At 56.0% G+C, this 56,609-nt stretch carries 52 protein-coding genes; 22 read left to right on the forward strand and 30 right to left on the reverse strand.

Features of this window, described 5'->3' with window-relative positions:
* Positions 1 to 175: 175 nt before the first annotated feature.
* From PGS25_RS06980 to PGS25_RS07000, 5 genes are all read right to left on the reverse strand, one after another.
* Complete coding sequence (locus tag PGS25_RS06980) at positions 176 to 1,189, reverse strand: NAD(P)H-dependent glycerol-3-phosphate dehydrogenase (protein ID WP_117489884.1); 1,014 nt, start codon at positions 1,187 to 1,189, stop codon at positions 176 to 178.
* 1 nt (position 1,190) lies between these two features.
* On the reverse strand, positions 1,191 to 1,826 hold the full coding sequence (gene plsY / locus PGS25_RS06985; RefSeq protein ID WP_270418098.1) for a glycerol-3-phosphate 1-O-acyltransferase PlsY: 636 nt from the start codon (positions 1,824 to 1,826) through the stop codon (positions 1,191 to 1,193).
* Positions 1,827 to 1,838: 12 nt separating this feature from the next.
* Positions 1,839 to 3,167 (reverse strand): ribosome biogenesis GTPase Der, encoded by a 1,329-nt coding sequence (der, locus tag PGS25_RS06990; protein WP_118284961.1) that lies wholly within the window; start codon positions 3,165 to 3,167, stop codon positions 1,839 to 1,841.
* Between the two features lie 318 nt (positions 3,168 to 3,485).
* Positions 3,486 to 3,671: a 50S ribosomal protein L32 gene (rpmF, locus tag PGS25_RS06995; protein ID WP_118564465.1), complete on the reverse strand. Its 186-nt coding sequence runs from the start codon at positions 3,669 to 3,671 to the stop codon at positions 3,486 to 3,488.
* A gap of 45 nt (positions 3,672 to 3,716) precedes the next feature.
* The gene (locus PGS25_RS07000; RefSeq protein ID WP_117751772.1) at positions 3,717 to 4,226 is read right to left on the reverse strand and encodes a YceD family protein; all 510 of its coding nucleotides are present in this window, start codon (positions 4,224 to 4,226) and stop codon (positions 3,717 to 3,719) included.
* A gap of 175 nt (positions 4,227 to 4,401) precedes the next feature.
* Here PGS25_RS07000 and PGS25_RS07005 point away from each other — a divergent pair, with 175 nt between their 5' ends.
* Positions 4,402 to 5,370 carry an RluA family pseudouridine synthase gene (locus PGS25_RS07005; protein WP_110436147.1) on the forward strand — a complete coding sequence of 323 codons (969 nt, stop codon included), beginning with the start codon at positions 4,402 to 4,404 and terminating at the stop codon, positions 5,368 to 5,370.
* 87 nt (positions 5,371 to 5,457) lie between these two features.
* On the opposite strand, the gene PGS25_RS07010 is transcribed toward PGS25_RS07005, so the two are convergent.
* On the reverse strand, positions 5,458 to 7,179 hold the full coding sequence (locus PGS25_RS07010) for an ammonium transporter (protein WP_270418119.1): 1,722 nt from the start codon (positions 7,177 to 7,179) through the stop codon (positions 5,458 to 5,460).
* 122 nt (positions 7,180 to 7,301) lie between these two features.
* Positions 7,302 to 9,380 carry a glutamine synthetase III family protein gene (locus tag PGS25_RS07015; protein ID WP_270418120.1) on the reverse strand — a complete coding sequence of 693 codons (2,079 nt, stop codon included), beginning with the start codon at positions 9,378 to 9,380 and terminating at the stop codon, positions 7,302 to 7,304.
* Between the two features lie 475 nt (positions 9,381 to 9,855).
* Here PGS25_RS07015 and PGS25_RS07020 point away from each other — a divergent pair, with 475 nt between their 5' ends.
* The 9 genes from PGS25_RS07020 to PGS25_RS07060 all read left to right on the forward strand — a co-directional run bounded on the left by PGS25_RS07020 (position 9,856) and on the right by PGS25_RS07060 (position 20,096).
* Positions 9,856 to 10,953 (forward strand): class II glutamine amidotransferase, encoded by a 1,098-nt coding sequence (locus PGS25_RS07020; protein WP_270383428.1) that lies wholly within the window; start codon positions 9,856 to 9,858, stop codon positions 10,951 to 10,953.
* The gene (locus PGS25_RS07025) at positions 10,953 to 12,458 is read left to right on the forward strand and encodes a glutamate synthase-related protein (RefSeq protein WP_110436144.1); all 1,506 of its coding nucleotides are present in this window, start codon (positions 10,953 to 10,955) and stop codon (positions 12,456 to 12,458) included. The genes PGS25_RS07020 and PGS25_RS07025 overlap by 1 nt, the downstream gene beginning before the upstream one ends.
* Before the next feature lie 19 nt (positions 12,459 to 12,477).
* Positions 12,478 to 13,206: a glutamate synthase gene (locus PGS25_RS07030; protein WP_270418099.1), complete on the forward strand. Its 729-nt coding sequence runs from the start codon at positions 12,478 to 12,480 to the stop codon at positions 13,204 to 13,206.
* A gap of 434 nt (positions 13,207 to 13,640) precedes the next feature.
* Positions 13,641 to 14,960 (forward strand): glutamine synthetase family protein, encoded by a 1,320-nt coding sequence (locus PGS25_RS07035; protein WP_270418100.1) that lies wholly within the window; start codon positions 13,641 to 13,643, stop codon positions 14,958 to 14,960.
* A 37-nt stretch (positions 14,961 to 14,997) separates the two neighbouring features.
* Positions 14,998 to 15,570 (forward strand): ANTAR domain-containing response regulator, encoded by a 573-nt coding sequence (locus PGS25_RS07040; protein WP_270418101.1) that lies wholly within the window; start codon positions 14,998 to 15,000, stop codon positions 15,568 to 15,570.
* 176 nt (positions 15,571 to 15,746) lie between these two features.
* Positions 15,747 to 16,592 carry a diaminopimelate epimerase gene (gene dapF / locus PGS25_RS07045; RefSeq protein ID WP_318261265.1) on the forward strand — a complete coding sequence of 282 codons (846 nt, stop codon included), beginning with the start codon at positions 15,747 to 15,749 and terminating at the stop codon, positions 16,590 to 16,592.
* Entirely contained in the window at positions 16,589 to 18,205 is a 1,617-nt protein-coding gene (locus PGS25_RS07050; RefSeq protein ID WP_117489902.1) for a CTP synthase, read from the forward strand. The genes dapF and PGS25_RS07050 overlap by 4 nt, the downstream gene beginning before the upstream one ends.
* A complete protein-coding gene (locus tag PGS25_RS07055; RefSeq protein WP_270418102.1) occupies positions 18,195 to 19,373 on the forward strand; it encodes an LL-diaminopimelate aminotransferase in 1,179 nt (392 codons plus the stop codon). Before PGS25_RS07050 ends, PGS25_RS07055 begins: the two co-directional genes overlap by 11 nt.
* Before the next feature lie 72 nt (positions 19,374 to 19,445).
* On the forward strand, positions 19,446 to 20,096 hold the full coding sequence (locus PGS25_RS07060) for a ComF family protein (RefSeq protein WP_270418103.1): 651 nt from the start codon (positions 19,446 to 19,448) through the stop codon (positions 20,094 to 20,096).
* 30 nt (positions 20,097 to 20,126) lie between these two features.
* On the opposite strand, the gene PGS25_RS07065 is transcribed toward PGS25_RS07060, so the two are convergent.
* The 5 genes from PGS25_RS07065 to PGS25_RS07085 all read right to left on the reverse strand — a co-directional run bounded on the left by PGS25_RS07065 (position 20,127) and on the right by PGS25_RS07085 (position 25,395).
* Positions 20,127 to 21,185: a helix-turn-helix domain-containing protein gene (locus PGS25_RS07065; RefSeq protein WP_118646436.1), complete on the reverse strand. Its 1,059-nt coding sequence runs from the start codon at positions 21,183 to 21,185 to the stop codon at positions 20,127 to 20,129.
* 337 nt (positions 21,186 to 21,522) lie between these two features.
* Positions 21,523 to 22,731 (reverse strand): aspartate kinase, encoded by a 1,209-nt coding sequence (locus PGS25_RS07070; protein WP_118478884.1) that lies wholly within the window; start codon positions 22,729 to 22,731, stop codon positions 21,523 to 21,525.
* A gap of 54 nt (positions 22,732 to 22,785) precedes the next feature.
* Positions 22,786 to 23,676: a homoserine kinase gene (gene thrB, locus PGS25_RS07075; RefSeq protein WP_270418104.1), complete on the reverse strand. Its 891-nt coding sequence runs from the start codon at positions 23,674 to 23,676 to the stop codon at positions 22,786 to 22,788.
* 14 nt (positions 23,677 to 23,690) lie between these two features.
* Entirely contained in the window at positions 23,691 to 24,902 is a 1,212-nt protein-coding gene (locus PGS25_RS07080) for a homoserine dehydrogenase (RefSeq protein WP_110436133.1), read from the reverse strand.
* A 52-nt stretch (positions 24,903 to 24,954) separates the two neighbouring features.
* On the reverse strand, positions 24,955 to 25,395 hold the full coding sequence (locus PGS25_RS07085; RefSeq protein WP_117489913.1) for an ACT domain-containing protein: 441 nt from the start codon (positions 25,393 to 25,395) through the stop codon (positions 24,955 to 24,957).
* Positions 25,396 to 25,624: 229 nt separating this feature from the next.
* Between PGS25_RS07085 and PGS25_RS07090 the strand changes: the two genes are divergently transcribed.
* Positions 25,625 to 26,950 carry a sodium-dependent transporter gene (locus tag PGS25_RS07090; RefSeq protein WP_270418105.1) on the forward strand — a complete coding sequence of 442 codons (1,326 nt, stop codon included), beginning with the start codon at positions 25,625 to 25,627 and terminating at the stop codon, positions 26,948 to 26,950.
* A gap of 401 nt (positions 26,951 to 27,351) precedes the next feature.
* Here the strand turns inward: PGS25_RS07090 and PGS25_RS07095 are convergent, their stop codons facing one another.
* The 10 genes from PGS25_RS07095 to PGS25_RS07140 all read right to left on the reverse strand — a co-directional run bounded on the left by PGS25_RS07095 (position 27,352) and on the right by PGS25_RS07140 (position 37,248).
* Positions 27,352 to 27,552 (reverse strand): helix-turn-helix transcriptional regulator, encoded by a 201-nt coding sequence (locus PGS25_RS07095; RefSeq protein ID WP_117490013.1) that lies wholly within the window; start codon positions 27,550 to 27,552, stop codon positions 27,352 to 27,354.
* Between the two features lie 2 nt (positions 27,553 to 27,554).
* On the reverse strand, positions 27,555 to 28,007 hold the full coding sequence (locus tag PGS25_RS07100; RefSeq protein ID WP_270418106.1) for a hypothetical protein: 453 nt from the start codon (positions 28,005 to 28,007) through the stop codon (positions 27,555 to 27,557).
* Between the two features lie 12 nt (positions 28,008 to 28,019).
* The gene (locus tag PGS25_RS07105; protein WP_118478876.1) at positions 28,020 to 28,475 is read right to left on the reverse strand and encodes a hypothetical protein; all 456 of its coding nucleotides are present in this window, start codon (positions 28,473 to 28,475) and stop codon (positions 28,020 to 28,022) included.
* Between the two features lie 11 nt (positions 28,476 to 28,486).
* Entirely contained in the window at positions 28,487 to 28,954 is a 468-nt protein-coding gene (locus PGS25_RS07110) for a hypothetical protein (protein ID WP_270418107.1), read from the reverse strand.
* 151 nt (positions 28,955 to 29,105) lie between these two features.
* The gene (ftsH, locus tag PGS25_RS07115; protein ID WP_270418121.1) at positions 29,106 to 31,064 is read right to left on the reverse strand and encodes an ATP-dependent zinc metalloprotease FtsH; all 1,959 of its coding nucleotides are present in this window, start codon (positions 31,062 to 31,064) and stop codon (positions 29,106 to 29,108) included.
* Between the two features lie 37 nt (positions 31,065 to 31,101).
* Positions 31,102 to 31,656, reverse strand: a complete 555-nt coding sequence (gene hpt / locus PGS25_RS07120) for a hypoxanthine phosphoribosyltransferase (RefSeq protein WP_243022094.1) — start codon at positions 31,654 to 31,656, stop codon at positions 31,102 to 31,104.
* On the reverse strand, positions 31,646 to 32,998 hold the full coding sequence (tilS, locus tag PGS25_RS07125; RefSeq protein ID WP_270418108.1) for a tRNA lysidine(34) synthetase TilS: 1,353 nt from the start codon (positions 32,996 to 32,998) through the stop codon (positions 31,646 to 31,648). Before tilS ends, hpt begins: the two co-directional genes overlap by 11 nt.
* Positions 32,999 to 33,001: 3 nt before the next feature.
* Positions 33,002 to 34,369 (reverse strand): replicative DNA helicase, encoded by a 1,368-nt coding sequence (dnaB, locus tag PGS25_RS07130; RefSeq protein WP_188886039.1) that lies wholly within the window; start codon positions 34,367 to 34,369, stop codon positions 33,002 to 33,004.
* A gap of 367 nt (positions 34,370 to 34,736) precedes the next feature.
* A complete protein-coding gene (gene rplI, locus PGS25_RS07135; RefSeq protein ID WP_110436125.1) occupies positions 34,737 to 35,183 on the reverse strand; it encodes a 50S ribosomal protein L9 in 447 nt (148 codons plus the stop codon).
* 64 nt (positions 35,184 to 35,247) lie between these two features.
* Positions 35,248 to 37,248, reverse strand: a complete 2,001-nt coding sequence (locus PGS25_RS07140) for a DHH family phosphoesterase (RefSeq protein WP_118360686.1) — start codon at positions 37,246 to 37,248, stop codon at positions 35,248 to 35,250.
* Between the two features lie 168 nt (positions 37,249 to 37,416).
* Between PGS25_RS07140 and PGS25_RS07145 the strand changes: the two genes are divergently transcribed.
* The 3 genes from PGS25_RS07145 to PGS25_RS07155 all read left to right on the forward strand — a co-directional run bounded on the left by PGS25_RS07145 (position 37,417) and on the right by PGS25_RS07155 (position 39,016).
* Entirely contained in the window at positions 37,417 to 37,785 is a 369-nt protein-coding gene (locus PGS25_RS07145; protein ID WP_116705159.1) for a VOC family protein, read from the forward strand.
* 125 nt (positions 37,786 to 37,910) lie between these two features.
* Positions 37,911 to 38,453 (forward strand): chromate transporter, encoded by a 543-nt coding sequence (locus PGS25_RS07150; protein ID WP_270418109.1) that lies wholly within the window; start codon positions 37,911 to 37,913, stop codon positions 38,451 to 38,453.
* Positions 38,450 to 39,016: a chromate transporter gene (locus PGS25_RS07155; RefSeq protein WP_270418110.1), complete on the forward strand. Its 567-nt coding sequence runs from the start codon at positions 38,450 to 38,452 to the stop codon at positions 39,014 to 39,016. Before PGS25_RS07150 ends, PGS25_RS07155 begins: the two co-directional genes overlap by 4 nt.
* Positions 39,017 to 39,214: 198 nt before the next feature.
* Here PGS25_RS07155 and PGS25_RS07160 read toward each other — a convergent pair whose 3' ends face one another.
* From PGS25_RS07160 to PGS25_RS07175, 4 genes are all read right to left on the reverse strand, one after another.
* Positions 39,215 to 39,619 carry a C-GCAxxG-C-C family protein gene (locus PGS25_RS07160; protein ID WP_270418111.1) on the reverse strand — a complete coding sequence of 135 codons (405 nt, stop codon included), beginning with the start codon at positions 39,617 to 39,619 and terminating at the stop codon, positions 39,215 to 39,217.
* A gap of 99 nt (positions 39,620 to 39,718) precedes the next feature.
* Entirely contained in the window at positions 39,719 to 41,527 is a 1,809-nt protein-coding gene (locus PGS25_RS07165; protein WP_270418112.1) for an N-acetylmuramoyl-L-alanine amidase, read from the reverse strand.
* Positions 41,528 to 41,699: 172 nt separating this feature from the next.
* Entirely contained in the window at positions 41,700 to 42,266 is a 567-nt protein-coding gene (locus PGS25_RS07170; RefSeq protein ID WP_270418113.1) for a hydrolase, read from the reverse strand.
* A 54-nt stretch (positions 42,267 to 42,320) separates the two neighbouring features.
* Positions 42,321 to 43,466 (reverse strand): FtsW/RodA/SpoVE family cell cycle protein, encoded by a 1,146-nt coding sequence (locus PGS25_RS07175; RefSeq protein ID WP_270418114.1) that lies wholly within the window; start codon positions 43,464 to 43,466, stop codon positions 42,321 to 42,323.
* Between the two features lie 267 nt (positions 43,467 to 43,733).
* On the opposite strand from PGS25_RS07175, the gene PGS25_RS07180 reads away from it, so the two are divergent.
* The gene (locus PGS25_RS07180) at positions 43,734 to 45,404 is read left to right on the forward strand and encodes a formate--tetrahydrofolate ligase (protein ID WP_270383452.1); all 1,671 of its coding nucleotides are present in this window, start codon (positions 43,734 to 43,736) and stop codon (positions 45,402 to 45,404) included.
* Positions 45,405 to 45,490: 86 nt separating this feature from the next.
* Complete coding sequence (locus PGS25_RS07185; RefSeq protein ID WP_270418115.1) at positions 45,491 to 46,423, forward strand: AEC family transporter; 933 nt, start codon at positions 45,491 to 45,493, stop codon at positions 46,421 to 46,423.
* A gap of 44 nt (positions 46,424 to 46,467) precedes the next feature.
* Here PGS25_RS07185 and PGS25_RS07190 read toward each other — a convergent pair whose 3' ends face one another.
* Positions 46,468 to 47,706, reverse strand: a complete 1,239-nt coding sequence (locus tag PGS25_RS07190) for an HAD-IA family hydrolase (protein ID WP_270418116.1) — start codon at positions 47,704 to 47,706, stop codon at positions 46,468 to 46,470.
* An 83-nt stretch (positions 47,707 to 47,789) separates the two neighbouring features.
* Entirely contained in the window at positions 47,790 to 49,283 is a 1,494-nt protein-coding gene (gene malQ, locus PGS25_RS07195; protein ID WP_270418117.1) for a 4-alpha-glucanotransferase, read from the reverse strand.
* Positions 49,284 to 49,570: 287 nt separating this feature from the next.
* Here malQ and trmB point away from each other — a divergent pair, with 287 nt between their 5' ends.
* On the forward strand, positions 49,571 to 50,230 hold the full coding sequence (gene trmB / locus PGS25_RS07200) for a tRNA (guanosine(46)-N7)-methyltransferase TrmB (RefSeq protein WP_110436112.1): 660 nt from the start codon (positions 49,571 to 49,573) through the stop codon (positions 50,228 to 50,230).
* 471 nt (positions 50,231 to 50,701) lie between these two features.
* Here the strand turns inward: trmB and PGS25_RS07205 are convergent, their stop codons facing one another.
* Together PGS25_RS07205 and PGS25_RS07210 are read right to left on the reverse strand one after the other, a co-directional pair.
* Positions 50,702 to 51,340, reverse strand: a complete 639-nt coding sequence (locus tag PGS25_RS07205) for a phosphoribosyltransferase (RefSeq protein ID WP_118360675.1) — start codon at positions 51,338 to 51,340, stop codon at positions 50,702 to 50,704.
* A 60-nt stretch (positions 51,341 to 51,400) separates the two neighbouring features.
* Complete coding sequence (locus PGS25_RS07210; protein ID WP_118478848.1) at positions 51,401 to 52,246, reverse strand: PfkB family carbohydrate kinase; 846 nt, start codon at positions 52,244 to 52,246, stop codon at positions 51,401 to 51,403.
* 302 nt (positions 52,247 to 52,548) lie between these two features.
* Between PGS25_RS07210 and PGS25_RS07215 the strand changes: the two genes are divergently transcribed.
* From PGS25_RS07215 to PGS25_RS07235, 5 genes are all read left to right on the forward strand, one after another.
* Complete coding sequence (locus tag PGS25_RS07215) at positions 52,549 to 53,847, forward strand: glycoside hydrolase family 10 protein (RefSeq protein WP_270418118.1); 1,299 nt, start codon at positions 52,549 to 52,551, stop codon at positions 53,845 to 53,847.
* Between the two features lie 27 nt (positions 53,848 to 53,874).
* Positions 53,875 to 54,615 (forward strand): acyl-[acyl-carrier-protein] thioesterase, encoded by a 741-nt coding sequence (locus PGS25_RS07220; RefSeq protein WP_118729123.1) that lies wholly within the window; start codon positions 53,875 to 53,877, stop codon positions 54,613 to 54,615.
* Complete coding sequence (locus tag PGS25_RS07225; protein ID WP_117489954.1) at positions 54,612 to 54,923, forward strand: hypothetical protein; 312 nt, start codon at positions 54,612 to 54,614, stop codon at positions 54,921 to 54,923. Before PGS25_RS07220 ends, PGS25_RS07225 begins: the two co-directional genes overlap by 4 nt.
* Positions 54,907 to 55,353: a HEPN domain-containing protein gene (locus tag PGS25_RS07230; RefSeq protein WP_117489955.1), complete on the forward strand. Its 447-nt coding sequence runs from the start codon at positions 54,907 to 54,909 to the stop codon at positions 55,351 to 55,353. The genes PGS25_RS07225 and PGS25_RS07230 overlap by 17 nt, the downstream gene beginning before the upstream one ends.
* Before the next feature lie 474 nt (positions 55,354 to 55,827).
* The gene (locus PGS25_RS07235; RefSeq protein ID WP_110436105.1) at positions 55,828 to 56,352 is read left to right on the forward strand and encodes a transcription repressor NadR; all 525 of its coding nucleotides are present in this window, start codon (positions 55,828 to 55,830) and stop codon (positions 56,350 to 56,352) included.
* Positions 56,353 to 56,609 lie beyond the last annotated feature (257 nt).

Below are 56,609 nucleotides of genomic sequence, written 5' to 3' on the forward strand. Positions count from 1 at the left end.
GCCGCATATTCCTTTCATCTCGCTTTCGGCTTACCGCCTCAAAGCAAGATTTATTATATCAGGTGATGTGTCCCCTGTCAACACTTTTCTTTCTTTTTTCGCAAATTTTTCCGAAATACAGAAAACCGACGGCACACACCGTCGGTTTTCTCTTTCTCTTTTCCTTTTCAGCTTCTCAGTGCACCCAGACCTCTTCGTGCTCGCCGCGGCGCGGACGATTGAGCAGATGCTTAATCGCCTCCTGTGCAGGCATGCCGCCGTACAGCACGGCATACATCGCTTCGGTGATCGGCATGGACACGCCCTGCTGCTGTGCAAGGTGATAGCCCGCCTCGGTCGCGTAATAGCCCTCGACCGTTGCACCGACCTCCTTCATCGCCTCCTGCGCCGTCGCGCCCTTGCCGATCAGGATACCGGCACGGCGGTTGCGCGAGTGCATAGAGCAACAGGTTACGATCAGATCGCCCACACCGGACAGACCTGCAAATGTCTCCTGCTTGGCGCCCAGCTTGACGCCCAGACGCGCGATCTCGGTCAGACCGCGGGTCATAAATGCCGCCTTGGAGTTGTCGCCCAGACCCAGACCATCCGAAATACCGGCGCCGAGCGCAATAATGTTCTTGAACGCACCGCCCAGCTCACAACCGATAATATCAGACGAGGTGTACACGCGGAAATTGGTATCGTTCATGAACGCCGCCTGCGTCAGCTCAGCCGCCGCACGACTCTCCGAAGCGGCTACGATAGCCGTCGGAATGCCGCGTGCAACCTCCTCGGCGTGCGTCGGACCGGTCAGTGCAACGACCGGATTGCTGCCGTTCATCGCGTTCGAGATGGTCTCGGAGAACCGACAGTAGCCGTGCTTGGAGTCCAGACCCTTGCCGACGTTGACGATAACCGTATGCGGCGGCACGATCTTCGCCAGCTGCTCCGCCGTGCTCGCTACCGCGAAGGACGGCACCGCCAGCACGACCAGATCCGCCTTGGCAGCGCCGGACATGTCAGTCGTAATCTCAATGCCCTCCGGAATGACAACACCCGGCAGCAGCTTCTCGTTGCAGCGCTCGCGGTGCAGCAGGTCACACTCCTCCTGCAGATAGGTCCACGAGGTTACTTCATGTCCGTTCTGGTGCAGCAGCATCGCCAGTGCGATGCCCCAGCCACCGGTACCCAGTACAAAAACCTTCATGTTACTTCTCCTCTCCGTCAGGCGATGCTTCGATCGTCTTTTTACTCTTAAAAGAGAATTTATTTTCCGCGCCGTGCAGGATGCGTCCGATATTCGAGCGGTGCATGAAAACGACTGCCGCCGCCATGCCGAACGCCATCGCCGTCAGCACCGGATCACGATAGAACAGCCATGTCGTGATCGGAAAGCTGACCGCGCCGAGGATCGAACCGAGCGAGATCCACTTTGTCAGCACGACCGACAGGATGAACAGCGCGAATGCAATGACGAACACGCGCCAGTCAAAAAACGCGAGCATAACCGCGCCGACCAGTACGCCTTTACCGCCCTTAAAGCCGAAATACAGCGGGAACATGTGGCCGAGGATAACGAAAATACCCGCTGTCAGCTTGCCGACCGGACCGCCGAGCGCCCAGCCGACCGAAACCGCTGCGGCACCCTTGGCAATGTCGCCGAGCAGAACGAACAGTGTCTTTTTCGCACCCATCGTGCGGTACGCGTTCGTCAGACCGGCGTTGCCGCTGCCGTAGTTGCGGATATCCTTGCCAAGCGTCACCTTGCTGACAATGATCGCAAAGCTGAGCGAGCCGAGCAGATACGCGCACACGGCAATGATCGCAAAATGCGTAAGTGTCATGTTGCCCTCTCCTTACTGCGACTTGTCGCTGCGCTCGCGGATGACCATGCGTACCGGCGTACCGGTCAGACCGAACACCTCACGGATCTGGTTTTCCAGATAACGCTGATAGGAGAAATGGAACAGACGCGCGTCATTGCAGAAGCAGACGAATGTCGGCGGGCAGGTAGAGGCCTGCGTCATGTAGAAGATACGCAGACGGCGGCCCTTGTCCGTAGGCGGCTGCACGCGTGCGGTTGCCTCCGCGAGAATGGCGTTGAGTCGGCCGGTCGGAATGCGCATATGGTTCTGCTCATATACCTCATGGATGAGCGAGAACAGCTTGTCCACGCGCTGACCGGTCTGCGCGGAAATGAACAGCACCGGTGCATACGGCATGTATGCCAGACCCTCACGGACACGCAGCGTGTACTCCTTCATGGTGGAGCCGTCCTTCTCGACCAGATCCCACTTGTTTACCACGATGATGCACGCCTTACCGGCGTTGTGCGCCTCTCCGGCCACCTTAGTGTCCTGCTCGGTAACGCCTTCGGTCGCGTCAATCATGATAACGCACACATCGGCGCGCTCTACCGCTAGCAGCGAACGCATAACCGAGAATTTCTCGATCTTCTCGTCCACCTTGCTCTTCTTACGGATACCGGCGGTGTCGATGAACGTAAACTTGCCGTGGGCGTTGTCCACATCGGCGTCTACGCTGTCGCGGGTCGTACCGGCGATATTTGAAACGATAACACGTTCCTCGCCGAGCACGCGGTTGAGCAGACTGGACTTGCCGACGTTCGGCTTGCCGATGAGAGCCACACGAATGCGGTCCGCGTCCTCCTCTTCCTCGTCTGCCGGCGGGAAGTATTCGTAAGCCGCATCCAGCAGCTCACCGACACCGTAGCCGTGCAGCGCAGAAATACCGTACGGCTCGCCCAAACCGAGGTTGTAAAACTCATAAAACTCCGCCGGAGGATCACCCGGCTTGTCGCACTTGTTGACAGCCAGCACGAGCGGCTTGCCCGAGCGCAGCAGCATGGACGCAACGTCCTGATCGGCGGCAGTAATGCCGGTGCGCAGATCGGTGATCAGGATAATGACATCCGCATGCGAGATCGCGGTCTCTGCCTGAAAGCGCATGAACTGCAGAATCTCGTTATCGTTCGACGGCTCAATGCCGCCGGTGTCGATGACAGTGAAATCACGACCGCGCCAGTCGCTGTCAGCGTACAGACGGTCGCGGGTAACGCCCGGCGTATCCTCAACGATGGAAAGCCGCTTGCCCGCCAAGCGGTTGAACAGCTGCGACTTGCCGACATTCGGACGACCGACGATCGCAACAATAGGCTTTGCCATAAATTCCCCTCCTTTAAGGTCAGTTTAAGACATTTGCAAACAAATTACAAGCAAGAAATTCGTTAAAAGTCGCGCGTCAGCGCGCATTCAATCGAATTTGCTCCGCAAATCCATAAAAAGCCGCAGCATGTATGTGACTTTTGATGCAAGAAAGCAAATCAGTGTGCCGCAAGGACGCGCCGATTTGCGCCCGGGACATATCCGAGCCGTGCTCGGTACGTCCCTTCTCGATGCAAAGGCGAGCCTTTTCATCGAAACCTGAAAAAAAATGGAGAAAGCTATCCGGCCTTCTCCATTTTTCCTGTTCTGTTTTAAGGCTTACGCTTCCTTAACGGACTTAACCTCACGACCGTTGTAATAGCCGCAGGCCTTGCACATTCTGTGCGCCAGCTTCATCTCGCCGCACTTCGGGCACTTAGTCATGCCGGGCAGAGAGAGCTTCCAGTGGGAGTTACGACGCTTGTCGCGGCGTGCCTTAGAAATTTTACCCTTAGGTACTGCCATGTTGGATACACCTCCTACTCTATCGTCTTATTTTTCAATACGAACTCATTCGCCCTTGTCGGAATCGAGCAGGGCGCGCAGCGCGGCAAATCGCGGATCGATCTGCTTTTTATCGCAATCGCAGTCGGTCACATTGCGGTCGGCGCCGCAGTGCGGACAGAGGCCTTTGCAGTCCTCTTTGCACAGATAGGTCATCTGTACCTGCAGGATCAATGCCGGCACCAATACGTCCGCAGGATCCACGCTGTCGCTGGTCAGCACAAAAAGATCGTCCTCTTCCTCCGCCTCGGGGTCATCCGAGAGCATCATGTCAGCCTCGGCTGAGAGCGGAATCTCGAGCGGTTTCAGGCAGCGTGCACATTCGGTGGAGTAGATCGTTTCGATCGAACCCGCCAGTCTCACAACACCGCTTTCATTGGAAACCACGCCTTTGATGTGGACAGGGCTTTGAAACGGCTTCGCGCCATAGAGCTTTTCGTCCGTCAGGTCGATCGTTTCATCGAACGGAATCGACGCATGTGCAGACGCGTTCAGCTTTTTTAAGTCAATCTTCATGTCAACCTCACATGGTACTAAGATAGTATACTACAAACAATCGGTCTTTGTCAACCAAAAAATCTACAAAACACGGTATTTTTCCGAACTGTCCGCCCGCACTTTTCTTTTTTCGGAAAATGCGGTATACTGGTTTCACCCAAACGGGCAAATCAACGGAAAAGGATACCCTGCCTTGAGAGAATATTATATCACAAAAAACGACAGTGGACAACGTCTGAATAAATTTTTAGAAAAAGCCGTGCCGCTTTTATCCGGCGGCATGATGCATAAATACCTGCGGTTAAAGCGCATTAAGGTCAATAACAAGCGCACTGAAGCTGCCTACAAGCTCGCTGAGGGCGATTCCGTACAGCTTTACCTCAATGATGAATATTTTGACGCGCCCAAGGAGGAAGAAGCCTTCCGCCGCATCAAAACACCGCGCGTGCGCGTCGTGTACGAGGACGAGCACATCCTGCTGGCGGATAAGGCGCCGGGCATGGTCGTTCACGCAGATGAGCACGGCGACACGGATACGCTCATCGCACACATTCAGGCGTACCTGTTTCAGTCCGGTGCGTGGAATCCGGATGATGCTGCGTCATTTGCACCAGCCCTGTGCAACCGTATCGACCGCAACACCGGCGGCATCGTCATCGCGGCAAAGACCGCTGAAGCGCTGCGCATATTAAATGATAAGATCAAGGACCGCGAGATGGAAAAGCGGTATCTGTGCATCGTGCACGGCAGACCCAAGCCGCCCGAGGGGCTGATTGAGAACTATCTCCGTCGTGATGAAAAGCGCAAGCAGGTCACGCTGCACAGGACCCGCGTGCCGGGTGCCAAAACCGCACGCACGCGCTACCGCACGCTCACGTCGCACGGCAGACTGTCGCTCGTGGAGTGTGAACTGCTGACCGGCCGTACGCACCAGATCCGTGCACATATGGCGTCCATCGGCTGCCCGCTGCTCGGCGACGGCAAATACGGCACGAACGAACTCAACCGTCCCTACGGCGAGACCGGTCAGGCGCTCTATGCCTATTCCCTCACCTTCCGATTCGCGCAGGACGCGGGAGCCTTGCAGTACCTCAACGGAAAAACCTTTAAGGTTAAAGATATTCCGTTCGTGAAGAAGTATTTTCCGAATTTCAAGCCGTGAGTAATGGAAAACGGAGAATGAACACAACGGTTTCATTCCGCAAAAAGAAAACGCTGAGCCACCGCTCAGCGTTTTCCTTTATGCGATTTAGTTATCGTCCTGCAGGGCATCAAAGCCTTCTGCGCCGGTACGAACCTTTACGACGTTCTCCACATCGTAAACGAAGATCTTGCCGTCACCGATATGACCGGTGTACAGAACCTTCTTGACCGTTTCAACAACGGTTTCAACCGGAACCTTGGATACAACAACCTCCATCTTCATCTTGGGCAGCAGGGTTACGTCAACCTCAGCGCCGCGGTAATACTCAGGAGCGCCCTTCTGTACGCCGCAGCCGACTACGTTGGTCACGGTCATACCGGATACGCCGATGGATGCCAGCGCTTCCTTCAGAACCTCAAACTTGGACTGCTTTGCAATGATAACGATCTTGCTCAGCTTATGCTCGTGCGAAGCGCCCTCGGTCGTCACCTTGGTGACCGGAACAGCCTTCTCGACTGCAACCGGAATGGTGTCCTTGATCTTTGCAGCGGTTTCGCCAGCCTTGGTGCCCAGAACAGCAGGAACGACCGGCATAAAGTCTGCGTATGCGGAGGACAGGCCGTGCTCCGGCTTATCCAGACCCATGATCTCCTCAGCCTCGCTTACGCGCAGGCCGATGGTGTGCTTGATAACATTGAATACGATAGTCATGGTGATTGCAACCCATGCAATGACTGCAACGACACCGAGAACCTGAATGCCGAAGAAGTGGAAGCCACCGCCGTAGAATACGCCGAGGGGCTCAACCTCAGTGCCATTATAGTAAGCGAACAGGCCGGTAAGGATGGTGCCCAGTGCGCCGTTGATGCAGTGCACGCCGACAGCGCCGACCGGATCATCGACCTTGAGTTTCTGATCGACAAATTCGATACCGAATACAACGGCAAAGCCTGCGCAGATACCGATGATAACCGAACCGAACGGAGTAACCACATCGCAGCCTGCGGTGATAGCTACCAGACCTGCCAGAGAGCCGTTCAGCGTCATGGAAACATCAGGCTTCTTGTAGCGGATCCAGGTGATGCACATAACGGTTACGGTTGCAACAGCAGCTGCCATGTTGGTGGTTACAAATACACGGGATGCGACCTCAGCGCCGCCGCCCGACAGTGCAACGGTAGAGCCGCCGTTGAAGCCGAACCAGCAGAACCACAGGATAAAGCAGCCGAGAGCGCCGAGCGTCAGGGAGTGACCCGGGATTGCACGAGCCTTGCCATCCTTAGTGTACTTGCCGATACGGGGACCGAGGATTGCAGCACCGACAAGGGCTGCAACGCCGCCGACCATGTGTACCGCCGTGGAGCCTGCGAAGTCGTGGAAGCCAAGCTCTGCGAGCCAGCCGCCGCCCCAGATCCAGTGACCGGAAACCGGATAGATGACCGCAGAAATAATCATTGAGTAAATGCAGTATGCAGAGAATTTAGTGCGCTCTGCCATCGAACCGGAAACGATGGTCGCGGCAGTTGCACAGAATACGGTCTGGAAGATCAGAGTCGTCCAGTCGTAGCCCTCACCGACAACGCCGTCCGCGAAGAAATCAAAGCCGCCGAAGAACGGGCTTGCCGCGCCGAACATGATGCCGAAGCCGAGGATCCAGAAAATCGGCGTGCCGAGCGAGAAGTCCATCAGGTTCTTCATAATGATGTTGCCGGCATTCTTTGCTCTGGTGAAGCCGGTCTCAACCATTGCGAAGCCGGCCTGCATGAAGAATACCAGCGCCGCCGCAACGAGCGTCCAGCCTACGTCCATCGACGTAGCAAGTTCCATGATATCCATTTTTAATAACCCCCTTGAAATAGAAATGGCGTGTACCTTCCCTTTCTTCTAAAAGAAAGGGAAAATACACGCCATTGTGTAAATATTAACGAATGTAAGTTTCGTTCTGTTCCTTAAACGTAGAACAGGATGTCGGAGTAGGTCGGGAACGGCCAGAACTTCTTGCCTACCAGACCCTCCAGCTTGTCGGCCGGTGCACGGACTTCATCCATCGCGGAGATGACAACATCGTGGTAGTAATGTGCTGCCTTTTCGTTGTCGTCAGTCGGAACGGCTGCAACAGCCTCGTCGAGCGCTGCGCTCTTGGTGTACAGCTCCTCGGTCAGCTCGGAAACCTTGCCCAGCAGACCTGCCTCCATGCCGCCGGTAACGCCTGCTGCCTTCTTGGCATTGACGGTGCCTGCCAGCTCGTTTTCAAATGCGATGCACGCCGGAGTGATCTCCTCGCGTACCATATCGCTCATGGTCATAGCCTCAATGTGCAGGATCTTGTTGTACTCCTCAAGCTGGGTCTCCATACGGGAATGGATCTCCGCAGAGGTGTAAACATTGTGCTTTGCGAACAGGTCGAGGTTCTTCTGGTCAACGTAGTGCGGGAATGCATCTGCCGCGCTCTTGAAGTTGAGCAGGCCGCGCTTCTCCGCCTCGGCAACCCAGGACTCGTCGTAGCCGTTGCCGTTGAAGATGATGCGCTTGTGCGCCTTGATCTCGCGCTTAACGAGTGCGTATACAGCAGCCTCGAAGTCCTCAGCGCCCTCCAGCTCGTCAGCGAACTGGCGGAGTTCCTCGGCAACTGCGGTATTCAGCATAACGTTTGCACACGCGATGTTGACGGCCGAACCCAGCGAACGGAACTCGAACTTGTTGCCGGTAAAAGCAAACGGAGAGGTACGGTTGCGGTCGGTGGTGTCCTTCGGGATCGGCGGAAGAACAGCAGCGCCCAGATCCATCTTGGTCTTGTAAACGTCGGTGTACTCCGCACCGGACTCGATGGAATCAAGGATCGACTGCAGCTCATCGCCGATGAACATGGAGATGATAGCCGGAGGCGCCTCGTTCGCGCCCAGACGGTGATCGTTGCCTGCGGATGCAACAGAGATGCGGAGCAGGTCCTGATACTCGTCAACAGCCTTGATAACAGCGGTCAGGAACAGGATGAACTGGGTATTCTCGCTCGGGTTCTTGCCCGGCTCGAGCAGGTTCTCGCCCCGATCGGTGGAAATGGACCAGTTGTTGTGCTTGCCGGAGCCGTTTACGCCCTCGAACGGCTTCTCATGCAGCAGGCAGGTGAAGCCATGCTTCTGCGCGACGGTACGCATGACCTCCATGGTCAGCTGGTTGTGGTCGGTCGCGATGTTGGTGGTGGAGAACACCGGCGCCATCTCGTGCTGACACGGTGCAACCTCGTTGTGCTTGGTCTTGGAGAGGATGCCCAGCTTCCACAGCTCCTCGTCGAGCTCCTGCATGAAAGCAGCTACACGCGGACGGAGTGCGCCGAAGTAGTGATCATCCATTTCCTGACCCTTCGGCGGCATTGCACCGAACAGGGTGCGGCCGGTAAAGATCAGGTCCTTGCGCTTTGCGTAGTCCTCGCGGTCGATCAGGAAATATTCCTGCTCCGGGCCTACGGTGGTGGTTACACGCTTAACATCCTTGCCGAACAGCTTGAGGATGCGGCACGCCTGTGTGCTGATGGCGTCCATCGAGCGCAGCAGCGGCGTCTTCTTATCGAGGATCTGACCGGTGTAGGAGCAAAATGCGGTCGGAATGTAAAGGGAACCATCCTTTACAAATGCGTAGCTGGTCGGGTCCCATGCGGTATAGCCGCGTGCCTCGAAGGTTGCGCGCAGACCGCCGGACGGGAAGGACGATGCGTCCGGTTCGCCCTTGATCAGCTCCTTGCCGGAGAACTCCATCATCACATGACCGTCGTCGGTCGGAGAGATGAACGAGTCGTGCTTTTCGGCGGTGATGCCGGTCATCGGCTGGAACCAGTGCGTGTAATGGGTTGCACCCTTGCTGATCGCCCAGTCCTTCATTGCCGTTGCAACAACAGCAGCAACATCAGCGTCGATCGCGGTGCCCTCGCGCATGGTCTTCTTCAGCTTCTTGTAAACGTCCTTGGGAAGACGTTCTTTCATCACAGTGTCGTTAAACACCATGCTGCCGAACAGCTCGGGAACATTCGTAATGCTCATGAATGGTTCGCTCCTTACATATGTTAATTTTAATAGCAAACAAACTGAATAAAACAAAACAGGCGCTGCGGGTCGTGTGCCCACAGCGCCTTTGCTGTTTACACTTTGCATTATAGCCGTCCTGCCTTGCTTTGTCAAGGGAGATTATGGTGTTTTTTTCATTTCCGGAAGATTTGCTACAACATACTTAATTTTCGCTTGTCCGCACTGTCACTTCCTGTGCAAAATGTGAAAATTCACTTTTTTATGTTCTTTGCGCTTGACGATTCCCGGTTCCCTGCTATAAAATATGAAGCGAACAAAGGTGTTCGCCATAGCTGAGGATTTAAGGCTTTTGATCCTCTGCTGCGGCGAGCACCTTTTTATTTTGTTAAGCAGCCGGTACATAACGCCTTCTATCTGAAAGCACCCGCCGAAGCCTGCTTCTCTGAATCCGTAATTTCAGCGCAACATATAAGGAGGAAGCACCATGTTACAAAAAGAAGGGCAAGTCCGCATCCCCGCAGGCTGCGCAATCTCCGGTATCTTCCACAAGGACGGCACCCGTGAGAACGGCACCCGCATTATCGACTCTATCCGCACCATGCACGATCGTTCCAACGGCCTGGGCGGCGGCTTCGCCGGCTACGGCATCTACCCTGAATACGCCGACTACTATGCGTTCCATGTATTCTATGATACGCAGGCAGCCAAGGAAGAGTGCGAGCGCGAGATCGAGCGTCACTTTGACATTGTAAACCTGTCCAAGATCCCGACCCGACGTCATCCGCGCATCACGGATGCCCCGATGATCTGGCGCTACTTCGTTACGCCCCTGCCAACCAAGCTGGCAGCCAGCCAGCTCGAGGAGCGTGAGTTCACCTCCCGCTTTGTCATCCGCATCAATCACACGCTGAACGGCGCCTACATCTTCTCCTCCGGCAAGAACATGGGCGTTTTCAAGGCAAACGGCTTTCCCGAGGACGTTGGCGAGTATTATATGCTGGAAAACTACGAGGCCTACTCCTGGACCTGCCACGGCCGTTATCCGACCAACACACCGGGCTGGTGGGGCGGCGCGCACCCGTTTGCGCTGCTCGATACCACCGTTGTCCACAACGGCGAGATTTCCTCTTATGATGCAAACCGCCGCTTCATCGAGATGTTCGGCTACTCCTGCGATCTGCTGACCGACACCGAGGTCATCACCTACATTATTGATTACCTTGGCCGCAAGCTCGGCATGACGTACAGCGAGATTGCAAATGTCATTGCGGCTCCGTTCTGGTCCACCATTGAAAAGCAGGAGCCGAAGGAACGCGAGCGTCTCACCTATCTGCGCAATGCCTTCGCTTCCCTGATGGTTACCGGTCCGTTTTCCATTCTGGTCGGCTACACCGGCGGCCTGATGGCACTCAACGACCGACTCAAGCTGCGCAGCATGGTTGTCGGCGAAAAGGACGACACCGTATATATCGCCTCCGAGGAATGCGCAATCCGCGTCATCCAGCCTGAGCTGGATAAGCTGTGGGCGCCCAAGGGCGGCGAGCCGGTCATCGTTAATCTGAAGAACGGAGGGAACCAGTAATGGCTATCGATTTCTTATATCCGCAGTATGAGGTCGTCCGCAACAACGACCGCTGCATCAACTGTCGCGCCTGCGAGCGTCAGTGCGCGAACGAAGTACACTTTTGGGATGCCGACAACAACCGCATGCAGGCGGACGAGTCCAAGTGCGTAGCCTGCCACCGCTGCGTGGCGCTGTGCCCGACCCGTGCCCTTAAAATCGTAAAGACCGACCACACGTTCCGCGAGAACGCCAACTGGACCGGCAAGGCCATCTCCGAGGTTTACCGTCAGGCAGGCTCGGGCGGCGTGCTGCTGTCCTCGATGGGCAACCCGGACCCGCACCCCATCTACTGGGATAAAATCCTCATCAACGCTTCGCAGGTTACCAATCCGTCCATCGACCCGCTGCGCGAGCCGATGGAGACCAAGACCTTCCTCGGCAAAAAGCCGGGCAAGATTGAGCGTGACGAGAACGGCAATCTGGTTCCCAATCTGGCGCCGCAGCTGGAGCTCAACCTGCCGATCATGTTCTCCGCAATGAGCTACGGCTCGATCTCCTACAACGCACATGCCGCACTCGCACGCGCTGCAAGCGCGCTCGGCACCTATTATAATACCGGTGAGGGCGGTCTGCATCAGGACTTCTACCAGTACGGCCCGCACACCATCGTGCAGGTTGCATCCGGCCGTTTCGGCGTACATAAGGATTACCTCGAAGCCGGTGCTGCCATCGAGATCAAGATGGGTCAGGGCGCAAAGCCGGGTATCGGCGGCCATCTGCCCGGACTCAAGGTCGGCCCGGATATCTCCAAGACCCGTATGATCCCGGAGGGCACGGACGCGATCTCTCCGGCGCCGCATCATGATATCTACTCCATCGAGGACCTGCGTCAGCTGGTTTACTCGCTGAAGGAGGCTACCGAATATAAGAAGCCGGTTATGGTCAAGATTGCAGCCGTAAATAATGTAGCAGCAGTCGCTTCCGGCGTGGCCCGCTCGGGTGCAGACATCATCTGCATCGACGGCTACCGCGGCGGCACCGGTGCAGCTCCGACCCGCATCCGCGACAACGTCGGCATCCCGATCGAGCTGGCGCTCGCCGCTGTCGATCAGCGTCTGCGCGATGAGGGCATCCGTGATGAGGTTTCGGTCGTTGTCGGCGGCTCCATTCGCAACTCCGCCGATCTGCTCAAGGCCATCGCGCTTGGCGCGGACGCATGCTACATCGGCACCGCGGCTCTGCTGGCAATGGGCTGCCACCTGTGCCGCACCTGCCAGACCGGCAAGTGCAACTGGGGCATTGCAACCCAGCGTCCGGAGCTGGTCAAGCGCCTGAATCCGGATATCGGCTCCCAGCGTCTCATCAACCTGCTCACTGCATGGGATCACGAGCTCAAGGAAATGATGGGCGGCATGGGCATCAACTCCATCGAGGCACTGCGCGGCAACCGTCTTATGCTGCGCGGCATCGGCCTGACCGACCGTGAGCTGAACATCCTCGGCATCAAGCACGCAGGCGAATAAGCACAGGAGGTGCGCGAAAATGACAACTGTACAGGCAGGACTTACCTATTATAAACAACTAAACGAGCAGATCCGCGCAGCGCAGGACAGCGAGATCACGGTTGAAAACGTGATCGGCCAGCGCTACATCGGCTGCGGCTCCACCGACCGCAAGATTACCGTGCACGGCACGGCAGGCAACGGTCTCGGCCAGTATCTGAACGGCTCCACCATTGAGGTCTTCGGCAACGCGCAGGAGGCCGTCGGCGACACCATGAACGCCGGTGAGATCGTTGTGCACGGCAGCGTGGGCGATGCCTGCGGCTACGCGATGCGCGGCGGCAAGATCTATATCAAGGGCGACTGCGGCTACCGCGCCGGCATCCACATGAAGGCCTATCAGCAGCACTTCCCTGTTATGGTAGTCGGCGGCAAGGCAGGTTCGTTCCTCGGCGAGTATCTCGCCGGCGGTCTCATTCTTGTGCTCGGCATCGGTCAGAACGGCGCGTATCCGGTCAACAATTTCTGCGGAACCGGTATGCACGGCGGCAAAATTGTGTTAAGATGTGATAAAGCACCGACCGATCTGCCGCGTCAGGTCCTCGTGAGTGAGGTCTCCGAGGACGATATGACCGAATTTGCACCGTATATTAAGGAATACGCGCAGCTGTTCGGTGCAGACGCGGAGAATCTGCTTTCGCAGAAGTATTTCGTCCTCACGCCGAACCCGGAGGCAGGATACAAGCAGCTTTATACCTTTGAGGCTTGATTTTGCTCTCAGAGTGAAAAACTCCTGCAAGGCAGGAGTTGGAAATGAGGAGATGGGAGTTACCTGATAGGTGTAACTCGCAGGTGCCGTCCGTAACAACACGCAAACGAATTGTGCGACACCGTTCTGTCGCACCTGCGTTGATTTAACCGTATGTGTAGCAGAACGGTATCTGACACTGTGTATGGGTTTCGACAGGGGAGTACACTGTGCTCCCCTGCGGTAGAAAAAATCCTCTGCCGTTCCCCTTTTCGGAGCGGTCGCTGCTCTCTGATTTTCGCCAGACTATGAAATAAAGGAAACTGGAGTCCCAAGAGGATAGAAACCTTGGTGTCTATCCTTTTGGTGCCCCAGCCAAGGTTTGGCACCCATTCCGCATTCTTTAGCAAAAAATTTATTCCTCAAGATACATTATGAAAAAGGAGGCTTGCCCTATGGACACCACCATGAGCGAAGTCGTACAATTTATTCAGGAGAACGACGTAAAGTTCATTCGTCTTGCGTTTTGCGATATTTTCGGCAACCAGAAGAACATCGCCATCATGCCGACCGAGCTGGAACGCGCTTTCGAGCAGGGCATCCACTTCAACGCGGCGGCGCTGCGCGGCTTTCTCAATGTAGAAGCGTCTGATCTGCTGCTGTTCCCCGATCCGGCAACGCTTTCCGTTCTGCCGTGGCGGCCGGCTCAGGGCCGTGTAGTGCGCTTTTACTGCGACATTCGCTATCCGGACGGCACGCCGTTCGAGGGCGACGGCCGTCATTTGCTGCGTGAGGCCAACCGCCGTGCGCGCCGCGCAGGCTACTCGCTGACCATGGGCACGGCAAGCGAGTTTTACCTGTTCGAGCTGGATGAAAACGGCCATCCAACCACCATTCCGCACGATCACGGCGAGTATTTCGATGTAGCGCCGCTCGACAAGGCGGAAAACGTGCGCCGTCAGATTTGCCTGACGCTTGAGGAGATGAACATTCAGCCGGAGTCCTCGCACCACGAGCAGGGTCCCGGCCAGAACGAGGTTGATTTCCGCTACGCCGAAGCCCTTGAAGCGGCCGACAATTTCGTCACCTTCAAGTGGGTCGTCAAGTCCATGGCGTCCTCAAGCGGCCTGTTTGCGTCCTTCCTGCCCAAGCCGCTCCCGCATGCGCCGGGCAGCGGACTGCATCTGTCTGTTTCGATAAACAAAAACGGCAAGAACCTGTTCCAGCCCTCGTTTGAAGAATCTGCCGAAGGCCAGAGCTTTGTGGCGGGCATTCTGCAGCGTGCCGCCGAGATGACCATCTTCTGTAATCCGCTCACCAACTCGTTCCAGCGTCTGGGTGAGTTTGAAGCGCCGAAGTACATCACATGGTCGCACCAGAACCGCTGTCCGCTCATCACCGTGCCGCTGACCGGTGATCACTCCGCCAACCGCATGAAGCTGCGTGCATTCGACGGCTGCATTAACCCGTACATCGTATTTGCCCTGCTCATCCACGCCGGTCTCGACGGTATCGAGCAGGGACTGCCCCTGCCGCCCGCCTGCGACGAAAACCTGTTCACCGCCTCCGACGAGGTACGCGCCCGTTACGAGACTCTGCCCGGCGCCCTGTGCGATGCGATCCGCATCGCCAAGGACAGCGACTTTATCACCAAGTACCTGCCCGAAAAGGCACGCACAGCCTTTTTCGCGGCCAAGCAGGCCGAACACGACCGCATCGTGCTTGCCGACGACCGCACGGCTGCCGAACGCTCCCTCTATTTTGAACGCTACTAATCCCACATAATACCGTTTGAAAGGAGGAGCATACCGCATGGAACGCATTCTTCTCGTTTCTGCAACCGAAAAATCCCGCACCATGCTTTCCCAGTTTTTAACGTCCTGCGGTGTACAGGCTCAGCTTGCGCCTGCTTCCTCCGGTGCGGAGGCCCGGCGCATGCTGGTGGACGGACTGTTCGACCTCGTACTCATCAACACGCCGCTGCCCGATGAATTCGGGCATGATATGGCACAGCAGGCTGCAAATGATACGCTTTCCGGCGTGATCCTGCTCGCTAAGGCCGAGATTGCGGACAGTGTTGCCGAAAAGGTCGAGGACGACGGCGTGTTCGTCGTACCCAAGCCGCTCTCGCGCGTGCTGTTCATGCAGGCGCTCCGCATGACGCGCGCCGTGCGCAGCCGTCTGACCGGCCTGCAGAGCGAAAACCGCCGTCTGCAAAAGCGCATTGAGGATATCCGTCAGGTGGATCGCGCCAAGTGTCTGCTCATCGAGTGCTGCGGCATGACCGAGCCGGAGGCGCATTCCTACATCGAGCAGCAGGCTATGAACCAGCGTCGCTCCAAGCGAGATATCGCCGAGGACATCATCGGCGGAAAAACGCCGTGATTTGTGCGATACCGCTTAAAAACATCTCATATCTCACGCGAAAATTTTTTCGGTTTTTTCGATTTTATAGAGAAATTCCCGACAGATTATGATATACTAAATGGTGTATGAGCAGAGAAGCTCTGTCTTTCCCTGCCTATATGCCATTTTTGTTATTTTCTAAGGAGGGAATCCGTGTGAAGCTGGCTTTCACCAAGATGCACGGCTGCGGCAACAATTATATCTATTTCAATTGCTTCGACCAGACTGTGCCCGATCCCGAGTCGCTTTCAATCAAGCTCAGTGAGCCGCACTTCGGTATCGGCGGCGACGGCATTATCCTTATTTCTCCTTCCGACAAGGCGGATGCGCAGATGCGTATCTTCAACGCCGACGGCTCGGAGGGAAAAATGTGCGGCAACGGCATCCGCTGCGTGGGCAAGTACCTGTACGACAACGGCATGACCGATGGCCGCACCACCATCACCATTGACACGCTTTCCGGCGTAAAAACGCTTGAGCTGACCGTCAAGGACGGCAAAATGCAGTCCGCCCGCGTGGACATGGGTGCAGCCATTCTTGCTCCGCGGGAGATTCCCGTTGATATGGACGGCGAGAATGTCATCAGCGCACCCATCGTTGTGGACGAAAAGGTCTACCACATGACCTGCGTTTCCATGGGCAACCCGCACTGCGTTATCTTCCAGAAGGAAGATGTGGACGACCTCGACCTTACGCGCATCGGACCCAAGTTCGAGCATCATCCGCTGTTCCCGGAGCGTGTCAACACCGAGTTTGTCAATGTCCTGCCGGACGGCAGCCTGAAAATGCGCGTCTGGGAGCGCGGCTCCGGTGAAACATGGGCGTGCGGCACCGGCTCCTGTGCGACCGGCGTGGCAGCATGTCTGAACGGCTTTGCAAACAAAAACGAGGATATCGTCGTGCACCTGCGCGGCGGCGACCTCACCATTCGCTATACAGATGAAACCGTGTTCATGACGGGCGCGGCAACGACCGTATTCAAGGGGGAAATCGAGATATGACAAAGTACATCTTCGTGACCGGCGGCGTAGTTTCCGGTCTGGGCAAGGGCATTACTGCCGCATCTCTCGGCCGTCTGCTGAAAAGCCGCGGCCTGAAAATTGCAGCGCAGAAGCTCGATCCCTACATCAACGTAGACCCGGGCACGATGAGCCCGTTCCAGCACGGCGAGGTTTACGTTACCGACGACGGCGCAGAGACCGACCTCGACCTCGGCCACTACGAGCGCTTCATCGACGAGGACCTGAACAAGTTCTCCAACCTGACCACCGGCAAGGTATACTGGAATGTTCTGAACAAGGAGCGCGCCGGCGAGTACCTTGGTGAGACCGTGCAGGTTATTCCACACATCACCAACGAGATCAAGTCTTTCATCTACTCGGTAGGCAAAAAGACCTCGGCTGACGTTGTTATCACCGAGATTGGCGGCACCACCGGCGATATTGAGTCCCAGCCGTTCCTCGAGGCAATCCGTCAGGTTGCTGCTGAGGTTGGCCGCCGCAACTGCCTGTTCATCCATGTAACGCTGGTTCCGTTCATCTCCGGCTCCAATGAGCCGAAGTCCAAGCCGACCCAGCACTCGGTTAAGGAGCTGCGCGGTCTGGGCATCTCTCCGGACATCATCGTAGCCCGCGTTGACCAGCCGATGGATGACGATATCAAGCGCAAGATTTCCATGTTCTGCACCGTGCCGGAGGACTGCGTAATCGAAAACCGCACCCTGCCGGTTCTGTATCAGGCACCGATGATGCTCGAGGAGAGCCATCTGTCCGACATCGTCTGCCGTGAGCTGTCCATCGGCGCAGGCAAGGGCGATATGACCGAGTGGCAGGAAATGCTCGAGCGCATCGCAGCCCGCAAGGATCATGTGAAAATCGCGCTGGTCGGCAAGTACGTCAAGCTGCACGACGCATACCTTTCGGTTGCAGAGGCACTGCAGCACGGCGGCTACGAGACCGGCTGCTTCGTCGATATCGACTGGGTAGACTCCGAGGAGATCAACGACTCCACCGTGGACAAGCTGCTCGGTGAGGTTGACGGCATCATCCTGCCGGGCGGCTTCGGCGCACGCGGCGTGGAAGGCATGATTTGTGCGGCAAACTATGCGCGCACGCAGGGTATCCCCTACTTCGGCATCTGCCTCGGCATGCAGATCGCGGTTATGAGCTACGCACGCAACGTGCTCGGCTACGCGGATGCAAACTCCAGCGAGTTTGACCCGGATTCCACCCATCCGGTCATCGACCTGATGGAGAGCCAGCAGGGCATCTCCAAGAAGGGCGGCACGATGCGTCTGGGCGCTTATCCGTGCAAGATCCGTCCGAATACTATCATGGCATCGGCGTACGGCGAGGAAATGATTTCCGAGCGTCACCGCCACCGTTACGAGTTCAACAACAATTTCCGCGAGGAGATTGAAAATAAGGGCATGCAGATCACGGGCACCTCGCCGACCGGCGAGCTTGTGGAGACCGTTGAGATCCCGAACCATCCGTTCTATATCGGCGTACAGTTCCACCCCGAGTTCAAGTCCCGTCCCAACCGCGCTCATCCCCTGTTCAAGGCGTTCGTCGCGGCATCTCTGAAAAGGAGCCAGAACAACAATGCAGACTAACAAGAACTACGACAATCTCGAGCAGAGCTATCTGTTCTCCACCATCGCACGCAAGGTACGTGAGTACTCCGAAGCACATCCGGAGGCTGATATCATCCGTCTGGGTATCGGCGACGTAACCCGTCCGCTGGTACCGGCTGTTATCGACGCACTGCACGCAGCCGTTGAGGATCAGGCCAAGCAGGAGACCTTCCACGGCTACGGCGATGAGCAGGGCTACGGCTTCCTGCACGAAGCACTGGTCGGCTACTACAAGACCCACGGCGTAGAGCTCGCCACCAATGAGATCTTCATCTCGGACGGTGCAAAGAGCGACCTCGGCAATATCCTCGACATTTTCGGCACTGACAACACCGTTCTGGTTCCGGACCCGGTTTACCCGGTTTACGTTGATACCAACGTTATGGCGGGCCGCAAGATCGTATTCGCTGACGCAAACGAGGCAAACGGCTTCCTGCCGCTGCCGGACGAGTCCGTTCAGTGCGACATCATCTATATCTGCTCTCCGAACAACCCGACCGGCGCTGCTTACGACCGCGCAGGTCTGAAGGCCTGGGTAGATTACGCAAACAAGCAGAACGCCGTTATCCTGTATGACGCAGCTTACGAGTGCTTCATCGAGGATGAGACTCTGCCGCGCTCCATCTACGAGATCGAAGGCGCTAAGTCCTGTGCGATTGAGTTCTGCTCCTTCTCCAAGATGGCAGGCTTCACCGGCACCCGCTGCGGCTGGACCGTTGTTCCGACCGCTCTGCTGGACGGCAAGCTGAACAAGATGTGGCTGCGCCGTCAGACCACCAAGTTCAACGGCGTTCCGTATATCGTACAGAAGGGCGCTGCTGCCTGCTTCACCGAGGAAGGCATGAAGCAGATCAAGGAGACCCTCGGCTACTACAAGCAGAACGCTAAGGTTCTGGCTGAGACCCTCGATGAACTGGGTATCTGGTACACCGGCGGCAAGAGCAGCCCGTACCTGTGGCTCAAGTGCCCGAACGGCATGGATTCCTGGACCTTCTTCGACTACCTGCTTGAGAATGCCAACGTAGTCGGCACGCCGGGCGCAGGCTTCGGCAAGAACGGCGACAGCTTCTTCCGTCTGACCGCATTCGGCGATCAGGCACGCACCAAGGAAGCTGCTGAGAGACTCAAGAAACTCCTCCAGAAGTGAGTTTCTGCAATATCGCATAATCAAAGAGCTGTCCCGCGCGGACAGCTCTTTTTGCATAGTTGAGGTGATTGCATGGGCATTCTTTATGCTCACAGGTGTGTTTTATGCGGCGCAGATTTTCCGGTGACGACCAACCGCACGCTGCAGCTTTGTCCGGACTGTGCTGCCGCAGTCCGGCGGGAATACCGCTGCAATGAGGTCATCTCCATTACCGGAGCCGACGGCACGATCGCTCCTCTGTATTACCGCGGCACCGTGCAAAATGCCATGAAGCGGTTCAAATTCAGCAGCGCTGCCTACTGCGCGGATTGGTTCGCGGCGCAAATGTGCGCCGCGCTCACGTCACAGCTGGAGGACTGGCAGCCCGATTTGATTACTTACATGCCGATTGGATTCCTGCACTACCGCAAGCGCGGATACAATCAGGCGGAGCTGCTTGCAAAGCTGACGGCAAAGCCGCTTTCTCTTCCATGCGAAGCCACCTTGCGCAAGCGATGGTTTGTCGGCAAGCAATCCGCGCAGAAGGATTACACCGCGCGGCAGAGCAACGCGAAAGACGCCGTTCTGCCGAAGGGCGGCGTGGATTTGACCGGAAAATCCGTTGTGCTGGTCGATGATATTATCACCACCGGCGCAACGGCGGCTGCCGCCGTCAAGACTCTGCGGGAGATGGGCGCAAGCCGTGTTTACGTCCTCACCGCGACATTTACACCGAGGAAATAACAAAAAAGACCGCTTTCGCGGTCTTTTTTGTTAGTGGAAAAACTCACTACTATACACCCTGCCGTAATTATCGGTAATTTCGGCTTTCATCTGGTACTGATCCAATCCACCTTCCATATTGCGCCAGTCAACCTGTGTATAATAATAAACGTCTCCACCGACTCCTGTTTCTATATTCTCGATCTTCTTCTCTTTGATTTGCTTGCCGTTCTGATACAGCAATATACGACCACTGACCGGTGTCACACTGTCATCGCCGCAGTAAATATACGTTGCCACATTGCCGCTGGCTGATGTGGTCTTACCATTAAAGCTAAAGCTACCGTTCTCCCACCACGCACGCACTTCGAGAGAAAAACGCTGCTTCAGGTCATACTCAGAGGCAACCATAATATTACGGATTTCTCCGTCCGTACTTGTCAGCGTCAAATAAACAGAAAACGTATCCACCAGCGGCACGCTGATTTCGCCGCTGTAACCGTTCTTGTTTTCTGCGTCGCACTCCCACGACTGATCGCCGCTGCGGACAACGAACTTTGCGGTTTCGCCGTCCCGCATTTCTTTCGGCACGGCGCTCACTGTGACAAGAAGATTTTCGTTGTGATCCGGGTCTACCTCGATATTCTCCGACCAGTCGGCAAGATCGCTATTCTCATTGTCTGTCTGCGGATAGTAAATCGTGCTCGGCCCGCTCTGCAGCCGCAGCTGGTCAATCTGGTTCTGCATGACGATCACGCGCCACAGGCTGACCGCGCTGCATACCACGCTGACGCACAGCAGCCCTGCCGCTGCGATTGCCGCAATTTTCCACTTGCGGTTTTCGTTCCTGACCGGCTGGTTCTCTGCACCCGGCCACGATTCATCCGAGTCCTCTGCCTTTGGCATTAACTCCGCATCCGGACGCAGCAACGTATCCACCGGAACGTCGAACAGCTTGCTCAGTTCCATTAAATTATCCATCGTGGGCACTGCCTGATCGGCCTCCCACTTGCTGACCGCCTGACGGCTGAGACCCAGCTTTTCGCCGAGCGCCTCCTGACTCATGCCCTGCTCTTTTCGCAGTACCGCGATTTTCTCACCTGTTGTCATCTCTGCCACCTGCCTTTCTTTTCTGTCTCCAGTGTGCCTGAAATGCCGCAAAAGCGCCACCAACCCATCGTTTCTTTTTGTCAACCGACGGTTGCGTACGTCTTTCCGGTTGCAAAAAAGTCCCGAAATGTGTATTTCGGGACTTTGAGGCTATCTGGGAAAACACTTATGGGCATTACCACACGATTCAGCGGTGAGCGGTTGGCGAGTAACTTTTGCGTGCTGATGCGGCGCGGTTCCGCAGCAATACTTTGTGTATTGCAAGGAAACGCAACAAAATCAGCGCACAAAATTTCCGCCAAACGCCGCCGATGCAATCGTGTGGTATTGCCCCCAATTAGGCGTTGAAGAACTCCTCGTGGATAGCCTTAACAGCCTTCTCGCTGTCCTCCTCGTTGATGAGGACAGAGATCTTGATCTCAGAGGTGGAGATCATACGGATGTTGATGCCGGCGCTTGCCAGAGCCTCGAACATCTTGGAAGCAACGCCGGTAGCGGAAGCCATGCCTGCACCAACAATGGAAACCTTTGCGACCTTGGTGTTGATGGAAATATCCTCGTAGCCGAGCATCTCCTTCGCGTCGCGCAGGATCTTCTCGACGCGCTCTGCATCGTCCTGACGGATGGTGAACGAGATGGACTTCTTGTTATCGCGGCCTACGGACTGGAGGATGATGTCGATGTTGACATTGTGCTTCGCCATCAGCGAGAATACCTTGAATGCAGTGCCCGGCGTATCGTCCAGATTGATGATCGCTACACGCGCGCAGTTATTATCACGGGCAACACCCGAAACCAGCAGTTTTTCCATATTAGAACCCTCCTTGACTTTGGTACCCGGATTGCGGGTAAAGCTCGAAACGACCTCAAGATCGACATTATACTTCTTTGCCATCTCAACCGAACGGTTGTGCAGCACCTGTGCACCCAGAGATGCCAGCTCCAGCATCTCATCATAGGTGATAGCATCCAGCTTCTTGGCATCCTTTACGATGCGCGGATCGGCAGTGTAAACGCCGTCTACGTCGGTGTAAATCTGGCAGAGATCCGCGCCGAGCGTTGCTGCAATGGCAACTGCGGTGGTGTCCGAGCCGCCGCGGCCGAGCGTGGTCACGTCGCCCATCTTGTTGATGCCCTGGAAGCCTGCAACAATAACGATGCGGCCGTTATCCAGCTCTGCCTTGAGGCGCTCGCCTGCGATACGCTTGATGCGGGCATCCGAGTAGTTGCTGTTGGTCTCCAGACCGATCTGCCAGCCGGTCAGGGAAACGACCGGAAAGCCCAGCTTCTGGATGGCCATCGCCAGCAGAGACATGGAGATCATCTCGCCGGTGTTGAGCAGAACGTCCATCTCGCGCTTGGAAGGACGGTCGTTCAGCTCGGCAGCCTTTACGATCAGATCATCCGTGGTATCGCCCTGCGCGGATACAACTACAACAACCTGATTGCCTGCCTGTGCGGTCTTGGTAACAATGTCCGCAACATTCTTCAGTCGCTCGGTGTTGGCAACCGAAGTGCCGCCGAACTTTTGCACAATAAGACTCATACTAACTATGTTTCCTCCTTATATACACGGACGAGAGCACTCATCCGTCCCCTATTACAGTCGTTTTACGGTCGCACCGACCTCATCACAGCGCAGCTGTACGGCCTTCCAGTGCGGATACAGCTTCTCGCACAGCTCCTGTGCACGGGTGATGTAGTCGCGGTCGCCCTTGTAGACGATCGCCACGATGGACGGGCCTGCGCCGGAAATGAACGCGCCGAGCGCGCCCAGCTTCTTGGCCTCACGCACGATGTCCTCGCCGTTTTCGATCAGACCGAAACGGTACGGCTGGTGCAGACAGTCACCGGTTGCCGCGTCAAGGTTTTCCAGCTTTCCGGTGGTCAGGCTGCCCGCGAGCAGCGCTGCGCGCGCCAGATTGTAAACCGCATCGTGATGGTCGATGGTCTTGGGCAGCGCCGCACGCGCCTTTTCGGTGGACAGCTGGAAATCCGGAATGAATACCACGAAGTCGATCGCACCGTGAACCGGCACACGAACGTGATGCACATGGCCGTTTTCGAGCAGCGCCACGCAGAAGCCGCCGAGGATCGCCGGTGTGGAGTTATCCGGGTGCCCCTCGATGGTAGCCGCCAGATCAATGACCGCGTTACGGTCGAGCGGCTCACCGAGCAGCATGTTTGCACCCATGATACCCGCAACCGTGCACGCCGAGGACGAACCCAGACCGCGAGTCTGCGGGATAGCACAGTCCTCAACGATGGTCAAACCGGAAAGCGGCTTGCCGCACTCGTCGTAGACGCGCTTTGCACACTGATAGATCAGGTTGCTCTCGTCCTGCGGGACGTACTGACCGTTTTTATCCGAAATATCAATACGATCGTTCTCTGCGAGGTCGATCACGTTGTACAGCTCGAGCGCAATGCCGATGCTGTCATAGCCCGAGCCCATATTGGCGCTCGTAGCAGGGACGGTTACACGAACCATTGTATTTCTCTCCTTTACAGAATACGCATTGCCGCACGAACTTCACCGCGTGCGTTCAGCTTTTCGGCTGCGGCGTTCATCTCTGCGGTGGACAGCTTGCGGGTCTGAACCACGAATACGCCCTCAGCAGGCTCGGTCAGACTTTCAACCGGCAGCAGCTCCTCAACATCCTTCTGTGCGCCCTTGAAGCGAACGTACCATGCGCTCTGCAGGGTATCCAGCGGACGGAGCAGATTCTTGGAGCCATCGCCCCAGAAGATACGGCGGCGGTTGTCCTTGTGCTCGATGCTGTCCAGCATATCGGCAACAACAGCGGAAGCGGTCGCCAGCTTGCCGGCGCCCTTGCCGTAGAACATAACCTCGCCGGTCGCATTGCCGTCGATCATGATGGCGTTGAATACGTCCTCAACAGCGGCCAGCGGGCTTTCCTTGTGGATGAGATGCGGTGCAACGTATGCGTAAGCGGTGCCGTCCTCACAGCGGACCGAGCGGCCCAGCAGCTTGATAACGCAGCCCAGCTTGTCGGCGTTTGCTACGTCCTCGAGGGTAATCTTAGTGATGCCCTCGCAGGAAACCTGATCCGGATCGAACTTATCGCCGTAAGCAAGGTCGGACAGAATGCAGATCTTGCGGCAGGCGTCGTGACCCTCGATATCAGCGGTCGGGTCCTTCTCGGCATAGCCGTTGAGCTGTGCCTGCTTGAGCGCATCCGCAAAGGTAACGCCGTTGTGGATCATCTGGGTGAGAATGTAGTTGGTCGTGCCGTTCAGAATGCCGCAGATTTCGTTAAACTCGTTGGCAGCCAGGCACTGCAGCATCGGACGGATGACCGGGATGCCGCCGCCGACGGATGCCTCGAACATGTAGTTTACGCCGTGCTCCTCGGCAATCTTGAGCAGCTCCTCACCCTTGGTAGCAACCAGTTCCTTGTTAGAGGTGCATACGCTCTTGCCAGCCTCGAGGCAGCGCTTGGTGAACTGGTACGCAGCGCCCACGCCGCCCATTACCTCGGCAACGACTGTTACCTCGGGGTCGTTCTCGATGACAGAGAAATCGGTTACAAATTTATTGCCATACGGCAGAGAGGAGAAGTCGCGCAGGTCGAGGACATACTTTACCTCAACCGGCTCGCCAACGGTCTTGGCAATCTTGTCGGCGTTCATATCGAAAACCTCGTATACGCCCGAACCGACAGTGCCGTGTCCCATGATTGCTACTTTAATCATATGCTGATTTCCTTTCATCAGTTAAATTAGCGTTCTGTATACCGCCGGACGGTCATTCAGATGCCAGAATTTCCACTTTGCTGACGCCTTCCATTGCTTCTGCACGGTGCACAAGCTCTTCGGATGAGTATTTCATCTCACCGGTGCGGGCCGAAATAGTGACCGACGCCATTCCTCTCATCGGAATGGACTGGTTCACCGTCAGCAGGTTTGCACCCGAGCGTGCCATCAGTCCGAGAATGCTCGACAGAACACCCGGCTGATCGTGCAGCATGAAATGATAGGTGACAATGCGGTCGGTAGTCGCCTCAAAGAAAGGGCGAACGCCGTCCTTATATTTATAATACGCACTGCGCGACAGACCGGCGATTTTTGCCGCTTCGCTTGCCGTAGCCGCCTTGCCCGAAGCGATAGCTTCATTCGCTTCGATCACGCGCTGAAATACCTCCGGCAGCAGGGTGCGCTCCACGAGATAATACTTTGGTTTTATCATGCGATGTCTGTCCTCCCTAAAAAGACACTTGTCTTTTTCACGCTCATTTATCATACCATATCCATCCACCGAGCGCAAGAGAATAACTGATAAATTTCCCTAAATTCCGACGAGTGTTTTGTTACTTCTGTCAAAAGCTCCCGCTTTTCCTGTGAAAAGTGTAAGTGGCTTTTTGCTTTATTTTGTGTTATACTATGTTTACATCTGTAAACAATCGGAGAGTTTTATTATGCATCAGAAAAACGAAAACGGAACCTTTACCTCAAAAATCGGCTTTGTGCTGGCGGCGGTCGGCTCTGCGGTCGGCATGGGCAACATCTGGATGTTCCCTTACCGCACCGGTCAATACGGCGGCGCGGCTTTTTTAATCCCCTACCTGCTGTTTATTGCGCTGTTCGGCTATGTCGGCCTGTCCGGCGAGTTCGCCTTCGGCCGTATGACCGGCACAGGTCCGATCGGCTCGTATGAATTTGCGATGAAATCCCGCGGCAAAAAGGGCGGCGCCATCCTCGGTACGATTCCGCTGCTCGGCTCGCTCGGCATCGCCATCGGCTACGCCATCATCGTCGGCTGGGTTCTGCGGAGCGCATTCGGTGCACTGACCGGCTCGCTGATGAGCACCGAACCGGAGCAGTTCTTCACGGAAATGAGCAGCACGAATTTTTCCAGTGTGCCGTGGCACACCCTGGTTATCCTGCTGACGGCGGCTGTGCTGATCTTCGGCGTGTCCGGCGGCATTGAAAAGATCAACAAAGTGATGATGCCCGCATTCTTCATCCTGTTCATCATTATTGCTGTCCGCGTAGCCTTCCTGCCGAATGCGATCGAAGGCTACAAATACCTGCTCGTGCCGCAGTGGGAATACCTGTTCAACCCGCGCACATGGATCATGGCGATGGGTCAGGCGTTCTTCTCGCTGTCGATCACTGGCTCGGGCATGATCATTTACGGCTCTTACCTGCCGAGAAATGAGGATGTTGTACATTCGTCGTGCATGACCGCTGTGCTCGACACCTGCGCGGCTATGCTTGCCGGCCTCGCCATCCTGCCGAGCGTATTCGCGTTCGGTCTGGACCCGGCCTCCGGTCCCAAGCTGCTGTTCATCACCCTGCCGCGTGTATTCCAGCAGATGCCGTTCGGCCGTCTGTTCGCGTTCTTCTTCTTTATTTCCGTGCTGTTCGCGGGCATTACCTCGCTGGCGAATATGCTGGAAGCGGTCTCCGAAGCCGCGCAGACGCGCCTCAAGCTGAGCCGAAAGGCCGCTGTCCTGCTGGCGTGCGGCGCCGCATTGGCGGTTGGCCTGTTTATCGAGCGCGATACGCTCATGGGTACGCTGATGGACGTTATCACCATTTACGTCGTGCCGATCGGCGCTATCCTCGGTGCGGTTATGGCGTACTGGGTGCTCGGCATCGACAAGATGGAGCAGGAGCTGATGAACGGCCGCAGCAAGCCGCTCAGCCGCGCATTTGCGCCGCTTGCGAAATATGTGTATATCTTCCTTGCCGCACTCGTTGTATTCTTCAGCTTTATTATCCCGGGCGGTATTGGATAAATCCGTGCTGTAAAAAAGGACTTCCTGCGGGAAGTCCTTTCAGTCTGTCAAAAAATATTATTTTAATTTTTACGCTTCGTGCGGCAGCACGTATAAAATAGAATTTGCGAAGCAAATTCATAAATTCCGGGAGCATGGTCCAGACCACCCTCTCTTGCCGCTATGCGGCAATTCACCTTGTGTATCTCGGAATTTATACAAGGGAAGAAAAAATGTGCCCGTAGGGCGCGGTTTTTCTTCGGTATTCGCTCGAAAGCGTGGTTTCGAGCGAGAGGCTGCTCGGAAAACGTTAGTTTTTCGACAGCCTCAAAGGACTTCCTGCGGGAAGTCCTTTTTTCATGCAGGAATGGAGAATGGGAAATGCCCCATCTATACGTTCATTCTCCATTTTCAATTCTCAATTACGATTCTTCATCGAGGAAGAATATACTCTCCACCGGCTGTTCCAGCAGCCGCGCGGTTTTAATCGCCAGCTCGAGGGTCGGGTCGTATTTATCGTTCTCCATCGCCACGATGGTCTGCCGCGATACCCCGAGCAGCTTTGCCATGTCCTCCTGCCGCAGGCCGCGCGCCTTGCGGAGTTCTTTAATGTTGTTCTTCATCTTCAGCGCCAGAACTTCCATATCAAATCTGCGAATATCACGACCGGAATGAAAATACGCTTTACAATATCCCCGGCGAGCGCACTTTTAGACGGCGGATTTTCCTCGTCGTCTTTTGCGGCACGGTAGGTCGCGATTGTTCTGTAAACACCCTCGAACACCATGCACACGAACCATAGAATCGCAAACTCGCTCACATTTTTACCGAATGCAATGATATCCACCAGCATCACCACAAACAGCCCGACCGTCATCAAGCGGTAGGCGATAATCGCACCATTGCGTGTGATCGTGTTCTGCATTTCGTCCTGCTCCCAGCCATTAGCCTTCGCGGAAGCGCGTGCACGAGCAGTCTTTCCGGCCTGTCCCCAGTCCTCCCAGAGCATAAAAGCCAGCCAGAATACCGCAAAAACGACCATTACGACCACGCCTATACCGGTTTCGGTTGTAAACATAGGTGCACCTCCCTACATCCAGAAAACCTTCACCACAATCCACAGATACATCAGATTATTGAACACACTGTGTCCCATCTGTTTCCACATTTGCGTTTTATCCTCATCGCCCGCCATATTGCGAATGGTTTTGATGATAATAAACAGCACCTCAGCAACAATGGACACGATTGCCAGGACACTGAGTTCAATCGAGCGATAATCACAGAAAAAGCGGCTGTAACCAAGATAAATGATAACACCGGCCTGCAGCACACGGTAGCCAATCAAGCGACCCTTCACATTGACGGCGTGCGCCATCTCATCAATATTCCATTCCCAGTCCTTCATGATTTTTCTCGCTCTCGGCGATTGTCCTTCTTCTACCCAATCGTGCCACAGGCTCGCTGCAAGAATGACCAGCGGCAGAACAATCGCAACCACAACAACCTGCACCTTCTGTGTCATATCGTACATATCCCAGCTCATAAGCGCACCTCCTACCAGTTTTGCGTTAGAACCGTCATTCCGACGGCCAATCCGATCAGCACCGCACAGAACGTCAGCTTTGCGATAAGGAAAGTCAGTCTCGGCGGATGCTCCTCGTCGTCCTTTGCTTTGCGGAACGTCTGCACAAGCATAATAGCCGCCTCCACCATGCCGGACACGACCAACAGCGCACACAACTCCATTGCCGCCTGCCCTTTTATCAGCAGCCGATAATACAGGCACGCCAGGATTCCCGCCTGCGTCACCCGGTATGCGACCGCCTGTGCCTGTGTGATGATGGCGTGCTCCATCTCATCGGTCTTGCTGCCGAGTGCTTTGGCGATCCTGCGGGCCTTTTTCGATCCTCCGGCATCCATCCAGTCTTTTACCAGCCATGCCGCCAGCAGAAGCACCGGCAAGCCGATGCAGACCCACAATACCTGCATTTTCTCGGCTGATGTGTACAAATTCCACCGCATAAAAGCACCTCCTACCCTTGATGCCGTTCGCTAAAATGTAAAGTTCTCTTTACATCTTAAAGATAACAGGCGGACAGCAAAATGTCAAGAATGTTTGACATTTCAGACAAGGAAAAACCCCACAGAATTTCCTGTAGGGTTTTGTGAATATTTACTGATCCTGCTTATCCGGGTCGAGATCCTTTTCGGCTTCTTCAACCTTGGCAAGCTCCTCTGCGGATTCCGCAGGCTTGCTTACCTTGGCGTGCAGCTCCTGCTGCAGCTCGGTCATCAGATCCTCACCGACCACCTTATCCGGTACGATTTCGCCGTTGTAGACCTTAACAAAGGTCTCGCCGTCCATCGTTTCGTTACGGACGAGATATTCGGCAACGCGCTTCATCTCGTCCATGTGCTCGCTCACCAACTTTTCACAGGCGTGATATGCGTGCTCGATAATGCGGTGAATCTCGTCGTCGATCTCCGCCGCCTTAACCTCGGAATAGCCCTTGCCGGCTGCCAGATCGCGGCCGAGGAACACCTCACCGTTATCCGAACCGTAGTCGATCGGGCCGATACGCTCGCTCATGCCGTAGCTGGTGACCATGGCGCGGGCCATCTGGGTCGCCTGCTTGATGTCGCCATAAGCACCGGTGGAGATATCCTCCATCGTCAGCTGCTCGGCCACGCGGCCGCCCAGACAAACGATGATATACTCCTCCATATACTTCTTGGTGCGGTATGCCTGATCCTCCTCCGGCAGCGGCATAGTAAAGCCGCCTGCGCCGGACGAACGCGGAATAATGGTAACGTGGTGTACCGGATCCTGCGTCGGCAGAACGTGGAAGCAGATCGCGTGACCGGCCTCATGGTACGCGGTCAGGCGCTTGTCGTGCTCATTGATGATATGGCTCTTCTTCTCCACGCCCATTACGACCTTGAGCAGCGACTCCTCAATCTCCTCCTGCGAGATCAGCTTCTTGTTGCGGCGTGCCGCAAGCAGCGCTGCCTCATTGAGCAGGTTTTCGAGGTCTGCACCGGTGAAGCCGGCGGTCGTCTTGGCAATTTCAGAGAACTTGACATCCGGGTCGAACTGCTTGTTGCGGGCATGTACCTTGAGGACAGCCTCACGACCCTTGACATCCGGTGCGCCGACATAGACCTGACGGTCAAAACGGCCCGGACGCAGCAGTGCGTTATCCAGAATATCCTTGCGGTTGGTGGCTGCGATGACGATAACGCCCTCGTTTGCACCAAAGCCGTCCATCTCAACGAGCAGCTGGTTCAGAGTCTGCTCGCGCTCGTCATGGCCGCCGCCCAGACCTGCGCCGCGCTGACGGCCTACTGCGTCGATCTCGTCGATGAACACGATAGCCGGCGCGTTCTTCTTGGCCTGCTCGAACAGGTCGCGCACACGCGATGCGCCGACACCGACGTACAACTCAACGAAGTCCGAACCCGAAATAGACAGGAACGGTACGCCCGCCTCGCCTGCAACCGCACGCGCGATCAGGGTTTTACCGGTGCCCGGAGGGCCGACCAACAGCACGCCCTTCGGAATACGCGCGCCGATCTGCACGAACTTCTGCGGATTCTTGAGGAACTCGACGATTTCCTGCAGCTCTGCCTTTTCCTCGTCCGCGCCTGCCACATCATTGAAGGTGACCTTGCGCTTATCGTCCTGCGCCAGCTTTGCACGGGCCTTGCCAAACTGCATCGGACCTGCTCCGCCGCCGGACTGCTTGTTCATCATAAAGTACCAGAACGCGATCAGCAGCACGATCAGGATCACATACGGCAAGAACTGTGCCCACCACGGAATGGTCGCCGTGCGGTAATCGACCTTGGTCAGCGTGCCATCCCGCATCTGCTGCTGAATGGTCTCGCCCAGATCGTTATAGAACACACTTCTGTAGTCACCCAGATCGTAGGTGTACGTCCGGTTTTCCTTTTTCAGATGCATGGTCAGCGTGGTGTCGTCCACGTCGTACTGGTCAACATCGCCATCCATAAAATAGTTGTAGATCTGATTATAGGACAGCGTTTCTGTCTGCTGTGTCTGGCTAACCACATAGCTGACGCCCGCCAACAGGCACACCAGTATGATCAGGTAAAGGCCGAAGCCTTTCATTTTGCCTTTCAAATCGGTTTAACACCTCTTCCCTAAATTACTCGCCGCCGTAAACATACGGCTTAAGTACACCGATATACGGCAGATTGCGATACTTTTCTGCGTAGTCGAGGCCGTAGCCGACTACGAACTCGTCCGGAATCTCAAAGCCGAGGTAATCCACATCGACGTTGATCTTGCGGCGCTCCGGCTTGGAGAGCAGCGTGCACAGGCGGATGGAGTTCGCGCCGCGTGCTGCCAGAATCTGCATGAGATAGTGCAGCGTTACGCCGGAATCCAGAATATCCTCCACGATCAGCAGGTCGCGGCCGTCGATCGGCTGTGCGATATCCTTGATGATCTGCACCTCGCCGGAGGTCTTGGTGCCCTTGCCGTAGCTGGATACGACCATGAAATCCACATTGCACGGCGTATCAATGGCACGGGTCAGGTCGGCCATGAACACATAGGAGCCCTTGAGCACACTGACGATCAGCGGGTTCTTATCGCGGTAATCCTCCGTGATACGCGCACCCAGCTCTGCTACCTTTTCGTGAAGCTGCTCCTCGGTAAAGTAAACTTCCTTGATGTCATCTCGCATATTATAAGCCATTTTTTGATAACCCCTTTACTGTAATCTGCAGTGTATTTGCGTTATTTTTGGCTGTTCTGCTGCAGTCCGCACCGATATCCTGCACCGCGATCACGCCGTTTTTATCCGCGATAACGGCCATCGCATTCCGCATATAGCGCGGAATCTTTCGGTCGATCATCAGCTTTTTGAGCGATCTGCTGCCGCCATTTTCGGTCAGCCGCAGAGTGTCTCCGGTGCGTCGTGTGCGAACACACAGCGATTCAAAATCTATTGTACCACAATCCAGACAAAAAGTATTGAATGTTTTGTAAAAAACTTCGGATTTTTCTAATTTCTTTGCAGTCAGCCTTACCGTGTCCTTCCAGATCATCCCTGCGAATGGTACGGTAAACGGGATTTCCGGCCGCTCGACCGCGGTTTCCGCCTTGGGAATGATGCGCAGAACGTCATATTCACGTCTTGCGAAACAGCCGTTCGGCAAATCGGTTTCCGCAGACGGAGACGCGGTTTCCAACAGATGCTCGAGCGCTGAAATATGCTTTGCGGTTACGTCTTTGAGCGGCATATCCGCGTTTTCGAGCAGCAGACGCAATGCTCGGCTGCGAACCGCCGAAGCGGCCTCCCGCAGAGGCTGAATCTTCCATGCTCCGTTCCCGACTGCACAAAGTTGTACACAGGTCTGTGCATAACTCTGCAGGCAAGTCTCGTCCTGCCGAAGCTGACGCGAAAGCCGTGCTGCCGCCTGCACCGCCTGCGGATTCAATTCCCGCAGAATGGGAACGACCTCTTGACGGAGGCGGTTGCGCGTATAAGCCGTGTCCGCATTGGTGCTGTCCGTGACGAAATCCTGTCCGCGCTCGCGCAGAAAGGCTTCGATTTCCCGCCGTTCGACCTCAATGAGAGGCCGGATAATGCGTCCGCGCACCGGCGGAATGCCCGTGAGACCTTTCGCACCTGTGCCGCGCACCAAATGGAACAGCATGGTCTCCAGATTGTCGTCCGCATTGTGCGCCACCGCGATTTTGGCTCCGTGCGCGGCATGCTCCAGCCGTGCATAGCGAATACGCCGCGCGGTCTCCTCCACCGCGGAATCGCCTGCGGCTGCGGCTATGTCCACGCGCTCGACCGTCAGTTCCACGCCGAGCTCCTCACACAGCCTGCGGCAGAAGGCTTCGTCCCGGTCGGACTCTGCACCGCGCAGACAGTGGTTGAGGTGAAATGCCCGCACCGGATACCCCAGCTCGCGCAGACTCAGCAGAAGCGCTACGGAATCCGCACCGCCGGACAGGGCGACAAGCACATTTTCGCCGGTTTTGAGCATCGTATAGTCGGAAATCGTTCGTTTTACCGTATCCAGCATGGCTTACTCCTCGTGAATGCGGTCCGGGTTGGAGAAGGTCGTGTACTGACCGACCCACTGCAGCTCAATGGTGCCGGTCGCACCGTGACGGTTTTTCGCAATGATAATTTCTGCGATATTTTTGTTCTCGCTCTCGTCATCGTAGTAATCATCGCGGTAGATAAACATAACGATGTCGGCATCCTGCTCGATCGCGCCGGACTCTCGCAGGTCGGACAGCATCGGGCGCTTATCCGAGCGCTGCTCGGACGCACGCGACAGCTGCGACAGACACACGACCGGAACATTGAGTTCCTTCGCCATAATTTTCAGCGAACGTGAAATCTCTGCGACCTCCTGCACACGATTATCCATGTGACGGCCGCCGACGTGCATCAGCTGCAGATAGTCGATGACGATCAGACCGAGTTCGTCACCCAGTCTGCGGCATTTCGCCTTGATCTCCGCAACCGTGATGGCCGGATTGTCGTCCACATAGATATTCAGTCCTGCCAGTACGCCGGACGCACGCGCGATCTTTACCCAATCGTCACCGTCCAGATTGCCGGTTTTCAGCTTCTGCGACTCAATGAGCGCCTCACTCGACAGGAAACGGCTGGCCAGCTGTTCCTTGCCCATCTCAAGCTGGAACACGCACACGCCGGTGCCCTTTTTGTCGCCGCGCTCCTTATTCTTAACACTTGCCTTAGCCGCATTGAGCGCCACATTGAGCGCAAACGCGGTCTTGCCCATGCCGGGTCGTGCCGCAATGAGAATCAGGTCGGATTTATTGAGACCGGTCAGCGCCGTGTCCAATGCATGGAAGCCGGTGGACATGCCGGGAATTTCACTGTCCGACCGGGCGCGCTCGTCCAGTTCGGTATACAGATCAGCGATAACCTCAGAAAGCCGTGACAGGCCCTTAATTTCACGTCCCTGCCGGATGCTGTAAATGCGCTGCTCCGCCAGCTCGGCAATGCCGGAGGCTTCGCCGTGGGCTTCGAGGGCGTTCTGCTGAATCTCGCTGCCCGCATCCGCCAGCTGGCGCAGCAGGCTCTTGTCACGCACGATGCGGACATATTCGTTGACGTTCCGCGCACCCGGCGTGACCTCCATCAGCTGAAAGAGATACGCGCGGCCGCCGGCCTCGTCGTAGTAGCCCATGCGCGTGAGCATATCCAGAACGGTTACCGGATCAATACGCTGTGCGCCGTTGAACATCGAGTAGATGGTCTCAAAGATGCGCTTGTTTTCTTCCGCGTAAAAATCATCGGCGCGCACCTGCTCGATGACCTCGGGAATGCAGTTCGGATCGACCAGCATCGCGCCTAAAAGCGACTGCTCCGCAGTCAGATCCTGCGGCACCTGCCGCATCAAAAGTTCGTCGGGCACTTACTTACCTCCCTCCGCTAACAAATTGAGAATGGAAAATGGAGAATTGAGAATGAGGAACAAAAAATGACAACGCAGGCATCGCCTGCGTCAATTAAATCCCGCTTTGCTTGCAAAGCGCAACCTCAGATGCAGCCGTACCGAATGGTACGGCGAGCATCTTGGTCCCGCCGCAGCGACCGTGCGTTCCACGCACGGCATGAAATAGGACACGGCATTGCCGTGTCCGTAAAAAGTCAGGACATGCGCCTGACTTTTTACACCCCGACCCAGCGCCCTTGGGGCGCGTCCGGGGGTATCGCCGGTCGGTTTCTCCGGAACCGACCGGCGTATATAGGGGGTATTGGATACCCCCTATAGGTGCAGGTTAGGCCTCGACTACCTGCACCAGAATCTCGCCTGCGATATCCTGATACAGCTTTGCCTTTACACGGTGTACACCGAAGGTCTTGATCGGCTCCTCGAGCACGATCTTCTGCTTCGGTACGTTCAGACCGTACTGCTTGTTCAGCTCCTCAGCGATTTCCTTGGAGGTAACAGCGCCGAACAGGCGGCCGCCCGTGCCGCCCTTGGCCGGAACCTTTACCGGGCTCTCCTTGAGTTTCTCGGCTGCCTCGCGGGCCGCCTGCTGCTCAAGTGCGATCTTGCGTGCGTGTGCCTCATCCTGCGCCTTCTTGACGTTCAGGTTATCCGCGGTTGCCGGCTCTGCCAGACCGCGCGGCATCAGGAAGTTGCGGCCGTAGCCCTCGCTGACCTCGATCAGCTCGCCCTTTTTGCCCTTGCCCTTAACGTCGGCCTTGAGAATTACTTTCATGGTGATTACTCCTTTTGTGTTTGCTATATCGAATGCGGCGAACAGCTTCGCCTGCTTTTCGGTTTTATTTATTATCGTCCTGCTTTTCGGTCCGCTGATCGTCGAAGTAGCCGCGAATGGCATCCGTGATCAGCTTGTCGGCCTCCTCCGGCGTGGTATTCTTCAGCTGTGCACCGGCCGCCGAATGGTTGCCACCGCCGCCGAGTCTCTCCATCAGCAGCTGCACATTGACGTGGCCTGCCGCACGAGCGGAAACCGCCATATCATTGCCGCTGCGGAACGCAACAACGCTTGCATGTGTGCCGATGATGGACAGCAGCTCGTCTGCTGCCTGTGCGGCCGCAATACGGTCTACCTCCTCGCCGGTGATAGCGAAGATAACGCCCTGACCGCAGTTGCGCGCGGACGAGATCAGCTTCTGACGCTCCATATACTGGTCAAAGCTGGACTGGAACAGGCGCTTGACATCGCTCGACTCCGCACCTGCGCGGCGCAGATACGCTGCCGCCTCAAATGTGCGGACACCGGTGCGCGTTGCAAAGCCCTTGGTATCCAGATAAATACCTGCCAGCATGGCTTCCGCCTCGCAGGTGAGGATGCCGCTGGTCGGCACAAGATACTGCAGCAACTCGCTGACCAGCTCAGATGCGGACGACGCATACGGCTCGTGCAGGGATACGACTGCATTCTCGATATAATCCGCCGCACGGCGGTGATGGTCAATGACTGCGATCTTGTTGATGGATTCGAGCAGCGCCGCGCTCTCCACATAGCCGGGACGGTTTACGTCCACCACGATAAGCAGCGTGTTGAAATCGCACGCGATCATCGCATCCTCGGCGCTGATGAACACGCCCTTGTACTCAGACTGGGTTTCCAGCCGTTCGATCAGGTCATTTGCCATGGTGTGCTGACGGTCCACAACAATGTGCACCGGTCTGCCCTTGACACGCGCGGCACAGACCATACCGGCAGCAGCGCCGATGGCGTCCATATCGCTGTTCTTGTGGCCCATGACCAGCACCTGAGACGAGTCGCGGATCAGCTGGCTGAGTGCGTTTGCAACCACGCGGCTCTTGACCTTGGTGCGCTTCTCGACTTCCTCGCTCAATCCGCCGAAGAAGGCAAAGTTAAATTTATTCTTGATAACCGCCTGGTCGCCGCCGCGGGACAGCGCCATGTCGACAGCGAGTCCGGCAAACTGATAGCTTTCCGCAAGCGTTTCGCCGTCGCGTCCGATACCGATGGACAGGGTAGCTACAACGCCCTCGTGGTTCTCAATTTCGCGCACCTCCTGCAGAACGGAGAACTTGCGCGCGACCAGCTTGTCCAGCTCGGCGTTTTCGATCACGAAGATATACTTGTCGCGGTCGTACTTGCGCAGTACAGCGCTCGAGTCCTTCACCCAGGCAAACAGACGTTTATCAATGCCCGCCAGAATGTTGGATTTTTCCGAGTCGGTGGTGTTCTTGACCAGCTCCTCGTAGTTGTCGATCGCGATAACCGCGATAGCCGGACGGGTAGTCTCAGCCGCATCCCGCAGACGGACAAACTCGGTGCAGTCGATGAAATGCAGCATCATCAGCTGTCCCGCACCGCTCTGCACCATACTGCCGAATACATGGTACTGCCGCTTGCCGATGCCAAGCTCTCCCGGGAACGCGGTCTGCCCCTTGATGAGCCAGCCGGTCTCAAACGTCGGTGCGATCTCGCCCATGCGAACGCCGCTTACCGCAGTCCCCCGACCGCTGATTTCCGCAAATGCGTCATTCGCCCATACGATCTCGCCCGTGGTAGCCAGCGCAACAGCTGTCGGCAGCGGCGAGCGTGTCACCGCCGGACGGATCTCTCCGCCATCTACCTCGATGTTGTTCATCAGCTCCTGCACCTGCCGCCGCCGTGCCGCATTCATGCGCAGCGAAACAATCCGCAGGATGATGCACACCACAATACCTGCCGCACCGTACACGCGGGAGAAATAAAGTCCCACGACTGCAAACAGGAAAAACAGCACATAAAACATTACGCTGTTGGGAGCCAGCATCTTCTGTAATCTCTTTTTCAAACCCCTGCCTCCTTTTTTGGACGCAAATATTCAACCTAATTATAGCAAGCCATTGTAGAAATTTCAACACTAAATGCAAACCGGTTTTGTATCTTTTCGCCGTCCGCTTGCAATTTCTGCGGCTTCATGGTACAGTAACCGTAGATTCGCAATCAGGAGGATATCATTATGCAATTTTCGTTTGCACACAACAATTTTAATGTCCGCGATCTGAACCGCTCGCTTTCTTTTTATAAGGAGGCTCTCGGTCTGACCGAATCCAGCCGCATCAACGCACCGGACGGCAGCTTCATTATTGTATACCTGACCGATGGCGTAACGCCGCATCTGCTCGAGCTGACGTGGCTGCGCGACTGGGACAAGCCGTACAACCTCGGTGACAACGAGTTCCACCTTGCCTTCCGCGTGGATGATTTCGATGCCGCGCACGCAAAGCACAAGGAAATGGACTGCATCTGCTTTGAAAATCCGGCAATGGGCATCTATTTCATCTCCGACCCGGACGGCTACTGGCTGGAGGTCATTCCCGCAAAGTAAACAGAAAACGCTTGGAGCTGCTGCTTTGAGCGTTTTTTTCATTCTCTTAACAGGATTATTCTGTTCATTTTTCGGTAACGGGTGTATACTATTGAAGTTATCTCCTGACGAAAGGACTGTATCATTTGAATTCTTACCTTGATCTATACCTCACGTTTGCAAGGATTGGCGTGTGCACATTCGGCGGCGGCTATGCCATGCTGCCGATTCTGCAGCGCGAGGTCGTTGAAAACCGCCGCTGGACAACTGAGGACGAGCTGATGGACTACTACGCCATCGGTCAGTGCACCCCGGGCGTTATCGCGGTGAACACCGCCACGTTCATCGGCTACAAGACGCACGGCATTCTCGGCGGCATTGCCGCCACGGCGGGCATGATCACGCCATCGCTGATTATTATCACGATTATCGCCGCATTTATCCAGCAGTTTGCGCATCTCGCTGTCGTGCAGCACGCATTTGCCGGAATCCGTATCGCGGTCTGCGCGCTCGTGCTGCAGTCCGTGTGGAAAATGGCGAAAAAGGGCGTTGTTGACGTGCCGACCAGCGTTATCCTGCTCGTTACGTTCGCGGCTGTCGCCTTCTTCGGCGTATCGCCGGTTGTGATGGTCATTGTGGCCGCCATTGCCGGTATCGCTATCGGCATGATCAGGAGGAGACGCGCATGATCTTCCTTCAGCTGTTTTACGAATTTTTCAAGGCGGGTCTGTTCGCCATCGGCGGCGGACTGGCGACCCTGCCCTTCCTCAAGCAGATTTCGCTGCGGTATCCGTGGTTCACGCCGAACGATCTGATGGACATGATCGCAGTCTCCGAATCCACACCCGGTCCGATGGGTGTCAACTCGGCAACGTATGCAGGCTTCCACGCGGCCGGCATTCCCGGTGCCCTCATGGCGACCTGCTCGCTTGTGCTGCCGTCGGTCATCATCATCATTCTGGTGTCGCGTGCGCTTGATAAGTTCCGCGACTCTCCACTGGTCAAGAACGGCTTTTACGGCCTGCGTCCGGCGTCCGCGGGTCTGATCTTCGGTGCAATGCTTGAGGTGTTTGTCGCAGCGCTGCTGCATACGGAAAACTGGTCAGGCATTGCAAGTCTCGGTTCGGTCATCAATGTTCCGGCGATAATGATTTTTCTCGTGCTGTCGCTCGGTATCTGGAAGCTCAAAAAGCTGCACCCGATCGTGTTTATCCTAATCGGCGCGGTATGCGGCATTGTGTTTAATCTGTAAGTTTTGATTTGTTATCGTGCAGATTCTCTGTGGAACGGCGGGATGGGGCATCCCGCCCTCCCCGATACATTCTGCCAAATGTTTTGCCGCATACACCATAATCACACGACATACCGTAGGGCGGGGTGACCTCACCCTGCCGCTACCCTCCGAATTGCACAAAAAATCCCTTTCTCAGTCGAGAAAGGGATTTTCTTTTTATTTCGTGAGGTATTCCTCAATCAGCTCACACGCATCCTCAATGCAGCCCGGACAGGAGCGCCGTACATTGCCGTCGGCTACGCCCTTGAGGTCGCGGCACAGATACGCGCCGTTCTTCTGCTCAAACTTCTCCTTGAGCATTTTCGTGACCTTATAAGTCTGACCCTTGGTCGTGCCCGGCTGATCCAATCCTGCGCTGTTCTTCATGCCCGCGAGCATGAACGCACCGCTCAGCGCGCCGCACATCTCCATGCAGCCCATGCCGAAGCCGAAGCCTTCCGACATTTTATAGGCGGTCTCCTTATCCAGACCAGCCAGATCGCAGTACGCGCAGACCACCGCCTGCGCGCAGTTGTAGCCCTGATTGTGAAAATCCTGTGCCAGTTTTGCCCGTTCTGTCATAACAAATATCTCCTTTTTTCAAAGCAAACCGCGCCGTAAACGACGCGGTCAACTTATAGTTTACTTAAGGCACCGCCGCTTAAATTATGCGGTATTGCCTTAATACTGCACCTGTGTGAAATAATACAGGATCGCATTGCGCTGTGCACGCGCCTGCTTCTGCCAGTCCTCATCACTGTCGATGAACTTCTGGTCCTCCTCGTTATCAATGAAGCAGAATTCACTCGTCAGCGCCGGAATATTCAGCGCCGCCGCTGCACGGTTGGTGTAATAATAATCGCCGTGGCTGCCCTCGCGGAACACGATCTGGCGAATCGGAACACCCAGCTTTTCGTACTCGTCGAGCAGCGCCTGCGCCAGAATTTTGGTCGGGCCGCCGTTCTTGTCCGCAATCTGCGCCAGAATTTCCGCTCCGCGTGCAGTGGTGTTGGCTGCATTGTGGTGGATACTAAAGAACAGGTCCGCCGAGGACGCATACTGTTTCATAACAGCGCCGCGCAGCGTCAGCTCGCTGCCTTCCTCAAGGGTATCGCGCACCATGATAACCTTTGCACCGGCTGCCTCAAGGTACTGCTTGAGGTACTGCGCCACATACAGGTTGACATGCTTCTCATCGAGCGAACCGCCGTTGTTCCCGCCGACATCGCTGCCGCCGTGACCCGGGTCGATAATGACCGTCATCACGCCATCAATGTGCGAGGTGCGCGGCGGCTGTATCGGATCGTTATCCTCGTCGCCGCTGACGTAGTCGCGCACGCGCGTCAGGTAAGCCGCACTGCAGTAGCGGCCGCTGCCCGAAGCGTTATCCATAATATGTGCCCAGCCGTTGCTGATGCTGTCAACCGCGATTTCCGCGCCGTTTTTCAGCACGCCGACCAGCGTACCGGAGGTGCTCGGGCTCGAGCGGACAGACAGCTCGGAGTCCACGGTTACACGGTACACGCCGCTTGTGAACGTCTCGGCGGGCGTATCCGGCGTTGTCGGCTCAGTCGGCGTCGTCGGCTCGTCAGGAGTCGCCGGTGTACTCGGCGTCGAAGGTGCGCTCGGCTTGGAGATAGTCGGCTCGGTCTGCTTATCGACCGCCGCATTGTAATCTCTTACGCGAACCAGATAATCCGCGCTGCAGTAACGGCCGCTGCCGCCTGCGCTGTCCAGCAGGTGCGCCCAGCCGTTCGACAGCTTGTCCACGATAACCAGAGCATCCTTGGCGTACTCGCCGACTTCGGAATAGGTTTTGCCCGGACCGCTGCGCACGGTCAGCGCCGAATTGACGTTAACGCGGTACACGCCGGTCGTGAACGAAGCCGGAATCGGTGCAGGTGTCGGGGTTTTAAGCGAAACCGTGCGGCTGGGTACGTCATAATCCGCCGTAAAGCCGAGTGCAGCCGCCATATCGGCAATCTTGTAGTAGTTGTTTCCGTTGATGATGTAACCGTCAAACGAAACCTTTTTGCCGTTCACCTTGACGATAGCCGTAGTGGGTTTGCCTGCCGCGCTGGACAGTGCCGCCGTATTCAGCTCTCCGCCGACCGCGGTGTAATTTTTGCCGGTCGTCAGGGTGATGACGTTGGTGGATTTCTCCCAGCCTACCTCAAACTCTGCGGTGCTGTTGCGCAGCAGATAGGCTACGTCACGCAGCTTGAAATAATTATACTTGTTAATTAAGTACGCCTGCGGATTGGTCACCGCCTTGCCGTTGAGCTGAAACGCGTGCGTGGTCTTTGCCGCGCTGACGACCGCTCTCGCCTGCGGCAGATCCTGTGTCAGATCCCGCTCGGCGGCAGTCTCGGTCGTGACGGCTGTGGTTTCTGCCTCCACAGCATCCTGCGGCAATTCTGCGGCCGCCGCACCCGCTGTCATATATATCGCCGCACTCAGAAATACCGCGATCATTCGTTTGAAACGCATTCTTGAACCTCCATGCTGTTTCGCCGATGGGTTGCTTTCCTGCATGCCCGCTGCGGACACTCTTGATGGTATTTTACCACAAAACAGGGTACATTTCAACGAAAGATGACGAAACCGGGGCATTTGTAATATTACAAATGCCCCGATTATTCCATATAAGTGCAATATTTCGTTAAATCTCTTCCATCTGCCTGTTGATGGAATCCTCGCAGGAACGCATGGCATCCAGCGTTTGCTGCCACAGTTCCTCGAGCGTCAGTCCGCACAGCTCCGCGCCGCGCTCGATGACCTCACGCGAGCAGCCTGCCGCGAACTTTTTATCCTTGTATTTTTTCTTCAGGCTCTTGAGCTCCATGTCCTGCACACTTTTCGATGGGCGCATGAGCGCCGCCGCACCGATCAGGCCGGTCAGCTCATCGGCTGCATACAGCAGCTTTTCCATCTCGTGCTCCGGCTTGATGTCCACGCAAATCGCCCATCCGTGGCTGCATACCGCGTGAATAATGCTCTCGTCTGCACCGCCTTCGCGCAGCAGCTCAGATGCCTTGACACAGTGCTGCTCCGGCCACTGCTCGAAATCAATGTCATGCAGCAGACCGACAATGCCCCAGAATTCCGGGTCATAGCCGCGCTGCTCCGCAAAACAGCGCATGACACCCTCAACCGTCAGCGCATGTCGTAAATGGAACGGCTCTGCGTTGTACCTGCAAAGAAGCTCCCATGCTTGTTGTCTGGTCATTTTACAAAATCCTTTCTGGCATTTTCAATGTATGCGCAGGGCGGGATGCCCCTATCAGTTTTGCAGCCAGCTTGGCTTTTCCCGCATTCTCACGCCGGCGGCGATGCCAAGCGCGGCGAACATGGTTACGATCGACGTACCGCCGTAGGAGAAGAACGGCAGCGTCAGACCCATGACAGGCAGCAGACCGACATTCATAAAGATATTCATAAAGGTCTGGAACAGCAGCATGCCGCTTACACCGACCGCAATCAGCGCCGAAAACGGCGTAGAGGCGCGGTACGCCACATAAAACAAACGGATGATCAGCGCCATCAGCAGAATGATGATGAGCAGGCAGCCGAGGAAGCCCAGTTCCTCGCCGGCGACCGAGAAAATGTAGTCGGTCTGGTTCTCCGGCACATACTGCATCTGGGTCATCGTGCCGTTGGTCCAGCCCTGACCGGTAAACTGTCCCGAGCCGATGGCGATCTTGCCGTAGGTCGCCTGTCGGGACTGCTCCACGTCAATGGACGGGTCAAACAGCACGAGGATTCGCGTTTTCTGGTAATCCTTGAGCACATAATTCCACAGGATCGGCACGCTTGCGATACCGACTCCGGCAGCAATGCCCAGCCACTTGAGCGGCAGACCGGCCGAGAACAGCATGATAACCGCGATCATCAGGTACTGGATCGCCATGCCGGTGTCGCCCGACGAGAGCACGACCGCCCCCATCATTACCAGCGTGTGCAGACCGACCGAAACCAGTCCGCGCCATTCGGTGATATGATCCTGTATTTCGGTCATGTGCGCGGCAATCGTGAAGATGAAGATCAGCTTGCCGAGCTCACCCGGCTGCAGGCTTGTCACGCCCAGATTGAGCCATGCACGCTGGCCGTTGACCTCGGTGCCGAGCGGCGTAAACAGCAGAAACTGCAGCAGAATGTTGCCAATCACGAATATTTTCCATAGGTCGCCCAGATTTTCCAAGTCGATCAGACTGAGCGCGACAAACGCCGCCAGACCGAGAATGATCGCGGCACCCTGTACATACAGGTTTTTCGTCGAGCCGTCCAGCGCCGTCACCGGATTGAGCGTTGCCGAGTAAATGAGGAGCATGCCGTAGATCGAGCAGACCAGTCCCAGCAGCATCAGATACAGGTCGGTGTTTTTGATATAATGCGTAACAGAGTGTACAATGGAACGAGCAGTGTCCATCAAACCCCTCCCTTTCAAAATGTAAAATTGAGAATTGAGCATCGGAAATTAAGGTATCGCCGCAAAGCGGCGGAATTAAATTGCAGTGCTCTGCACTGCCACACTCATTTCCCATCCTCAATTACATTTCTATATGATACCACAACACACCCCTCTTTGCGAGTAACAATTTCGGCAAATTTTTCGCGTGCTTGTATGGAAAACCGGACGAAGTATTGATATAATGAATATATTATGTTACCCGCTGCAAAATAGAGGAGGAATTTCATGTTATCCGATATTGAAATCGCACAGGGCTGTCAGATGCGCCCGATCACCGAGGTTGCCGCTGCTGCCGGTCTGGATGCCGATGATCTGGAACTGTACGGCAAGTACAAGGCAAAGCTGTCCGCAGACGTGTGGACCAAGGTGAAGGAAAAGGAAAACGGCAAGCTGGTCCTCGTTACCGCCATCAACCCGACGCCTGCCGGTGAGGGCAAGACCACGACCTCGGTCGGTCTGGGTCAGGCACTGTGCAAACAGGGCAAAAACGCGATTATCGCACTGCGCGAGCCGTCTCTCGGTCCGGTATTCGGCATCAAGGGCGGCGCGGCAGGCGGCGGCTACGCGCAGGTTGTTCCGATGGAGGACATCAATCTGCACTTTACCGGCGATATGCACGCCATCACGGCAGCAAACAACCTGCTGTGCGCCATGCTGGACAACCACATGCAGCAGGGCAATCTGCTGAACATTGATCCGCGCCGTATTGTATTCACCCGCGTAATGGACATGAACGACCGTGCTCTCCGCAACATCACCATCGGTCTGGGCGGCAAGGTGAACGGCGTGCCGCGCGAGGACCACTTCATGATCACCGTAGCGTCCGAGGTTATGGCTATCCTGTGTCTGGCTGCTGATCTGGACGACCTAAAAAAGCGTTTCGGTGATATTCTGGTGGCATACAGCTACGCCGGCAAGCCGATCTACGCCCGCGACCTGCATGCAGAGGGCGCCATGACGGCACTGATGAAGGATGCCATCAAGCCCAACCTGATTCAGACGCTCGAGGGCACGCCCTGCCTGATGCACGGCGGTCCGTTCGCCAATATCGCACACGGCTGCAACAGCGTGCAGGCAACCAAGCTGGCACTCAAGTTGGGTGATATCGCCATCACAGAGGCAGGCTTCGGCGCTGACCTCGGCGCAGAGAAATTCATGGACATCAAGTGCCGCAAGGCCGGTCTGGCTCCGGACTGCATCGTACTGGTTGCAACCGTCCGCGCGCTCAAGTACAACGGCGGTGTAGCCAAGGCTGATCTCAACCAGCCGAACATGGATGCGCTGAAGCACGGTATCTGCAATCTGGATGCACATCTGGATAACATGAAGAAGTTCGGCGTACCGGTCGTTGTTGCCGTCAACGCATTCCCGACCGACACTGACGAGGAGATGGATTTCATCCGCGAGCACTGTGCCGAGCGCGGTGTGCGTGTAGCACTCTCCGAGGTATTTGCCAAGGGCGGCGAAGGCGGTCAGGCGCTGGCCGACGAGGTTCTGGCTGTGCTCGACGAGGGCAAGGCCGACTTCCACATGCTGTATGAGGATTCGCTCCCGCTCGAGGACAAGATCCGCAAGATCGCCAAGGAGATTTACGGTGCACTCGGCGTGACCATCGCGCCTGCCGCAAAGAAGGAGCTGGCAAACATCACCGAGATGGGCTACGGCAACCTGCCGGTCTGCGTTGCAAAGACGCAGTATTCGCTCTCCGATGACGCATCGCTGCTCGGCCGCCCGACCGAATTTGTTGTCAACGTGCGCACCGCTCGTCTGGCTGCCGGTGCAGGCTTTGTTGTTGTAGAGACCGGCTCGATCATGACCATGCCCGGTCTGCCCAAGGTTCCGGCTGCGGAGAAGATCGACGTAGACAGCAACGGTAAGATCACCGGTCTGTTCTAAATACAATTCAAATGAAGAGTGGAGAGAACATCGGCTGCGGTGTGCTCTCCACTTTTCCCTCTTCTTTTTGCTGTGAAAGTGATATTATGCAAATCAGTCTTATTTTAGCACAGCAGATTGCCGAGCTGTTTCTCATTCTTCTGATCGGCTGCGTGCTCGTCAAGGCCCAGCTGCTCCAAAGTGCGGACAGCCGCGTGCTGTCGGTCGTGATGATATATGCGGTCATGCCGTGCGTCATCATCAACGCCTTTCAGGTGGATTACTCTCCTGCCGTTGTTACCGGATTGCTGTACGCCTTTGTACTGGCGATTGCGCTGCACGCGCTGCTTCTTCTGCTGGCGCGGCTGCTGCGCCGTCCGCTGCGGCTGGATGTGATCGAGCGCACCTGCATCATCTACACGAATGCGGGCATTCTGGTCATTCCGCTGGTGCGGGCGCTGCTTGGCGAGGATTATGTGATCTATTCCTGCGCGTTCCTCGTGGTGCAGCAGGTTCTCCTGTGGACGCACTGCCGCAGTCTGCTCTGCGGTACGCGCGGCTTCGAGTGGAAAAAGATCATCGGCAATGTCAATATCATCGCCATTTTGATCGGCGGTGCACTGTTCATCCTGCGGCTGCCGCTGCCCGGTCTGGTGAACGATTTGTTCTCTCAGCTCGGCGCGATGGTCGGCCCGATCGGTATGCTGCTGGCCGGTATCGTCATTGCGGACACGCCGCTCCGCCAGCTGTTTATGCGCCGTCGGCATTATGTTCCTGTGCTGCTGCGGCTGATTATCTGCCCGATTATCACGGTACTGCTGCTTCGTGTCATCGATGCGGCAAACTGGATTCCGGATGGACACAGCATTCTGCTGACCGTGTATCTCGCGTGCATCACGCCTGCATGCGCTACGGTTACTTCGATGGCGCAGCTTTATGACCGCGATGCTGAGTATTCCAGCGCACTGTATGTGCTCACAACGCTGTTTTCTATTCTCACCATGCCGCTGATGGTATGGGTGTTCGAGGTGCTCATTTAACAAAAAACCGTGTATTTCAAATGAAATACACGGTTTTCTTTTTGTCAGAAGCCCAGTTTTTCGCCGATGAGCACGACCTCACAGCTTTCAAATCCGCTCGGCACGCCCATATGAATGACCATGGCGCGGCAGATACGCTCCGGGCTTTCACAGTTGTGACACCTGCCGTCCACTGCACAAGGTGTTTTTTTATTCAGCCGCTTGGCATTGAGCGGAGCGGCAATATTTCTTGCCCGCTCGATGGCGCTCTGCAGGTCGGGACGCAGCTTGTTCACGCCGCACACGAAAATGCAGCGCTTCGGTCCGAACAGCGTGGCCGCCACGCGGTTGCACTTGCCGTCTATATTGACGATCTCGCCGGTCTCGCTCAGTCCGTTCGCTGAAGAAAGGTAAATGTCCGGCGTCTGGCAGTACATGCCCTTGTCGATCCAATGCCAGTGCGCGTCCGTGCTGTCCGCAAAGTTCTCCGGAAAACCAAGCTGCTTCATCGTCATTGACCCGCCCATCGACACGGATTTGCCTGCACAGGTGTCTCTCAGGTAGGAAACCGCCTCGTCTTTTGTTGCAAAATAGTGGAAACCGAAGCCGTAGCCGGTCAGAGCCTTCTCCGCCTTGCTCACATCGGGCACGCCGTACGCGAACAGCGGCAGCAGATCGCTCGGCTCATATGCGAGCGCGTCCGCACCGGATGCACGCAGTTCCTCCGCCGAGCGGAATCCCCAGGCAACACCGATGGCGGTCAGTCCTGCGTTTACTGCGGTCTGCATATCGGTCGCGCTGTCGCCGATGTAGAGGGTCGTTTCCTTATCGCCGCCCAGCTCATCCAGCAGTCCGAGTACACTCGTCGGATCGGGCTTGCGCGGGATATTCGGGCGTTCGCCATAGGTAATGCACACCAGATCGCCGAAATAGTGCTCAATCAGCGCTTTCGCAGCGGAATCGTACTTGTTCGACAGCACACCGACCGTCACGCCGTTCTCCTTGAGCGTTTCGAGCACCGAAACAATGCCCTCATACGGATGCGTGCGGTTCATCATGTGCTCGCCGTAGAACGCGCGGAAATCCGCCAGACAGGTGTCAATCATCTCATCCGTGCGGCTCTCCTCGGAAATGCTGCGCTCGACCAGCTTGCGCACGCCGTTGCCGATACGGATGCGCGTCTGCTCCATGCTCACCGGCGGAAAGCCATGCTTCTCGACGGCATAGGTCACGCTGTCGCACAGATCACCGAGCGTGTTGAGCAGCGTACCGTCCAAATCAAAAATGGCCGTTGTAATTTTCATACATATTCGTCCTTTTCTTGTCCGTGAAAATAGAATACCGCACCACAGAATCCCGTGATGCGGTATCATTATAGCACATTTTCTTACCCGCGCATATACGTCTTGGTAATTTCACCGAGCATGGACGAAACCGTCGGGTTGAGCGCTTCCGCGCGCACGCGCCAGCGCCAGTTTTTGCCGCCGATGGTGGCAGGCGTATTCATGCGGGAATCCGCACCGAGCGAGAGCAGATCCTGCAGGGTCGTCATAGCGATGTTCGCCGAGGACGCCCATACGCACTTGATGGCACTCCAGCCCATGGCCTCGGCGTGCGAGGTACGCAGATACCGGTATGCAAACTGCTTTTCCGGCTCGGAGCAGATGTCCATGATCTGCTCGCACACGGTCTGCGAGTCATGGGTCGAGGTGTAGACGATGCTGTTCGGCTTATAGTTGTGCGGCAGATGCTCGTTGTCGTAATCCGGCGTAAAGCCGAAAATCAGCACGCGCATGCCCGGAAAACCGCTTTCTTCGAGCAGCTTCTTGACCTCATCGGTCTGCACGCCGAGGTCCTCCGCGATGAGCGGCACCGGACCGAGTGCCTTCTCGATGGCGTTAAACAGTTCCATGCCCGGACCCTTGCGCCACTTTCCGTTGATGGCGGTCTCCTCGTCCGCGCCGACCTCCCAGTAAGCGGCAAAACCGCGGAAATGGTCGAGACGCACCACGTCGAACAGCGCCATGTTGCTCTTCATGCGCCAGATCCACCACGCGTAGTTTTCCGCCTTGTGCGCCGTCCAGTTGTACACGGGGTTGCCCCATAGCTGACCGGTTGCAGAATAGTAATCGGGCGGTACGCCTGCTACCAGCTTGGGGCTGCGGTCGGGCTTTAGCTTGAACAGCTTGGGATGCGTCCATACATCAGACGAGTCGGCAGAAACGTAAATCGGGATGTCACCGATGATCTGAATGCCCTTTTCGTTGGCATACTCGCGCAGCGCCGTCCACTGCTTGAAGAAGATATACTGCAGGAAAATCCGGAAATCCACCTCGTCACGCAGTTCTTCCGTCACTTTTTCAAGTGCTGCAGGCTTGCGGTCGCGCACATCCTTGTCCGGCCACATGTAGACCGGCATGTGATGGTATTTCTCCTCCTTGAGCGCCATAAACAGCGCGTAATCCGGCAGCCATTCGCTGTTCTTCTCAGTGAAGACGGCAATTTCCTCGCGCATTTCCGGTGTCACGCGGCTGTATGCCTTGCGGAACAGCGGCCAGCGGGTATCGGCCAGCTGCTCGAAATCCGCGGTATCCGCCGAAGCGTTGAAGTCGCCCTGACGAACCTCATCCGCGGTGAGCAGACCGTCCTCAACGAGCAGATCCATGTCGATCAGATACGGATTGCCCGCCGCTGCCGAAAAGCACTGGTACGGCGAATCGCCGAAGCCGGTATGACCGAGCGGAAGCACCTGCCAGTAGGTTTGATGCGCCGCTGCCAGAAAATCTACAAAATCACGGGCGGTCTTGCCCATGGTGCCCACGCCGTGCGGCGAAGGCAGTGAAGTGACGTGCGCAAGCACGCCGCTGGAACGCTTAAACATATCCTTCTCTCCCTTTGTCAGTGGATCTGTTGTTATTATAGCACAAATGTAGCATTTAACCAAGAACTATCTGCAAATTTGCATATTTTTTGTGAAAGTTGTGGTCTTTCTGTAAATTTGGCTGAGATAACGGTTGTGCCCGACTATCTCTCTGTGGTATAATATTATGTCTATTATTGCAGAAGATGTGCCGCAGACCGAAGTATTCTGCGGCAGCTTACTCTTTTTTCGTCCTGTTTGAGGACAGTTTTCCGTACTATAACACTGATGTAAGGGGTTTATCACGCATGAGAATGCGCAAAAAGAAAAACTTGGACGTTCGATTTGCCGCCTGTGCGGACGTTATGGCGTTCGAGCCGAAGGAAAAACGCGGCAAGTGGCGCGCCCTGTTCGGCAACGACAATCCGATTCATCTGGAGATCGGCTGCGGCAAGGGCCGTTTTGCCATCGGCATGGCCGAGCAGCACCCGGATGTGAACTTTATCGCGGTCGAGCGCGAGGAAGGCGCGCTCATCATGGCAGCCGAGCGCTGCCAGCAGCAGCCGCTGCCCAATCTGCGGTTCGTATCCTTTGACGCGGCTGAGCTGCGCGAGGTATTCGCGCCCGGTGAGGTGGACCGCATTTACCTGAATTTCTCCGATCCATGGCCGCCCAACCGTCAGCGCAAGCGCCGCCTGACGTGGCGTGCATATCTGGAAGTATATGATGAAATCCTGCGTCAGCAGGGTGATCTGTGCTTCAAGACGGATAATCAGCGCTTTTTCGAGTGGAGTCTGCAGGAGATCTGCCAGTTTGGCTGGCTGATTCAGAATATCTCACTCGATCTGCATAACTCGGACTTTGAGGGCAATGTCATGACCGAGTATGAGGAGAAGTTCTCCGCGGAGGGCTACCGGATTTATCGTCTGGAGGCACGCCGCCGTCTGCCGGAATTTCTGAAAAAGTAAACGAAAGAGGAAGGTTTTTACCTTCCTCTTTTGCTTTTTCAAAGTTTCGGTTATCAGTATTGTTTGTTAGTCTCTGCCAGACGGTGGTTGAGCGCTTGCGAAGCGAACGAAATCTTGCCTGCCCGGCAGGGGCACAAGAGGGTAGACACCAAGGTTTCCACCCTCTTGTGAATCACCCCTTTCCTAAGATAGTCTGGCGCAGACCAGAGACCGGCGACCGCTTCGAAAATGGGGAACGGCAGAGGATTTTTTCTTCCGTAGGGGCGCACAGAGTGCGCCCATTTCTCTACCTATTCGCAGTGTCAGATTCCATACTGCTACACATACCATTTCATCTCTGCAGACGCGACAACAAGGTGAATTGCCCGAAGGGCGAGAGAAACCATCGCGTTCATTTTCCATTCTCAATTTTCAATTCTCCATTCTGCACGCATAAAAAAAAGAGGAAAGCACACGCTTTCCTCTTGCCTGTTACAGCTTATTGTACCCTCTCGGGGTGACGATTGCATCCAGCGGAGTGCCTGCGGCACAGTCCGGGCAGGCTTTGCCGCGCACAAAGTTCTGGTAATGCGGAAAATCCGCGCCGGAGAACAGGCTGACGACCTTTTTGCCGCTCAGCTCGCTGATATTGGAGAACAGCGCCGCAAAGCCGGAGACGCGGCCGCCGTAATACTCGACGCACTCCTTCGCCTGCGAAAAGGTCTGACCGGTGGATGCGGAATTGACCAGCACAAGCACATTGCGGTGCTCGATCATATGGCGCAGGTTATCCGAGAACACAAACTGACCGTTGACATTACTGTCCGGCTCGACAAGATAAATATCCTTGCCGCTGTTGACATTGCCCATGCCCACGCTCGACAGCTCACCGGCGAGATATGCGCCGATGTACTCCGTGCCTTCCATGCACAGCAGTGTATCAATGCTGGTGGACGATAACTGGTATGCAATGCTGCGCGCGGCTTCTCTGGACATTGCCATGCTGTGCTTGATCTCGGACATATCAATATAGTAGTTGATGTGCGAATGATTCGTGGCAAAATGCCCCGGTATCGCGTCCGCGTAAAGTCGCTTGTTCACACGGGAGGTGATGCGGATCGACTGCTTCATACAAAAACCACCTTTCTTACAGCGCACCCCTATCGGGGAATATCTGAGAATCTATCTATATTATACCTCAGTCCGGTTCTCGTGGCAAGAAAAAAGGCGCGGCAGCAGCTTTTCAAATTGCACGCCATGCATAGGGTCGGTATGCTGCGCGGCAGTGTAGGCGATGCAGTCCTTGACGAACTCGCCGGCGAGCGCACAGGCATCGGCAAGCCCCCTGCCGTTCAGCAGCGCGCCGAGCACGACCGCCGCAAACAGGTCTCCGGTGCCGGGGTAATACTGCGCGATCCTCTCGTGCAGACTGATGGTGCCGCCATCCGCAGACAGACAGCCGGAGCCGACCTTCCCAGGCTCGTAATCCAGGCCGGTCAGCACAACCTGTGCGCCGTAGCGGCTGTGAAGTGCATGCAGCCACTCCTGCGCTTCCGTTTCGTTCTGCGGTGCGGAGGCCGGGTCGCGGTCGAGCAGGATAGCCGCTTCGGTCGTATTCGGCGTGATGATATCCGCAATTTCGCACAACTCACGCATACGCGTGCACATTTCGGGTGTATAGGTGGCGTAGACCTCACCGTTGTCGCCCATCACCGGGTCGATGAACGCCGTGCCGTTTTCGGATTTCAGCCGCAGTACGGCATCCCGCACGCAGTCGATCTGATCTGCCGAGCCGAGAAAGCCCGCGTACACCGACTCAAACCGTAACCCTAACCGGTCGTACTGGTCGATAACACGCGGCATAACGCCGGTCAGATCGACCGTTTCCCAGCCGGGAATGGCCATGTGCGTGGAAAAATATGCGGTCGGCAGCGGCACGCACTGGTGTCCTGCCGCCGAAATCGCTGCAATGATCGGCACAAGCGACGAACGTCCGAAACCCGACAGATCGTGCAGCGCTAAAACCTTTTTCTGCATGGATTTGCTCTCCTTCTTACTCTATGGCAACACCGTACAATTAAAGCAGCGGCGTCTTGTCAGTACGCAAAATTTGCTCACAAATCGCTCTTGTTCAATTATTCGGTATTGCCCTGTCTGTATTTCAGCATACAATGAAAAGCCTTTTCTGTCAACGCACCTGTCTGCCAGAATTCACATTATGTACTTAAATTTCCCGATCGGTTGTGGTATAATATAGGGTAACAAATTGGCGAAGCTGCTTTCGCAAGCAGGGTATGCAATGGTTATGAAAGCAGCTTCCGGATAAAAGGAGATTCTTCATGCTGAAAAAACGCATTCTATCCATCGTGCTGGCGCTGACCATGCTGATGGTACCGGGCGCTTACGCCGCTCAGCCCGCAAAGGACGATATGCGCGGTGTCTGGGTCGCGTCCGTACATAATATTGATTTTCCCTCCGAGCAGGGCATGACCGCCGACCAGCTCAAGGCCGAGGCCGATACCGAGCTGGACAATATTGCCGCAATGGGCCTGAACACGGTCTTCCTGCAGGTGCGGCCTTCCGCAGATGCGCTGTATCCGTCCGAGCTGTTCCCGTGGAGCCGCTATGTCAGCGGCACGGCCGGTCAGGCACCGGACGGCAGCTTTGACGTCCTCGGCTACTGGGTAACCGCAGCGCACGAGCGCGGTCTGCAGCTGCACGCGTGGATCAACCCATACCGCATTACGATTGACGGCGAGGACGAATGGAACGCAATCCCGGATTCCAGTCCGGCCAAGCAGCATCCGGAGTGGGTAATCAAGTACAACGATAACTACTACTTCGATCCCGGTATTCCGGCGGTGCAGCAGCTTGTCGTAGACGGTGCGGCTGAGATCGTCAAGAATTACGACGTAGACGGCATTCATCTGGATGATTATTTCTATCCGGGTACGGATTTTGCAGATGAGGCGACTTACGAGCGCTACGGTCAGGATTTCAGCAGGATCGGTGACTGGAGACGTGACAACGTCAACACACTCATCGCTGCTCTGGATGAGACACTGCATACGCTGGATAAGAACCTCTCGTTCGGTGTCAGTCCCGCCGGTATCTGGGAAAACAAAAGCGCAAACTCCAAGGGCAGCAACACGCAGGGGCAGTCCTCATACAGCGAGCTGTACTGCGATTCCCTGCAGTGGATCAACGCCGGCACCGTAGACTATATCTGTCCGCAGCTGTACTGGTCGATCGGCTTTGAGCCTGCTGACTTCCAGACGCTCGTCAAGTGGTGGCAGAAGGCGGTTTCCACCAGCGATGTAGCGCTGTACATCGGCATCGGCGCATACCGTTCGGCGGAAGCGCAGCCCGGTGATACCTGGTACGGCACGGATGAAATCGAGCGTCAGCTTACTCTGCTCGATGACAGCATTGATATTCAGGGCGAGGTATTTTTCAGCTATACCTCTCTTGAGTCCATCGACGGCTGTCCGGCCTTCCTGACCGCGCACTACGCGAAGGATAAGCCGGTCACCAAGCCGGATACCGACAATTCCGGCACCATCACCCAGGAGGAAGCACAGCGGCAGGCTACCCTGCTGGATATGCTTTCCCGCTTTATCGTTTCCCTGTTCCGCTAACCGCACATTTTTCGGAGGTGCATTCCCATGGTCGATCTACTCACCCGTGAATATGAGGTGAATTACAGCCACATTGACAACCGCGGCATTGCCAAGCCGTCCTTCCTGTGGAATATTATGCAGGACGCAGCGACCGTCCACGCAGAAGCGCTGCATATCGGTCCGCTCGATCTGCGGATCGTGTGGGTACTCTCGCGCATGAAAGCGCGGCTGACACGTCCGCTGCTGCCGTATGAGCGGCTGCGGTGCGAAACGTGGTGTCCGGGCATCAAGGGTGCAAGCTGGTACCGCAGTTTCTCGTTCTTTGTGGATAACAAGCCGGTTGGCGACGCACAGTCTATGTGGGTAACGCTCGACCCGGAGACGCACCGCATTGTGCGTCCGAGCGCATTTCCCGAAGCCGAGCAGTACCTGCACACCTCCCGCGGAGAGCTGTTTGCGCCGCTGCCCAAGCTGTCGTGTGACAACGTGCGCCTGCATCATGTTCACGAGGTCCGTTATTCGGATCTGGATGTCAACAATCATGTCAACAACGTGCGTGCGGTCGAGCTGATCTCGGACGCGCTCGATCTGTACAAGCAGCCGGGTTTTGTCTCCGAGCTGCAGGTCAACTACACCGCCGAAACCGCCTGCGGCGAATCGCTTTCGCTGCTGACCGGCACGGCGGACAGCGCACGTTACATTCGCGGTGAAGCCGATGGCAGAACCCGCTTCGAGGCGCTTGCCACGCTTTCGCCGCTGCCCGACCCGAAGGAGGGATTGGTATGACGCAAGCGATCGAGCAGGCTGTATGCGACATTTTGGGTGCGTGCCAGCCGGTCAAAATCATCCTGTATGCGGAAAAGCGTACGATGGCAACCGACAAGCTCAAGGCGTTCAGCCTTTGCGTTATCGTGCCGGAGAGCGCCAACTGCCGCACACTGCGCACACACCTGCACCTGGCGATTACGGTTTCCGTACCCGTCAGTCTGAGCGTTTACACCACCGAGGAATGGGCGGAGCTTTGCACGGACAGTACCTCGTATGCCGCATGGATCGCCCGGAAAGGCAAGGTGATTTATGACCAGGCGACGTAAAGGTGCATCCGACAGCTGTTTTTACTACAAATGGCTGGACAAGGCGCTGTGCGACCTGCAGGCCGCACGTCTGCTGCTGACCTACGGCGGCGATCATTACAACATCGCGTTCCACTGCCAGCAGGCGATTGAAAAGGCACTGAAAGGCTATCTGCTGTTCCGCACCGGACGGCATTTTGACGGACACAACCTGACGTACCTGTGCCGTCAGGCGATCCAGCTGGACTCGAAGGCGTTCTCCGAATATCTGGACGAGAGTGCGGCGCTCAACGATTTATATATTGAGACGCGGTATCCAACCGACCTGCCGTTTGAGATTGATGAGCTGGAGGTCCGCCGGTATCTGGATATGGCAGAGCGGATGTTTGCCGCGATTCGGCAACAGCTGTATGAGGGCGGGAGACCGCATGAGATTGTGCAGCGCAGATAATTTTTATTTGCGCTGTTTGCCTAACGAATTAGGAATAGGTGCTAACCCTTAGCTGGGGTTCCAAAAGGATAGACACCAAGGTTTCTATCCTCTTGGGACTCCAGTTTCCTTTGTTTGTTAGTCTGGCGCATACCAGAGACCGGCGACCGCTTCGAAAAGGGGAACGGCAGTCGGGTTACTCTTGCGTTTGTTTCGTAAAATATTCGCAGTTCACAGATACCTTACTGCTACACATATCGGCTACTCTCCGCAGGCGCGGCACAAGGTGAATTGCCCGAAGGGCAAGAGAGGGTCCTCCGGGGGATGCTCGCACCGCGCAACTCGTTCGTCTGGGGCTGCGGACGGCACCTGTGAATTACACCTATCCTTCAACTCTTACCTCCTCACTCCTACCTTGCATAATCTCTCCCATCTTGACACTTGCATACTCCGTCAACTTTTGCTATCATATAAGGATGTAAGGAGTGACTAACCATGAACGCTGCGGAACGACGCACTAAAATCACCCACCTGCTTGCACAGGCGAACGGGCCGTTATCGGCGACCGCGCTGGCCGCGCAATGCGGTGTCAGCCGCCAGATTATTGTAGGCGATGTTGCGCTGCTGCGTGCAGGCGGATTGGCCGTGCTCGCTACGCCGCGCGGATATATTCTGGAGAACACCTCGGCGCCGGCCTGTGCGGAGCGACACATTGTCAGCCACCACGACAACAGCCGCATGCTTGAGGAGCTATACACGGTCGTCGATCTCGGCGGAGCCGTGATTGATGTGACGGTCGAGCACGCTGTATACGGTCAGATCTGTGCACCGCTGCACATTTTCTCGCGGTATGACGCCGACGCGTTTAACGAGAAGATTCAGCAGTCCGGCTCCCGGCCGCTGTCCAACCTGACCGGCGGCATCCACCTGCACACCATCCGCGCTACGGATGAGAAAACGCTCGAACGCGTAATTCAGGGGCTCAAGGACAAAGGCTTTCTGCTGCTCGAGGATAACTAAAAACCACCCGAACGATAGATTTCGTTCGGGTGGTTCAGTCTATCAATAAAGTCCGTTTTCGCGATGCTGACGCTGCCGCGCGGCAGCGCGCATGAAATAGAATTTGCTGTGCAAATTCGTAAAAAGCCGGAGCATGTATCTGGCTTTTTACACTTCTGGAGGAAGAAAGTTTCGACCATCGTGAGGAACTTTCGGACGACTTTGGAACGGCCTGCAGTCCGTTCCTGCTTGTCGGCGAAACTGTAGTTCTAATACGA

It is taken from the genome of Butyricicoccus sp. AM78-15b2TA (assembly GCF_027665985.1).
In the GTDB taxonomy this organism is placed as follows: domain Bacteria; phylum Bacillota; class Clostridia; order Oscillospirales; family Butyricicoccaceae; genus Agathobaculum; species Agathobaculum butyriciproducens.

What these genes read in the sequence shown, in the direction of transcription:
- PGS25_RS06980 (WP_117489884.1), bottom strand. Translation starts at nt 1,189, where the DNA reads ATGAAGGTTTTTGTACTGGGTACCGGTGGCTGGGGCATCGCACTGGCG.
- plsY (WP_270418098.1), bottom strand. Translation starts at nt 1,826, where the DNA reads ATGACACTTACGCATTTTGCGATCATTGCCGTGTGCGCGTATCTGCTC.
- der (WP_118284961.1), bottom strand. Translation starts at nt 3,167, where the DNA reads ATGGCAAAGCCTATTGTTGCGATCGTCGGTCGTCCGAATGTCGGCAAG.
- rpmF (WP_118564465.1), bottom strand. Translation starts at nt 3,671, where the DNA reads ATGGCAGTACCTAAGGGTAAAATTTCTAAGGCACGCCGCGACAAGCGT.
- PGS25_RS07000 (WP_117751772.1), bottom strand. Translation starts at nt 4,226, where the DNA reads ATGAAGATTGACTTAAAAAAGCTGAACGCGTCTGCACATGCGTCGATT.
- PGS25_RS07010 (WP_270418119.1), bottom strand. Translation starts at nt 7,179, where the DNA reads ATGGAACTTGCTACGTCGATGGACGTAGGCTGGACGCTCGTTGCGGCG.
- PGS25_RS07020 (WP_270383428.1), top strand. Translation starts at nt 9,856, where the DNA reads ATGTTACAAAAAGAAGGGCAAGTCCGCATCCCCGCAGGCTGCGCAATC.
- PGS25_RS07025 (WP_110436144.1), top strand. Translation starts at nt 10,953, where the DNA reads ATGGCTATCGATTTCTTATATCCGCAGTATGAGGTCGTCCGCAACAAC.
- PGS25_RS07030 (WP_270418099.1), top strand. Translation starts at nt 12,478, where the DNA reads ATGACAACTGTACAGGCAGGACTTACCTATTATAAACAACTAAACGAG.
- PGS25_RS07035 (WP_270418100.1), top strand. Translation starts at nt 13,641, where the DNA reads ATGGACACCACCATGAGCGAAGTCGTACAATTTATTCAGGAGAACGAC.
- PGS25_RS07040 (WP_270418101.1), top strand. Translation starts at nt 14,998, where the DNA reads ATGGAACGCATTCTTCTCGTTTCTGCAACCGAAAAATCCCGCACCATG.
- PGS25_RS07050 (WP_117489902.1), top strand. Translation starts at nt 16,589, where the DNA reads ATGACAAAGTACATCTTCGTGACCGGCGGCGTAGTTTCCGGTCTGGGC.
- PGS25_RS07055 (WP_270418102.1), top strand. Translation starts at nt 18,195, where the DNA reads ATGCAGACTAACAAGAACTACGACAATCTCGAGCAGAGCTATCTGTTC.
- PGS25_RS07060 (WP_270418103.1), top strand. Translation starts at nt 19,446, where the DNA reads ATGGGCATTCTTTATGCTCACAGGTGTGTTTTATGCGGCGCAGATTTT.
- PGS25_RS07065 (WP_118646436.1), bottom strand. Translation starts at nt 21,185, where the DNA reads ATGACAACAGGTGAGAAAATCGCGGTACTGCGAAAAGAGCAGGGCATG.
- PGS25_RS07070 (WP_118478884.1), bottom strand. Translation starts at nt 22,731, where the DNA reads ATGAGTCTTATTGTGCAAAAGTTCGGCGGCACTTCGGTTGCCAACACC.
- thrB (WP_270418104.1), bottom strand. Translation starts at nt 23,676, where the DNA reads ATGGTTCGTGTAACCGTCCCTGCTACGAGCGCCAATATGGGCTCGGGC.
- PGS25_RS07080 (WP_110436133.1), bottom strand. Translation starts at nt 24,902, where the DNA reads ATGATTAAAGTAGCAATCATGGGACACGGCACTGTCGGTTCGGGCGTA.
- PGS25_RS07085 (WP_117489913.1), bottom strand. Translation starts at nt 25,395, where the DNA reads ATGATAAAACCAAAGTATTATCTCGTGGAGCGCACCCTGCTGCCGGAG.
- PGS25_RS07090 (WP_270418105.1), top strand. Translation starts at nt 25,625, where the DNA reads ATGCATCAGAAAAACGAAAACGGAACCTTTACCTCAAAAATCGGCTTT.
- PGS25_RS07095 (WP_117490013.1), bottom strand. Translation starts at nt 27,552, where the DNA reads ATGAAGAACAACATTAAAGAACTCCGCAAGGCGCGCGGCCTGCGGCAG.
- PGS25_RS07100 (WP_270418106.1), bottom strand. Translation starts at nt 28,007, where the DNA reads ATGTTTACAACCGAAACCGGTATAGGCGTGGTCGTAATGGTCGTTTTT.
- PGS25_RS07105 (WP_118478876.1), bottom strand. Translation starts at nt 28,475, where the DNA reads ATGAGCTGGGATATGTACGATATGACACAGAAGGTGCAGGTTGTTGTG.
- PGS25_RS07110 (WP_270418107.1), bottom strand. Translation starts at nt 28,954, where the DNA reads ATGCGGTGGAATTTGTACACATCAGCCGAGAAAATGCAGGTATTGTGG.
- ftsH (WP_270418121.1), bottom strand. Translation starts at nt 31,064, where the DNA reads ATGAAAGGCTTCGGCCTTTACCTGATCATACTGGTGTGCCTGTTGGCG.
- hpt (WP_243022094.1), bottom strand. Translation starts at nt 31,656, where the DNA reads ATGGCTTATAATATGCGAGATGACATCAAGGAAGTTTACTTTACCGAG.
- tilS (WP_270418108.1), bottom strand. Translation starts at nt 32,998, where the DNA reads ATGCTGGATACGGTAAAACGAACGATTTCCGACTATACGATGCTCAAA.
- rplI (WP_110436125.1), bottom strand. Translation starts at nt 35,183, where the DNA reads ATGAAAGTAATTCTCAAGGCCGACGTTAAGGGCAAGGGCAAAAAGGGC.
- PGS25_RS07145 (WP_116705159.1), top strand. Translation starts at nt 37,417, where the DNA reads ATGCAATTTTCGTTTGCACACAACAATTTTAATGTCCGCGATCTGAAC.
- PGS25_RS07155 (WP_270418110.1), top strand. Translation starts at nt 38,450, where the DNA reads ATGATCTTCCTTCAGCTGTTTTACGAATTTTTCAAGGCGGGTCTGTTC.
- PGS25_RS07160 (WP_270418111.1), bottom strand. Translation starts at nt 39,619, where the DNA reads ATGACAGAACGGGCAAAACTGGCACAGGATTTTCACAATCAGGGCTAC.
- PGS25_RS07165 (WP_270418112.1), bottom strand. Translation starts at nt 41,527, where the DNA reads ATGCGTTTCAAACGAATGATCGCGGTATTTCTGAGTGCGGCGATATAT.
- PGS25_RS07170 (WP_270418113.1), bottom strand. Translation starts at nt 42,266, where the DNA reads ATGACCAGACAACAAGCATGGGAGCTTCTTTGCAGGTACAACGCAGAG.
- PGS25_RS07175 (WP_270418114.1), bottom strand. Translation starts at nt 43,466, where the DNA reads ATGGACACTGCTCGTTCCATTGTACACTCTGTTACGCATTATATCAAA.
- PGS25_RS07180 (WP_270383452.1), top strand. Translation starts at nt 43,734, where the DNA reads ATGTTATCCGATATTGAAATCGCACAGGGCTGTCAGATGCGCCCGATC.
- PGS25_RS07185 (WP_270418115.1), top strand. Translation starts at nt 45,491, where the DNA reads ATGCAAATCAGTCTTATTTTAGCACAGCAGATTGCCGAGCTGTTTCTC.
- PGS25_RS07190 (WP_270418116.1), bottom strand. Translation starts at nt 47,706, where the DNA reads ATGAAAATTACAACGGCCATTTTTGATTTGGACGGTACGCTGCTCAAC.
- malQ (WP_270418117.1), bottom strand. Translation starts at nt 49,283, where the DNA reads ATGTTTAAGCGTTCCAGCGGCGTGCTTGCGCACGTCACTTCACTGCCT.
- trmB (WP_110436112.1), top strand. Translation starts at nt 49,571, where the DNA reads ATGAGAATGCGCAAAAAGAAAAACTTGGACGTTCGATTTGCCGCCTGT.
- PGS25_RS07205 (WP_118360675.1), bottom strand. Translation starts at nt 51,340, where the DNA reads ATGAAGCAGTCGATCCGCATCACCTCCCGTGTGAACAAGCGACTTTAC.
- PGS25_RS07210 (WP_118478848.1), bottom strand. Translation starts at nt 52,246, where the DNA reads ATGCAGAAAAAGGTTTTAGCGCTGCACGATCTGTCGGGTTTCGGACGT.
- PGS25_RS07215 (WP_270418118.1), top strand. Translation starts at nt 52,549, where the DNA reads ATGCTGAAAAAACGCATTCTATCCATCGTGCTGGCGCTGACCATGCTG.
- PGS25_RS07220 (WP_118729123.1), top strand. Translation starts at nt 53,875, where the DNA reads ATGGTCGATCTACTCACCCGTGAATATGAGGTGAATTACAGCCACATT.
- PGS25_RS07225 (WP_117489954.1), top strand. Translation starts at nt 54,612, where the DNA reads ATGACGCAAGCGATCGAGCAGGCTGTATGCGACATTTTGGGTGCGTGC.
- PGS25_RS07230 (WP_117489955.1), top strand. Translation starts at nt 54,907, where the DNA reads ATGACCAGGCGACGTAAAGGTGCATCCGACAGCTGTTTTTACTACAAA.
- PGS25_RS07235 (WP_110436105.1), top strand. Translation starts at nt 55,828, where the DNA reads ATGAACGCTGCGGAACGACGCACTAAAATCACCCACCTGCTTGCACAG.